The organism is Bacillus sp. SJ-10 (assembly GCF_002843505.1).
GTDB lineage: Bacteria > Bacillota > Bacilli > Bacillales > Bacillaceae > Bacillus > Bacillus velezensis.
Genome location: NZ_CP025258.1, coordinates 3,942,843 through 4,000,513, shown reverse-complemented (window position 1 = coordinate 4,000,513; position 57,671 = coordinate 3,942,843). Strand labels below are relative to the sequence as shown.

Below are 57,671 nucleotides of genomic sequence, written 5' to 3'. Positions count from 1 at the left end.
CTTTGCTGTCAGTATTTATCGTCATTCTGTTATATGCCGTGTTCTTACAGCAGACACAGCTGGACGCCATTAAGGCCTTGGTCGGTTCGACAGATGATTCCAAAGCAATGGTGAACGAATGGATGGTGGCGGGATTGCTGTCCATTACAGCTGTGACAACGACTTTAGGCGCTTTCGGAATTATGGTGAAAGATAAAGAAAGTAAGAGAACGTATGACTTTTTAACAGCTCCTTTATCAAGGGCGACCATCCAATTGAGCTATGTCATTCATTCATTTGTCATCGGCTTGATCTTTTCTTTCATCGCCTTTTTAGGCTGTGAAATTTTTCTCGTTTCAACAGGCAGCAAGCTTTTAAGCGGTACAGATATACTTGAAGTATTGGGGATCATTATTCTTTCAGTTGCACTGTCAAGTTCCATAAATTTATTTTTAACGCTGTTTATTCATACACAAAATGCATTTTCGACGTTAAGTACGATTGTCGGAACAGCCATTGGTTTTTTATGCGGAGTATATGTGCCGATCGGCGGCGTACCGGTGTTTGTGCAGAAGATTATTATGTATTTCCCTATCAGCCACACCGCTGTTCTGTTCAGAAAAGCGTTTATGACAGACTCAGTTGATAAAGTATTTAAACATGCTTCTGCGGACCAAATACAGGAATATGAAAAGCATTACGGGATCGTCTACAAGTTAAACGGCCATTTTATCAGTACGGCTGCGAGCTTGTGGGTCATTGTCATTACAGCCATCATATTTACCGTCATATCTATTTTCATATTTAAAAAACAAAATAAATGACCTCTTCAGACGATACATAACGATGTAACAGGCAGCATCCGTTTACTGGATGCTGCCTGTTTAGTTTATCATTATTCTTTTTGTGCTCAGCTCGTAATTCCTCAAAAAGTTCACGGATTTCTCTTAATAAAGTTTTGAAGATATCTTTATTTACACTGTATCGAACTGGTATATTTTGAGAATAAATCAGTTGATGTTTTTCTGGTGTCTTGAAGTGAAAGAGAACCATGGTAGAGTCATCTAATACTTCTGCATAAAAATATATTTTTGTCCATTCACAATGTATGATGTCATTTAATTTCTCACCAATAATCTGGTACAGATCTTGCATTTTCTTATTTTCCAACCTTTTCACCTTCAATCGTCTAGAAATCCTAGTTATAAAAAATAGCCCAGCAAAGAAGGGCTGGGCCATTATTGATTTATAGACCGAAGTAGTTTATTACAAATTCTTTGTCGTCCTCATCTTCAGGCAAAATCCCCAAGTTTTGATATTCCCATACCACTTGCCGTTGTGTTCCGTTTAAGTCTGAGGCGATGACATCGGTGTAATCGTAGTCAATTGAGAATTTACCGCTTCGTTCGAGATGTAAAGTGAGGTTTGTCCATAAGTCTTCATTGTTTGTTTTAAATTCATCCCGTAACTCTTCAAAGTAATCATGCAACTCATATAGAAGTTCGTCATATATATCTTCATCAACATTAAAATGTTCAGGAATATCGTGTGAATATATATATTCCTGATTTTGTGGAGTAGTAAAGAAGAAGTAAACTTCTGAAGAATCATCTAAAATTTCGGCATAAAGAGCAACCTTCTCCCACTCAGAGGGGATAATATCATTTATTTGCTCAGCTATTTTTTGATACAGTACTCCCATCTTTTCAGTTTCCACAATATCAGAATCCTTTTTAATTTTTTTAGCCGTTTGAAAGCTTATTATATGTTTAGATACTCTTCTATAAATTTTCTATCTTCCTCATCAGCTGGCAATATGCCCAGATTTTGATATTTCCAAACATCTCGTCTTTGAAGGTCATCAAGTTCAGAGGATAAAACATCATCATCATTATAATCAATTGAAAACTTTCCGGTGTTTTCTAATTTTAAAGTGAGATTAGTCCAAATATCTTGGTTGCCTAGTTTAAATTCTTCTTTTAGTTTTTCAAATAGCTCTTGAAGTTCAATTAGCAGTTGATCGTAAATCTCTTCACTCACATCAAAGTGTTCAGGTATATAATGAGAAAATAAATAATCACTGTTATTTGGTGTTGTAAAATAAAAGTATATATCCGCCGAGTTATCGAGTATTTCAGCATATAAAGCGATCTGTTCCCATTGAGATGGAATCATTTCATTTAGATGTTCAGCAATCTTTTGATATAGTTCACCCATTTTTTGAGTTTCCATTGATGATCCTCTACCTTTGAATTGTTGAAGCCATTATTTAATATTTAGATAATCCTTAACAAATTCTTTGTCCTCTTCATCTTCAGGGTAAATACCCAAGTTATTGTACTCCCAAATCATTTGTCTTTCGTATTCGTCCAAACTAGATTCAATAACATCTTCATAATCATAATCAATTGAAAACGTTCCAGAGCTTTCAAGATTCAGTGTCAAATTTGTCCATGCTTCGGGATTATTTTCTTTAAATTCAGTGTGTAACTGCTTAAACAACTCTTGGAGGTCTAGTAGTAGTTCGGTATAAATTTTTTTACTGACCTGAAATTGTTCTGGAATGTCGTGAGAGTATATATATTCATCGTTTTCTGGTGTTTGAAAGAAAAAATACACTTCTCTGGAGCCGTCTAGTATTTCTGCATAAAGAACAACTTTGCTCCATTCAGAAGGAATTATTTTTCCTATGACATCAGTTATTTTTAGATAAGCTTTTTCTAACATCATTATCCCAACTTTATTAAATTGGATTTTCAGGATATTCTTCTGAATATTTTTTGTTAATTTTTGTAATGATGGATCCTTAGGTTCTTCTCCTAAATTTTTAAATTTCCAGATGATAAGCTGATCACTGAAACTATAATCTGTCTTAAACCAATCTGTATAATCAAAGTTGACAGTTAATTTTCCTGATTTCTCTAGGCTAAGAGTGAAGGAATAAAATAATTCTTGATCATGATCTCTGAAAACATCTCTCATTTTTCGCTTAGTTTAAATAATTCCATCTCATACTGATCGAATTCATTTTCGTCAATATCAAATTCAAACGGAATTTCAAGACTGTACTTAAAATGATTAGGTTCATTTTGAGAATTATAAAAAAAGTAAGTGCCTCCGCCTGTCTCTGAAACCTGAGCATAGAACAAAAATTTCTCCCATGGTTCAGGTATCATTTCGTTAACGGTTTCAGCTATGCTTCTATATAATGCATTTAATTCATTTTCCAAAAAGAATCAGCCTCCAGCATTATAATTGGTAATTTGTAAGGATCATTTGTATCAAAAAACCCCCCAATAAAGGAGGGGAAATTTTAATTTTGAGAACTTAGATATTGTTCTAAAAAGGATTTTAAAGGTTCACTCTTAGGATATTTTCCTGCATTTTTATAAGTCCAGATTGTTTGCCTTTCAGAAATGGTGTATGGAGATTGAATAGCGTCTTCATAATTATAATCTATCGAGAATTCTCCGCTTATCGCCAGATTAAGTGTTAGATTAGTCCATATATCTTGATTGTTTTCTTTAAATTCATTACGTAATTCTTCGAATAAGTCATGTAAGTCAAATAACAGCCCCTCATAAATCTCCTCACTGACATGGAAATGCTCAGGAATGTTATGAGAATAGATAAAATCTTCACTATGTGGAGTATTGAAATAAAAGAAAACCTCAGATGAATCGTCAAGTATTTCCGCATAAAGAATAACTCTTTCCCATTCTGCTGGAATCATTTCATTATTTTGTTCTACTGTTTTTTGACATAATAAATCCATTTTTTGAGTCTCCATAAAATCATCTCCAGAAACAAAAATAGCCCAGTAGAGAAGAGCTATTTTTGTTTTGTAGATTCCAATACCAATAGACGGTGGGGGTACTATTTAAGTCCATCGGTGTAAATTATATGAGAACTTTAAAATTTCACCATTAGAGTCCTAATTGGACAAAACATCTTGATTGTTATTGAAGGTTACGGGCTATAGTGTGATTACTCTTCTTTATAGTTTAGAGCAATCTCCACAATTTGCTCAGCTGTGTATTCTTCATCGCTCCAAAAAATTAAATCACTTGGTGCAGGATGAGGGACATTTTCTTCTAATAAATCGATGTATTTACCAATAACCTCATCTTCTAATTCAGGATTCATAATTTTTTTCACCAATGAGACTAATTCTTCTTTTGACATTTTATTCAAGACTAATTCTTCCTTTCTACATTTAATTTTTACTTCCTTTTTTTCCGAAATGATAAGCCGGATCTAGTATCTCTTGATGCATTTTGGGAGAAGTAATAATTAGGTTATCTAAATTATACACATCCCCACCTTTATCAATAGGTTGTTTATGGTGTAAAATATATGACTTATGTTTACCGTAATGCTCTTTTTTAGGCGCGATAGGGGAATTCCCGTTTTTCATTCTTGCTATGTTATTTTTATTAAATTCATTTGCATATTCAGTGTTTGCTATTGATTTCCAGAATTCTTTTCTGAACTCATCAAATGATTTGAACTCCTTTCCAAGGAGCTGTTTACGTACTTCTTGAGGGATAACCCCTAATTTACCATTATTGTACATTAGTCTTTCTTGAAGCTGAAGCCCTCTGCTTGGAATTGCTTTACCAGTTGCAACACCTGGAATGTTTCTTTTGGTGAACAGAATGCTAGATTCTTTAGTTTCTTCTATAATTTTCTTTAACAAAGGCGTATTCTTCACATTGTGAGTATTTTCAATATCCTGTGCTATTCCGGCAAGTGCGGGTTGGTACTTATTTTTCGAAACGGAATTGATATAGTCTTTTCCTTTTTCAATCCCTGTCTTCACATGGTTTGCAGCCGCTTTTTCTCCGGCTTCCAAGACGTTATCCACTTTGGCGGCGCCTGTTTTAGCGAGCTTGCTTGATACTTTTACAGCTGAGCCGAAACCTTTGAGTCCGACAATGCTCCCGATGGCGTAGGTGATGTAATGTGATCTTGAATACGCATCCCCGTTAACCATTTTATCATTCCATGAATCCGCCAGGTTTGTCCATATGATTTTTGCGTAGGAGGGCGTGTTCAATACAGCCGATATGGTTTTAGTGACTTTTTGTTCATCAGAGAGATGGTAAAAATCCCATGCGCCGACAGCCAGATCTTTGACGCCTGTTATCGTGTCTTTCCCGACATCATAAAGGCCGACGCCTATTCCTTTGACGATATCCCAAGCCGTTTCTCCGACTTCTTCGAGCTGTTTTGCTTGTTCGAGCTGCATCACATATTGCACCTGAGCGGGTTCAAGGTTTTCATAGCCGATCTTTTTCGCGATTTCTAAATATTCATCCGGATCGGTGACACCAGCGGCCAGCTTTTTCTTCAGATCCTTGATTTCCCGCTCTTTCGCTTCTTCCTTTTTAATCGTCAAATAAGCATCCGAATGTCTTGCGATATCGCCTTTTTTCTTATGGATGTCGCTTTCACGGTATGCTTTGGCGTTGTAGTGAAGCGGCGTGGCGCTTTTTCCTTTGCCCGTGACGTTTTGGAGCTGCTGAAAGTCGGCTTGGATGAACTGTTCGTTTGCTTCGGTTTCTGCGTATTCTTTCGTTAGATCGTGATCAAGTTTGCCGAGTTTATGTATCGTTTCGATTCTTTTTTTGTCAGCTGAAGAGAGCTTCTGATCTGTGCTTTCGGTTGAAAACAGATCAAGCGAGATGATGTCTTCGATCTCTCCGAGGATGGAGCGCATGTCCTTTTTCTGCTCTTCCATAATCGCCTTTGATTTACTAAGGGCGTGGGTGAGCTCATGCTCCAGAAATGATTCCTCCACATGCGAATTGGAAAGTCCGGCGTCTTCGACCTTGCCGGGAAGGCTTGTGAGAAATGCGATTTTCATATCGATCAGATCAAGCCAGCTGTCTGTGACGCCGGCGTGGTCCTTGAAAAACGCTTTGATATTGTCAGCGCCCCGGCCTGAGAAATCGCTGTCACCGAGATCAGCCATGCCTTGAAACGCTTTTTTCAGATTAACCATCTGGCCGCGCAGTTTTTTGTATTCACCCGCGCGCTGTTTGGCAGCGGCGAGAAGGCTGTTTGCTTCGAAAACTTTCATGACCATATCCTTTCTTTTGTTCGATATCAAAATTTTACCACGTGAGTCGGGATATACAGTGTAGGAAATAGGTAATAAGAATAAAATGAATCTTTTGGCTTGCGACTTCCTTCCTGTATGAAGGGAGGCTTTTTATGTTTTGTATGATAACCCTAAAATTCGGCCTGCCGCGCTCCGGTGATTTTAAGCGTGCCTGTTTTTTCTAATGTCTTACACTCGAAACAACCTAACTGCTGAGGTATAATAGAAGCAGAGTATTTATCATACAGATTCAATTCGTGAAAGAGAGTGGAACAAAATGGGCCGTAAGTGGAACAATATTAAAGAAAAGAAAGCATCAAAGGACGCAAATACGAGCCGGATTTACGCGAAGTTCGGCCGTGAGATTTATGTGGCGGCAAAACAGGGCGAGCCAGATCCGGAATCGAACCAGGCGTTAAAAGTGGTGCTTGAGCGCGCGAAGACGTACAGTGTGCCGAAAAATATTATTGAGCGTGCGATTGAAAAGGCGAAAGGCGGCGCGGAGGAGAACTTTGACGAGCTGCGTTACGAAGGTTTCGGGCCGAACGGTTCAATGATCATCGTTGACGCGTTAACGAATAATGTAAACCGCACGGCGCCTGAAGTGCGCGCCGCATTCGGGAAAAACGGCGGAAATATGGGTGTGAGCGGGTCTGTCGCTTACATGTTCGATGCGACCGCCGTTATCGGCGTTGAAGGCAAGACGGCGGATGAAGCGCTGGAATTGCTGATGGAAGCTGATGTGGACGTGCGCGATATTTTAGAAGAGGATGACAGTGTTATCGTGTATGCCGAGCCTGACCAATTCCATGCCGTGCAGGAGGCATTCAAAAATGCCGGCGTTGAAGAGTTCACGGTTGCCGAGCTGACGATGCTTGCGCAAAATGAAGTCGAGCTTCCGGAAGATGCGAAAGCTCAATTTGAAAAGCTGATCGATGTGCTGGAAGATCTGGAAGACGTACAGCAGGTTTATCACAATGTAGATTTAGGCGAATAAAGACAAACAGGCCGGGGCGGCATAAGTTCCGGCCTTTTTATTTTGCTTATACGGTCGGCCTGTATCGTATATCTCCGTAAGCAATTATTGATTATTTCGCCAAAACTGGGCGGATGCCCATACGTTTCCTTCCGGATGTCATAAACTGGACTGTAACCTATGTGAAGGAGCGATAAATCATGAATGAAAGAAGACCGATTTACGGCGGAGGCTTTGGCGGCGGCTATGGAGGCTTCGGAGGCTACCCGGGGTACGGTTTTGGCGGCTACGGCGGCTTCGGAGGATATCCGGGACACGGTTTCGGCGGAGGCTACGGCTACCCGGGATACGGTTTTGGCGGTTACGGCGGTTTTGGCGGCTACGGCGGCTTCGGGGGATATCCGGGGTACGGTTTTGGCGGCTATGGCGGAGGCTACGGCGGCTACCCGTTCCATCATCATCATCGGGACAGCCAATATATCTGACCATTCGGGAAAAAGCACTCTTGGAACAGCAGGAGTGCTCTTCTCATGTTCTTGCAGCTGTGTTACGATTGGAGCAAAATCATCAAGTACATAAGGCTTTCTGTAAATCATGAGCAAGCTCACAAACCTTTTCTTTCTGTTGTTTATAAACTGAAAAGCATGATCTGTAAAAATCTCTTTATCGGGAGGTTTTACATGTGAGAAGTGAAGACGAAATGATGAAATTGATTCTTGATATTGCGATGAAGGACGAGAGAATCCGTCTTGTCACTTTAGAGGGATCAAGAACCAATAAAAATGTACCGAGAGACAAATTTCAAGACTATGATATTTCTTATTTTGTGACCGATATGGACTCCTTCACATCTGACGAAAGCTGGCTGGATCAGTTTGGCGAAAGAATGATGATGCAAAAACCTGAAGATATGGAACTTTTCCCTCCGGAACTCGGAGACTGGTTCTCCTATCTAATGCTATTTAAAGATCATCATAAAATCGACTTAACTTTGATCCCTCTGGGTCAAACAGAGGATTATTTTACACGGGGTGATGGTTTGGCGGAAATAGTATTAGACAAAGATGACCGAATCAACCATAAGATTATTGCGAGTGATGAACAATATCATATAAAGAAACCGACTCCCCGAGAGTTTGATGATTGCTGTAATGAATTTTGGATGGTTTCAACCTATGTGATTAAAGGATTAATGCGTAAAGAAATACTGTTTGCGCTGGATCATATGAATGACATTCTAAGGCCTAATGTTTTGCGTATGATTGCGTGGAATATCGGGATAGAGAATCAGTTTTCATTAAGTGTAGGGAAGAATTATAAGTATATTCAACATTACATGAATGCGAAAGATTGGGAAATCCTGCTGAATACTTATGTCGGCAATACTTATGAAAGCGTGTGGAAGGCATTGTTTGACTGCCAGGGTCTCTTCAGAGCATATTCAAAGTCAGTGGCTGTTTTATTGAGATATGAATATCCTGAATATGATCAACAAATTACGGAATATACATTGAAACATTATCAGCGCTTTCAATCAGATTTTTCATTATGATTTTTTCACTTCAAATTCCAGATGAGTTACATTGAGTCCGTTTTTAACGGGCTTTTTTATTTTATTACAGGGCATAAATGCCGATACGGATTCATACCTATTAAGGTCATGTGTTTAGGAAAGGAGGATCGTAATGAAAGAAAATCAGCCGTTTACACCGGTCAAATCCTATAAACCCTTCCACAGCCGGTTTGATCCCTGCCCGCCGATCGGGAGAAAATACTACAGAACGCCGCCGCATCTTTATATGCGGTTTCAGCCGTATCACTTGGAGCAGTTTTCTCCGATGGAGGCATTGAGAAAAGGGACCCTTTGGAAGGATCTTTACGATTTCTATGATAATCCTTATCGGGGGGGAATCGAATATGGCGAAAAAGATTGATGATGAATATTATCGGCTGCTGGAACAAATCCAGGCGGCGGACTTTGTCTTGGTGGAGCTGACGCTTTATCTGGATACGCATCCCCATGACCGTCTCGCGCTTCAGCAGTTTCATGAATATTCCCGGTACTCAAGACAGCTGAGAAAGCGGTTTGAACCTGAGTACGGACCGCTTCTGCAATTCGGCGTGAGTCAGGTCGGCGCTCAATGGGACTGGGGCCGCGGTCCTTGGCCATGGCAAGTATAAGGAGGGATCTGTAAATGTGGGTATATGAAAAAAAGCTGCAGTATCCGGTTAAAGTGAGTACATGCAACCCGATGCTGGCTAAGTTTCTCATTGAACAATACGGCGGGGCGGACGGCGAATTGGCCGCAGCGCTCCGGTACTTAAACCAGCGCTACACGATTCCTGACAAGGTGATCGGCCTGCTGACGGATATCGGCACGGAGGAGTTTGCGCATTTAGAAATGATTGCGACGATGATTTATAAGCTGACAAAAGATGCGACCCCGGAGCAGCTGCGTGATGCAGGGCTCAGTGATCATTACGTCAACCATGACAGCGCGCTGTTTTATCACAATGCGGCCGGAGTTCCGTTCACAGCGTCTTACATACAGGCGAAGGGAGATCCGATCGCTGATTTATATGAGGATATTGCGGCTGAAGAAAAGGCGAGAGCGACGTATCAATGGATTATTGATATTTCCGATGATCCTGACCTGAATGATTCACTCCGTTTTCTGCGTGAGCGTGAAATCGTCCACTCTATGCGTTTCAGGGAAGCGGTTGAGATTTTAAAAGAAGAACGTGATAAGAAGAAAATTTTTTAAACGGCCCTCAAACATGACGGCTGTTTTTTTCCTTTCAGCGTTTGGTCTATAATAAAGGTGTCGAATATTCTGATTACAGGAGGCTTTTATGACACCATTTACGATCACGGAGGAGAAGGCGGGGGCATTCCGGGTCACCCCCGCCCGGAAGGATGATGAAAAAGAGGTCATGGATCTGCTCGTGCAAGCGGCAGAATGGCTTCGCGATAAAGGGTCGAACCAGTGGAGCGGCCTTCTGCAAGGGGAAGATACCCACAATATGCGGGAGGCGATCGCCAAAGGGTATGTTTTTCTATTCAGGCAGAATGAAGAGCTGGCCGGCGTCGTCATGCTGCTTCCCGAAGCAAGCGGGTGGGACAGACGTCTTTGGGGAGATGAAGGACATGAAGAGTCCGTATATCTCCACCGGCTGGCGATTAACAGGCGGTTTGCAGGGGCGGGGCTCGGCCGGACAATCATGACTTGGGCGGAGACGGGTGTGTCTTGTCCGGGAAAAACGAAAATCCGGCTCGATTGCGTGTCCGAAAACAAGGCGCTTCAGTCGTTTTACAGCGGAATGGGGTACGAATCAAAAGGACTCGCGCCGGGTTATCATTTGTTTGAAAAAAAGATGAGCAAATAAAAAGCTCCTCATGACGGAGGTGCAAAAGACATGGGGTTTTTTTATCTGATCTGTCTGGCCGCATTTTGTCTTAACTTTGCCGTATCGGCTGTGCTCCGTAAGAAATGGCCGAAAAAGATGTGGCCTGAGTGCCTTTTGGCGGTGCTGGGCCTGACTGCTTTCAGTACGGTTGTTTACAGCATTTTCGGTGTCGGCGGCTGGGAAGGAATGGGCTTGGGGCTTGCCGCGATGTTTGCGGGTTCCGGAGCGGCCGCCGGTTATGCCGCTGAGGTGTGTTTACGGGTCGTCAGATCGAATCAAAAACAGTAAGCAGAAGTGAAAAAACGCGGCCTCGGCTGCGTTTTTTTGTGTGTTGCCGGCCGCTGTATAGAAAACAGGCGAATGTCCATAATGGTAATGACTTTTAAGAAGAAGGTGCGAATATGGGACATTTACTTACAGTGGCTTGGGAGTTAGTATGCGGTTTGGGTATTTTATTTGTGATTTTAAAATTGCTTGGAAAAACTCAATTCTCGCAAATTACGCCGTTTGATTTTATTTCTGCGCTCATCCTCGGCGAACTGGTCGGAAATGCGGTGTATGATAAAAACGTCAGGATTATTGAAATCATTTTTGCTTCCCTGTTATGGGGGGTTTTAATTTATCTCATCGAACTGATTACGCAGAAAGTAAAAAGCACCAGAAAGCTGTTGGAAGGCGAGCCGAGTATTATCATACATAAAGGAAAACTGAAATATGATGTGCTGAAAAAGAATAAGCTGGACATTAATCAATTGCAAAGCCTTCTCAGACAGGCGAATTGCTTTTCCATACAGGAAGCGGAGTACGCGATTTTAGAAACAAACGGGATGGTCAGCGTCCTGCCGAAATTTCAATATGACACGACGAAAAACGGCGACATGCAAATAAAGCCGAAGCAGGTCTCTTTGCCGGTCACGCTGATTATTGACGGCGAATTGCTGTATGAAAATCTGAAAGAAGCCGGGCTGGAAGAAAAGCAGCTGAATCAGGAGCTGAAAAAGCTGAACATCAAAAAAACGGAGGACGTGCTGTATGCGGAATGGAAGCCCGATAAACCGCTGTTTGTCCTGCCGTATGAGGAGAAAAAATAAAAAGAGCATTGCCCTGGGGCAAATGCTCTTTATTATTTTTCGTGTACGCCTGTTTTAACGGCTCTGACATGATACATACCGACATCCGTCCCAAGCATATAATCAGGTTTCGGCTTGCCTTGGTTTGCTTTATGGGCCGCGATGTGGTCTTCGCTTTTTTCCCATTGTTTCCAATGATCTTCTGACTCCCAGCGGATTAATACGACGACTTCTTCATCACCGCGGCGGACTTTTTTTTCCAAGACCGTTACGTCTATCAAACCTTCCTGCTTTTCAATCACGCCTTCTGAACTGAAGCGTTCGATTACTTTGTCGGCATGTCCTTCTTTTACGGTCATTTTTCTGATTTGCACGAACATCTGGCATCTCTCCAATCATTTTCACGCTTTATCCAACATTTTAAATGAAAATGATTCTCAAAGTCAATTAAGATGCCTGACGGATTACGATTTCAGGAGAAAGACATGACCATCCTCATCTTTAAATTGCACGAAGCTGCCCCATTCCATTTGTTTCGGTTCATCTAAAAAGGTGATGCCGTTCTTTTTCATCTGTTCGTATGCGGCAAAGACATCTTCACACTCAAATACGATAGAAGCCTTCATATGCTCGGCGCCTTTCATCATCGATTTCGGATAAATAACCAAATGAGTGGCGGCTCCTTTGGGCGCTACCTCAAGCCAGAAGGCGCCCGGGCCCATCGGATGCTCGGCGACGGTTTCAAACCCCGCTTTTTCCGTCCAGAATGTTTTCGCTTTTTGCTGATCATCAGTGTATACGGCGACTGTCGCGATTTTTTTGATCATCATACTGACCTCCTGTTTCATTTCTTTTATAGTGTATCCTCCTGCCGAAAAAAGCAATCAAAAGCTTTAATGTGCAGGTTTTTTTAATTTCTCTAGTGCGATCGGCGATTCCGATTTATAATTTAGACAAAAGTACATATTCTTGAAAGAGGAGACGGCAGTGAACAAAGACCAATTACTTCATGATTATATTATTACACATTCGGCAGAGCTGACGGAAAAATGGCTCAAGCTGAGACGGAAGCTGAGAGGGCGTTTTTACTCTGCGGATCAATTAAGTGAGGAAATGAAACGGCTGCTGATCGAGCAGCATACCTTTACAAACACGGTCATCGCAAGCGCTTTTTTGGAAGATCCGGCCGTTTTTCAGCATAACAAAGAAAAATGGGCCGCACAGGTAGCGAAAAGCAGAGTGGAGCAGGACGCGGAGGTTCATGAGGTCGTTGAGGCGATCGGCAATTCAAGAACCGTCTTTTGGGAGGCGGTCACCCGTTTTATGGATGAGCATCAGGACATCGTAACAAACGAGGATGCCCGCCGCTGGAATCACCTTGTCAACAGCTCGTTCGATCAGCTGATGACGGATTTTACTGAACAGTTTCAGACATTAATGATCGCGAGGCTGTCATCTCAGCAGGAGCTTATTTCCGAATTGAGCTGTCCGGTTATTTTGATCGCGGATACGATCGGCACTCTGCCGCTCATCGGATCGATTGATACGAGACGGGCGCGCGTGATTTTGGAGACGGTGCCGGAAAACTGTGTCGCCAAACGGATCACAAACCTTGTGATTGATCTGTCCGGTGTGCCCATTGTCGATACGATGGTGGCGCAGCAATTGTATATGCTGTCGAAAACGTTATTTCTCCTCGGCATCAGAACCGTGTTTTCCGGCATTCGGCCTGATGTGGCACAGACTTCTATCCAATTAGGGCTTGATTTTTCAGAGTATCAAACTTACGGCTCCCTGGAGCAGGCGCTCGCCAGCATGGGTGTCACATGTGTGATCGAGGAAGCAAAAGCATAGAAAAAAGGTGCTCCGTCCAGAGGCGGGGCGCTTTTTTTGTCAGCGGAAAACAATGTAAATATGTCGGAACTTGAAGATTGTGTTCTTAAAAACAGCAATATGACGCCTTGGGGGCGGGCGTCGGTGACACGGTTTATGTCAAAGCGAAGGAAGTGAAAGTTTTTGCAAAGAAGACATATCCAAAAATTGTGTAAATGTTATTGATTTCTGAATGAAAACATAATAGTATAATTATATATTTCTTATCAGAATAGTATGAATTAAAACGCTCATTGTCAAAAGACGAACGGCCAGACATAAAGGGGGAGCATGATGACGTCCAAAGGAAACGTAGATCCGCATGTGATCGAAAAGATTATCAGCGCGCTGGAAACGCTCGATTTCGGGACAGTTCAGATTACGGTTCATAATTCCCAAGTGACACAAATTGATAAGGTGGAGAAATATCGATTTTCCCTGAAGAGCAAAGAAGTAAAACAATCTTAAAAAACAGCCAATGACAGGAGGCGGTACATATGAAGCATTCAACTGTTCCTTTCCGGGAGAGCCGGTATCTGCACCTGCCCGAAGTGCGCTTTCTGCATTGGTGCACGAAGCAATACGGCATTAACAAAGGCGTGCTCAATACAATTGACGGCTGGTTTTATGATGCGGGCGTCATTCCCATTCCCGTCAGGCGTCTTTATGTGCTGGCATTCCTCGATTTCGCGAAAACGCCGGGGCAGAAGGGGAAAATCCGATTCGGGCACGGCGGTTTGACGAAAAAACTGCATGATTTCATGGATATGCAGGAGTGCGCAGCAAAACGTCAGGCCTGAAATCCTTAAAATCTTCTTAAAATCATACAAATTTCTCCCATTTTATTTATAATAGACCTATCACGATCATTTTTTGGGAGGACTTTTGACATGCAAACTGCTGCTTATGAGAGCAAACAATCTATTATGCAGCGCATTATAACGGTATTTGTGTTTACACTGTTAGTTGCGACAATCGGCCTGTATACGGGCCAGTTCATTCCGCCGGCATTGATGCTGCCGCTGTCGGTCTTAGAGGTCGTCATGATCATCGCCGCGTTTTGGCTGCGCCGAAAAAAAGCCGTCGGATATGTGTTTGTGTTTTCATTCGCTTTCATTTCCGGAATGACGCTGTTTCCGATTATCAGCCATTATGCGTCCGCAGCGGGGGCCTATGTCGTATTGGAGGCATTCGGTTCTTCGTTTGTGATTTTTGCGGTGCTCGGCACGATTGGCGCTAAGACGAAAAAGGACTTGTCGTTTTTATGGTCCTTCTTGCTTGTCGCTGTTATCGCGCTTCTTGCAGTGGGGATCTTTAATATTTTCAGCCCGCTGAATTCCGCTGCCATGATGGCGTATTCCGTCATCGGAACGATTGTGTTTTCAATGTACATCTTATACGATCTGAACCAGATCAAGCACCGGGACATCACGGCTGATTTGATTCCTTTGATGGCATTGACGCTTTATATCGACTTTATTAACCTGTTTATCAACCTGCTCCGGTTTTTCGGGATTTTAAACAGTGATGATTAACCGCACGAAAAAGGCGCCCTGCTGAGAGGGGCGCCTTTTTATATTCTGCCGCCGGAAAACAGCAGAAGCTTATCAAATAATACTTCAAGCATTTTTGTCAATTCCGCTTTTTGTTCAGCGGTGAAGCTTTCCATGACTCCTGAAATATTGGAGAAGTGGCCGGGAAGAAACAGCTTCAGCTTTTCTTTTCCTTCTTTTGTGAGTTCGATGCTGATTTTTCGTCTGTCGCCGGTATGCCGGCTGCGGTTTACAAAGCCGTCCCGTGCGAGTCCGTCGATCAATCCGGTGATGGTCGCTTTGGTGACATTGGATTTTTTCGCCAGTTCCGTCGGGCTCAGGCTGTGGCCGGGTGCGTCAAACAGAAACATTAAAATTTTGAATTTCCCTTCGGACAATCCGTGACTTGAGAAATAATGCTCCATGACCTGATTCATTTTTTTAGACATATCAAATAACGTCAAAAATGTTTTCAATGATTCAGCATCCATATCGGCGTAAATCTCAGCGCGTCCGGCAATCTGCGAGTAATCCGGCAAATGTCTCAACTCCATTTTTGTAAGCCTCCGTACCATTTTAGTGATTCAAAGTATAAGCTTGCCGGATTCAAAAGGCAACCTATAAAGATTGACAGTTTTTCAGCCTATATAGTAAGGTGGCTAATAGTTAATGAAAGATAAATAAATAGAGAAGGCGGTATCGGGATGAACCATGAAGTGAAAAAGATCATCATAGCGGGCGGAGGGATCGGCGGTCTGTCCGCAGCGATTTCTCTCGGCAGAGCGGGTTTTGAAGTGACCCTTTGCGAGGCGGCGTCCGGCATGCGAAAAAGCGGAGCGGGCATTCTCCAGCCTCAAAATGCGCTGCGGGTGCTGCGGGAAATCGGTGTGTATGATGAATGCTGCCAACACGGCTTTCAAACGGAATGGCTGAAGCAGCATGATGAAAACGGAACGCTGCAGTTTAAAGTGAGTGAGGCGTTTTTAGATGATTCATTGCCGGGGCGGAATAATATATTGCGGCAAACGTTAAACGATATCCTCAAAAAGCATGCTGAAGCGGCGGGGGTCACGATTCTTCTCGGTAAAAAAGTCGTGTCTTACGAAGAAACAGCAGATGACATAACGGTGCATTGTGCAGACGGAACCGCGATGACGGCTGACATCCTCGCCGGCTTTGACGGCATCCGCTCCGCTGTCCGCAATCAAATGCTGCAAAGAGAAGTGAAAACGGAGTATCTCGGCATGGGAGCGCACAGATTTTACATTTCTTTTCCCGAACCGGTTTTTCATGATTCAACACTGATGTATAAAAAGGGGCAGACGCAGGTCGGGGTCGTGCCGCTCTCTGAAAAAACAGGATACGTATTTATCATCCGGCCGTATGACGCTGACTTCAGGGATGACGAGGACACGCGTTTTGAACGGGTGAAAGACTTGCTGCACGGATTTCCGGGAGTAAAGTTTGTGACAGAGAATATGTCAAAGGAATATCCCGTTTTGTTTCATAAGATTGAGCAGATGGCGGTCAAAGAACCGTGGCACAGAGGCCGGGTCGTTCTGGGCGGGGATGCCGTCCATGCAGGAGCGCCGACATTGGCGCAGGGAGCGGCGATGGCGATTGAAGATGCGATTGTGCTTAGTGAAGAACTGCAAAAACACGAAAACCATGAAACTGCATGTCAAGCATACTTCGAAAGACGGGCGGAGCGGGCATTGCAGGTGCAGAATCTCTCATCTGAAATCGTCCGCCGCGAGATAAAGAGAACGCCCGGCGTCCAAGACATCATCAGTGAATGCTATCGATTGCTCAAAGAGCCTTATTAAATAAAGAAAGTCCAGAACATGGCGTCTGGACTTTTGTCAGTCTTGTTCAGATTTATTCCGTATCCGCTCAATCACCTCATGCAGCCCCTCAGGCTTGTGAAACTCCACCGGCGAACTGCCTTTTTCAAACGAGATCGTCTCCGCCTCAATGAGCGCGACATAGCGCCCGTTCACTTTTGCGAGATGGATGGATTCGCCGAAATCAGCCAGTAATCCTTTAATCTCTGTTTCTCCGACTTTCATTTTCAGCTCGGCTTCCGGCGTATGTTCAATGATCTGCGCGGATGCCTCGATGACTTGATGGGTGTCGAGGCGCTCCTGAATTTCTCGCTTTTCACTCGCTTCCCAAATTTCAATGTCGTGCTCAAACTGCTGAAGCTCTTCGCTGTTTTCTTCAAAAGTTTCATACACGTGCTCCTGCACCATGTTCATGACTTGGCTTTTCATGATTTCCGGCATCGATTCGCCGTATTCGACAAATTTGAGAAAATCTTCGAAATAACGGGCGTGCGAGGCCTGGTGGATTTTCAGCTCATGCTCTTCCGTCATGCCTTCTTCCGGCATATACGGATATTGAATGCTTTTCATGTTTTTTGTCGTGATGGCCATTTCGACCTTTTTAATGAGAGACGAGGCGTCTGAGATGCGGGCGACCTTCGGCTCGAAATCGCATTTCATCATAAAGACGAATTTGTCTTCAAAATACTTGCGCGGAACGGCCGATGCCACGATAAAAACACCGCCGCGCACGGCGCTCGTGTCAAGGTAAGTGCGGACGAACTGCTCGCTTGCTTCGATAAATGCTTCCTTCGTATCCGCAAGTCTGGCGCGGTTGAAAAGGTTGTAATTCGGATTTGAATCAAGCTCATGGCCCGGCTCCGTGATAAAATGGCCGATTTTTGTGGGGACCTGCTCGGATTGCGGATGCCGTTCGGCTTTCCGTTTGACGATTTTCTTCAATTCCCCGTCAAGAAAATCCTTCAGCTCGCTTTCTTCAAATTCTTCCGTGTCAAGGGTCTGGAAATGTTTGAACTGTTTGTTTGCCTGTTCGTCTTTTCCTTCCACTTGAATGACATAAAACGATAAAAACTTGATTTCAAAATCCATATGTGAACTCACCTTATTTCTGTATTTAACAAGCCTCTCCAGTATAGAAAAAACCGTTAACGATCGTCAATCCGATGATTAATCCGTGACGGCGGATAATCGGCTGGTGAAAAGGGCAATGTAGTTGGAAGGAACGCATCAACGTGTTAGAAAGGGTGTTATTCATGAAGGAAACAGGTCCGATTCCGCAGCCGAAGACATTCGGCCCGCTCGGCAATCTTCCTTTGCTTGATAAAGACAAGCCTACAATGTCGCTTATCAAACTGGCAAACGAGCAGGGGCCTATTTTTCAGCTGCATACGCCGGCGGGCGCCATTATCGTCGTGTCCGGCCATGAACTGGTGAAAGAGGTTTGTGATGAAGAGCGGTTCGATAAAAGCATTGAAGGGGCTTTAGAGAAAGTCCGGGCGTTTTCCGGTGACGGGCTGTTTACAAGCTGGACGCATGAGCCTAACTGGCGAAAGGCGCATAATATTCTGATGCCGACCTTCAGCCAGCGCGCGATGAAAGATTATCATTCGATGATGACTGATATCGCGGTGCAGCTGATTCAAAAATGGGCTAGGCTGAACCCGGATGAGGCCGTTGATGTGCCTGCTGATATGACCCGCCTGACGCTCGATACGATCGGGCTTTGCGGCTTTAACTATCGGTTTAACAGCTATTACAGGGAAACGCCTCATCCGTTTATCAACAGCATGGTGCGCGCCCTTGATGAAGCGATGCACCAAATGCAGCGCCTTGATGTTCAGGATAAGCTTATGATCAGGACGAAACGCCAATTTCATCATGACATTCAGGCGATGTTTTCGTTAGTAGACAGTATTATCGCAGAGCGCCGGTCAGGCGGCCGGGATGAAAAGGATCTGCTGGCCAGAATGCTGAATGTGGAAGACCCGGAAACGGGCGAAAAACTTGATGATGAAAATATCCGGTTTCAAATCATCACGTTTTTAATTGCCGGCCACGAAACGACCAGCGGCCTGCTTTCCTTTGCCATTTATTTTCTGCTGAAACATCCCCGTGTTTTGGAAAAAGCCTATGAGGAAGCCGATCGGGTATTGACCGATCCCGTTCCTTCATATAAACAAGTGCTGGATCTTACTTATATCCGAATGATTTTGCAGGAGTCATTGCGCTTATGGCCGACCGCGCCTGCGTTCAGCCTTTATGCGAAAGAGGATACGGTGATCGGCGGGAAATATCCGATCACGCCGAAAGACAGAATTTCCGTCTTAATTCCCCAGCTTCACCGTGATAAAGACGCGTGGGGAGACAATGCGGAGGAATTTTATCCGGAGCGGTTTGAACATCCTGATCAAGTGCCTCAACATGCGTATAAGCCGTTCGGAAACGGTCAGAGGGCGTGTATCGGTATGCAGTTCGCCCTGCATGAAGCAACCCTTGTTCTGGGGATGATTCTGCAGCATTTTACCTTTATCGATCACACCGATTATGAGCTCGATATTAAACAGACACTAACGATCAAGCCCGGCGACTTTCATATCCGGGTGCGGCCGAGAAACAAAGGAGCCGTTGCGGCAGCCCTCCCGGCGGCTGAAAAAACAGCGGAAGACGTCAAAAAAGAAAAACGGGATACAAAAGGCGCATCCATTATCGGGCTTGATAACCGACCGCTTCTGATTCTGTACGGCTCAGATACGGGAACCGCAGAAGGCGTGGCGCGGGAGCTTGCCGATACTGCCGGGATGCACGGCGTCCGGACTGAAACGGCGCCTTTAAATGACCGGATCGGAAAACTGCCGAAAGAAGGGGCTCTCTTGATCATTACGTCCTCTTATAACGGAAAGCCTCCGAGCAACGCGGGACAATTCGTTCAATGGCTTGAAGAAGTCAAACCCGGGGAACTGGAAGGCGTCCGATATGCCGTCTTCGGCTGCGGTGATCATAACTGGGCGGCGACATATCAGGCCGTGCCGAGGCTTATTGATGAGAAGCTTGCCGAAAAAGGGGCGGAACGCTTTTCCTCCCGAGGCGAGGGGGACGTCAGCGGCGATTTTGAAGGAAAGCTTGATGAATGGAAAAAAAGCATGTGGACGGACGCCATGAAGGCATTCGGTCTCAAGCTGAATGAAAATGCCGAAAAAGAGCGAAGTTCGCTGGGCCTTCAATTTGTCAGCGGGCTTGGCGGGTCCCCTTTGGCACAGACGTATGAAGCGGTTTACGCATCCGTTGCGGAAAACAGGGAACTTCAGGCGCCGGAAAGCGGCCGGAGCACAAGGCATATCGAAATCACTCTGCCGAAAGAGGCTGCCTATCATGAAGGGGATCATCTCGGCGTGCTGCCGGTAAACAGCAAAGAGCAGGTCAGCCGTGTTCTCCGCCGGTTCAATCTGAATGGGAATGATCAAGTGCTGCTGACGGCCAGCGGACAGAGCGCGGCTCATCTCCCGCTCGATCGGCCGGTCAGGCTGCATGATCTTCTGAGCAGCTGTGTCGAATTGCAGGAAGCAGCATCAAGGGCTCAAATCCGGGAAATGGCCGCTTATACGGTCTGCCCGCCGCACAAACGGGAATTGGAAGATTTTCTTGAGGAGGGCGTCTATCAGGAGCAAATCTTAACATCGCGCGTCTCGATGCTCGATCTCCTTGAAAAATATGAAGCGTGTGAACTTCCGTTTGAGCGATTTCTGGAGCTTTTGCGCCCGCTGAAGCCGCGGTATTATTCGATTTCAAGTTCGCCTCGGAAACATCCCGGGCAGGCCTCAATTACCGTCGGCGTCGTTCGCGGCCCCGCCCGGAGCGGTTTGGGTGAGTATCGCGGAGTCGCTTCGAATTATTTAGCGGATCGCGGCCCTGAGGATGGTATCGTGATGTTTGTCCGCACTCCGGAAACACGATTCCGGCTGCCGGAAGATCCGGAAAAACCGATTATTATGGTCGGTCCCGGCACAGGAGTCGCCCCGTTCCGCGGATTTCTGCAGGCCCGGGCGGCGTTAAAAAAAGAAGGAAAAGAGCTGGGGGAGGCTCATTTGTATTTCGGATGCAGAAACGATCATGATTTTATTTACCGTGACGAGCTTGAAGCTTATGAAAAAGACGGAATCGTGACGCTTCATACGGCTTTCTCCCGCAAAGAAGGCGTACCGAAAACGTATGTGCAGCACTTAATGGCGAAAGACGCCGGCGCTTTAATTTCCATCCTCGGCCGGGGAGGGCACCTCTACGTATGCGGCGACGGCAGCAAAATGGCGCCCAATGTAGAGGCAACGCTGCAAAAAGCGTATCAGTCGGTCCACGAAACAGACGAACGGCAAGCGCAAGAATGGCTTTTGGACCTCCAGACAAAAGGCATTTACGCAAAAGATGTTTGGGCGGGGATTTGACCGATTTGATGAGAAGGACTGGATGACTCCAGTCCTTTTTTTACATCAGCCAAAAAAACCTTCAAGTTTTTCAACCCCTTTGCATACAATAACTTCAGCCCGCCTGTTGGGCGGCTGTCTTTGATATTCATTTTTCGTTTTTAGAAGTTTGTGTTATTCTTATATTTGGTATCTCCTATTTTCAGACTGGGTCTGAATACGGTACCTTTTAATGCCAGAAAAAAATGTGAAACGAAGAACGGATATCCTGCGTCTAATGGCTGGCGGGATAAGATGTTCAATGGGCATGACACGAATGATAAATATATCGTTTTTTAAAATGGTGTGTTTATGGGGCTGTGTGATGCTTTCGTTTTGCTCGGAAAGCAGGAATTGAAGCAAAAAGTAAGAATACAGATTTAAAGTGTTTAGGAAAGTAGAGGTTGCCATGAAGAAATTATTTTCTTACAGACTTAGTTTTTTTGTACTGGCTATTATTTTGTTTTGGGCCAAAACGTATTTAGCCTATCATGCTGAATTCAACCTTGGGGTGAAGGGTCCGACGCAGCAGTTTCTGCTTGTGATCAATCCGTTCTCAAGCGCCATTTTCTTTTTAGGACTGGCATTGTTTGCGAAAGGCCGCAAATCAGCGATTATCATGGTGATTATTGATTTCATCATGACGTTTATTTTGTATGCAAATATCCTATTCTATCGATTCTTCGATGATTTCTTGACATTCCCGAACTTAAAGCAATCCGGTAATGTCGGAAATATGGGAGACGGCATCTTCAGCATTATGTCCGGCCATGATATTTTATACTTTGTTGATATTATTATTTTAATCGCGCTTCTTGTGTGGAGACGTGAGCTGAAGGAATTCAAACTGAAAAAACGGTATACGTCATTAATTATCGTGACGGGTATTGTTTTGTTCTTCGTGAACCTGGCGATTGCCGAAGAGGACCGCCCGGAGCTGCTGACAAGAACGTTTGACCGCAATTACATTGTAAAATACTTAGGCCTTTATAATTACACGATTTATGACGGCGTGCAGACGGCGCAGACGGAATCACAGCGGGCATATGCCAGCAGCGATGACCTGACGAGCGTTGAAAACTACACATCCTCGCATTATGCGAAGCCGAACGCCGAGTATTTCGGCAAGGCCAAAGGCAAAAACATTATTAAGATTCACTTGGAAAGTTTCCAAACGTTTTTGATCAACTACAAACTTGACGGAAAAGAAGTCACGCCGTTCCTGAATAAACTCGCCCGCGGCGGAGAGGACATGACGTACTTTGATAACTTTTTCCACCAAACAGGCCAAGGTAAAACATCTGACGCCGAGCTGATGATGGATAACAGCCTGTTCGGACTGCCTGAAGGGTCAGCCTTCGTGACAAAAGGGGAAAACACGTATCAATCGCTTCCTGCCATCCTTAACCAAAGTGAGGGCTATACAAGCGCCGTTTTACACGGTGACTACAAATCATTCTGGAACCGTGACCAGATATACAAACATATCGGCTACGATAAATTCTTTGACGCCAGCACATACGATATGTCTGATGACAACCTTGTCAATTTGGGGCTGAAGGATAAACCATTCTTCAAAGAATCCATTCCGAAGCTTCAATCGCTGAAACAGCCGTTCTATGCGCATTTGCTCACGCTGACGAACCATTATCCGTTTACGCTTGATGAAAAAGACGCAACGATCGAAAAAGCGAAAACGGGCGACGCGACTGTGGATGACTATTTCCAGACGGCGCGTTATCTCGACGAGGCGCTTGAACAGTTCTTTAAAGATCTGAAGTCATCCGGTTTATATGACAACTCGGTGATTATGCTTTACGGAGACCACTACGGAATCTCTGAAAACCATAACCGCGCGATGAAAGAAATTCTCGGCAAAGAAATTACGCCTTATCAAAACGCGCAGAATCAGCGTGTGCCGCTTATGATTCGCATCCCCGGCAAAAAAGGCGGGGTGAACCATACGTACGGCGGTGAAATGGACGTTGTGCCGACGATCCTTCACTTGGAAGGCATCGATTCTAGGAAATATATTAATTTCGGCACCGATCTCTTCTCGAAAGACCATGATGATACGGTGGCGTTCCGTAACGGAGATTACGTCACGCCGAAATATACTTCCATCTCCAATGTCGTATACGATACGAAGACAGGAAAAGAACTGAAAGGCAATCAGGAAACGAAAAACCTGAAAGCCAGAGTCACAGAGCAGCTGAAGCTGTCTGACAGCGTGATGTACAAAGACCTGCTCAGATTCCACAAATTGAGCGACTTTACGCCGGTTGATCCGTCTAAATATCATTACGGCAAAGAAAAACTGAATCAGGATAATAAATAATAGAAAGAGCCTTACGGAATTTCCGTAAGGCTCTTTTTTTGTGTGTATCTTCACCAATCTGAAAAAAGAGAGAGCTTTTGGTCACAAAGGGCGCCAATCTCTCATATCTTACAGTAGATTTTGAAACCGGTGATAGAGAATCGGACAAATTATCGGGTTGGTTTCTCTTATACGGGCGGTTTCGAATCCAATATTCACAGAGAAGAGGGGTAGAGATGAAAGCAGTCATTCTCTGCGGCGGAAAAGGAACGAGAATGAGCGAAATCACCAATGAACGTCCCAAACCGCTCGCCATGATAGGCGGCAAACCGATTCTATGGCATATTATGAAACTCTATCAATACTATGGCGTGAACGAATTTATCCTGCTTCTTGGTTTCAAAGGAGAGATGATTAAGGAATATTTCTTAGATTATGACTGGAAGAATCACAGCATGACGCTGGACAGCTCTACCGGAGAAGTGCGGATATTGGGAAAATCCGAGCCGTGGAAAATCACTTTTTTAGACACGGGGGAACACACGCAGACAGCGGGGCGGCTTTTACAGGCGAAGGACATCATCGGTGATGAAACCTTTCTTATGACGTACGGGGACGGACTGGCCAACATCAACCTGTTTCATCTGATCAGCTATCATCAATCAAAAGGGGCTGCGGCAACCGTCACCGGTATAGAAAAGACCTCGCAATTCGGAACGCTGACGGTTGAAGACGGTATGGCGAAAAGCTTTTCTGAAAAAACCTCAAGTGAAGGCATCATCAACGGCGGATTTTTCGTGCTCAGCCCGAAGGTATTTGATTATCTGCCGAAAGACAGGGACGTCATGTTTGAAGAAGAACCGCTGAAGGAGCTGGCGAAGGACGGCGAATTGGCGGTATACCGGCATTACGGTTTCTGGACGGCGATCGATACGTATAAAAACCTGCTGGAAATCAACAAGATGTGGGACCGGGGACAACATGTATGGAAGGTATGGTGATCAAGTTTGAGTTTCTGGAAAAATAAAAATGTGTTTGTGACGGGATGTACAGGTCTTTTAGGAAGCTGCTTGGTGAAGGAACTGATCGATCAGGGGGCCAATGTGACGGGACTTGTCCGTGACACTGTGCCCAAGTCGAACCTGTATCAGGGAGAACAAGTGAAGCAAATGAATATCGTGCAGGGCGCGCTTGAGGATCTGGATGTGATTGAGCGGGCGCTGGGCGAATATGAAATTGACACGGTCTTTCATTTAGCCGCTCAGGCGATCGTCGGCGTCGCAAACCGCAATCCGATTTCCACATTTGAAGCCAATATTCTCGGCACATGGAACATCCTTGAAGCGTGCCGCAGGCATCCGCTCATCAAGCGGGTGATCGTCGCGTCCAGTGATAAAGCGTACGGCGACCAGCCGACACTGCCGTACGATGAAAACATGCCTCTTCAGGGCAAACATCCGTATGACGTATCAAAAAGCTGTGCCGATTTGTTAAGCCACACATATTTTAATACGTACGGACTTCCGGTCTGTATTACGCGCTGCGGCAACTTGTACGGCGGCGGAGATTTGAACTTCAACCGGATTATTCCGCAGACGATTCAGCTCGTGCTGAACGGTGAAGCGCCGGAAATCCGCAGCGACGGCACATTTATCCGTGATTATTTTTACATCGAGGATGCGGTCGAGGCATACCTTTTGCTGGCGGAAAAGATGGAGGAGCTCAATCTTGCGGGAGAAGCGTTCAACTTCAGCAATGAGATTCAGCTGACGGTGCTGGAGCTTGTAGAAAAAATTCTTAAGGCCATGGACAGTGACCTCAAGCCGAAAGTGCTCAACCAGGGAAGCCATGAAATCAAGCACCAATATTTATCGGCGGAAAAGGCGAGGAAGCTTCTGAATTGGACGCCCGCGCATACCATTGATGAAGGATTGGAAAAAACGATCGAATGGTATAAAGCCTTTTTTCAAAAGTAACAGAAACAGAGGTGAGAGAAAGACGTGACAAGCGCATATTGCACAGTTTTATCAAAAGGAAGGCTGTATCAGGCCATCGCTTTGTTCGGCTCATTGAAAGCGGTTCAGGCGGACGCCCCCATTTTTACTTTGTGTATGGATCAAGACACCTATGACGTGCTTCAGGCAATGCGGCCGGATAATGTCACCTTGATTCAGGTGTCCGCACTGGAAAATGAGGAGCTCCTTGAACTGAAGCGGACGAGGGATCAGAGCGAATACTGCTGGACGGTGAAGCCGGTATTTCTCGAATTCGTGCTGGACGGACATCCGGAATTAGAACGTGTCACGTACATTGATGCCGATTTGTTTTTCTTCGCTGATCCGCGCGCGATTTTTGACAATCAGCCGGATTGTTCGGTGCTTCTGTCACGGGGCGATATCGTCATTCCCTCATTTGAAAAACAGGAAATCGACATGCTGCAGCGTCTTTTAGGCCGGTATAATTCCGGTTTTCTCAGCTTCAAAACCGACAGTGCCGGCACAGATTGTCTCAGATGGTGGAAAGAACGCTGCCTGGAGGAATGCAAAAATGCGCCGGGCGAAGGAAAATTCGGAGATCAAGGCTACTTGGATTACATGTCCGGCCTGTTCCCGAACGTGTGTGACATCACCACGCCCGGCGTGAATATCGGCCATTGGAATTACGGCCGCCACACGTTTTCATGGAAGGACGGGCGTCTTGTGCTCGAAGACGGAAGTCCGCTGATTTTCTATCATTTCAGCGGATACCGGATCGTTACAGCCGGCGACATTCGGCAGATTCATGAGACGGACCGGACCGACCTGCCGTTTGTCCATCAGCTTTACCAGGACATTCTGAAGCGGGTGATCGGGACGGTCAGCGCCGTCTGCCCGGAGTTCAGCGGCTTTGCATCTGAGGATGATAACAAATAAATGATCATATACAGGAAGTGAACGAAAAGTGAAGGCAAGCGTCATTGTTCCCGCATATAATTCCAAGGAGAGGCTTTATAACAGCCTGCTGTCCCTGAATGAACAGGAATGCACAGAGCCGTTCGAAGTGATTGTGGCTGACAACGGTTCGGAAGACGGAACCTTATCCATGCTTGAATCATTCAGCGCGAATTTCCCGCTGATTTTTGTGAGAATTAAAGAAAACAGAGGGATCGCTTACGGCCGGAATCAGGCGGTCCGCAATGCCAGAGGCGATATTTTGATCTTCCATGACAGCGACATGCTTGCCGAAAAGGATTTGGTGGCGAAGCATATCAAGGCTCATGAGAACCGGGACGATCTTGTCGTATGCGGTATGTTCTGGAAGCGGATTTACAGCTTTTATTATGACCGTTTTGAAAAAGAGCATAAGGAAAAACTCGCCGAACTGTATGAAGAGCTGCCGGGCGATAAAGAGCCGCTCCTTGAAGAAGGTGACATCAGAGACGGAAGTTTTCTTGACCAATGCTTTGATTTAGATACCGACTTTATCCGTGTGCTGAAAAGCATTTTGGAAAAATACGGAGATGATTTGAACGGCTACCGTCTGCCGTGGCGTTTTTTCATTACGAACAATTCGTCAGTCAAGAGACAGCACGTGGCAGATCTCGGCCTGTTTGATGAAGGCATTGTCAGATACGGCTTTGAAGATTATGATCTCGGCATCAGGCTTCATCAGTCGGGAATGAGATTTCAGCTGCGGCGCGATATCATGAGCGTCCATCAGGAGCATCCGAGCAACTGCGCTTCCGTTGATGACATCAGGGCGAACATCGCGTACATGTGCGACAAGTACAATGACATTCATTCGCTTGACGTGCACCTCGCGTTTAACGGCCCGTTTGACGCGGAGTTAACCAACAGCATGATGGCAGACATCGAAGTGCTGCTTGATTATGAGAAATATGAAAGCCTGCTGCACATTTTTCTCGAACTGCTCCACGCGGTTAAAGACCGCAACCTCGACCCGGACTGGAAGACGAAAAGCCCGCGGATCACGGCGAACAGCTTCAATCTGCCGGAGGTCGGGAAGCTTTTGGCAAAAGCGGAAAAAAAGCTGGGCGTCACGCACTTTGCAAGGGCGTTCAAAGCGCTGGCTGCTGATTTACTGCATGTGGATCTTAAATAAATTGGATGTGATATGGTGAGTAAATATCATTTTTCAACCATTGTTTCCAGAACGCATATCTTTAAACTGATGCCGATGATTCATTCTCTCCATGAGCATTGCCGGGATTTTCATCTGTATGTGCTGTGTGTCGATCAGAAAGCGTATGAATTGCTTCAGCAGGTGCCGTGGGAACATGTCACGGCGGTTCAGCTCCATGAAATGGAGGACCCGGAGCTGCTTGAAGCAAAGGGCGGCCGGACGTTTCATGAATATTGCTGGACGCTGAAGCCGGCATTTCTGTTCCATGTGATGACAGAGTATGATGAAGCTGAATATTTTGCCCACTTGGACACCGATCTCTTTTTCTTCTCAGATGCGGGCGAGCTGTTTGCGGAAAAGCCGGATGCTTCCCTTTTTCTGACGGATCACCGCAATTCAGAACGGTTTGCGTCTTATTACAAGCTGACAGGGCAGTACAACACCGGGTTTGTCGGCGCGCGGAATACCGGGGAAGCGTATCGGGCGGTCTGGCAGTGGAGACAGGATTGCATCTCCTATTGTACGGTGGAGATGAATGAAGAAAAAAAGACATACGGTGACCAAAGGTATGTTGAAAAGTGGCCCGCGCAGTTTGAACACGTTCATGTCACGGAGTCGATCGGCGCGAATGCGGCGCTGTGGAATATTGAGCAATATGACGTCAGCCTGCGCGACGGGGCTGTATATGTCAATGACACCCCGCTGATTTTTTATCATTTTTCAGGCTTTACGCTCGTCACGGAGAACGAATTCAATCTGTGCTGGTACTATCACATTGATGACGAGGCGACAGTCAATATGATTTACGTGCCGTACATCAAAAACGTGAAAAAATGGATTGATGAAATTCAAAAAGCATTTCCCGATTTCAGAGACGGGTTTATTCCGAAATATGCGGTTCCTGACACCCATTTTTATACGGTTGAAACATAAAATCCCTGCCTTTTCGGCAGGGATTGTTTTTATGAATGCCATTCTTTTAATGTTTTGTCGCTCGGCAGGACAAAGGCGAGCAGACCTAAAACGGGCAGAAAGGCGACGGCTGTCATGGTCGGCGTCAATCCCGCTGAATCAATAAGAGCTCCGAGCGCAACGGCTCCGATCGCGCCCATTCCGAAGGCGAGCCCGACCGTAAGCCCTGACATCGTTCCGATTTTGCCTGGAACAAGCTCCTGCGCGTAGACAACCGTCACGGAGAAGCTGGACATCAGAACAACACCAATCAGCGCCAGTACGCCATAGGCGATGACAGGCCCCGCAAACGGAAGAAAAATCGTCAATGGAGCCGATGCTATCATCGAAACGATGATGACGTTCCGCTTTCCGAAACGGTCTGCAAGCGGCCCGCCGAGAAACGTTCCGACTGCTCCGAAAAATAAAAAGACGAAGATGTAGCTCTGTGCCTGCTGAATGCTGACATGATAGGCATTCATCGCATAGAACGTATAAAAGTTGCCGATCGCGCTCACATACCAGGAGCGCGCGAAAATTAAGAAGATAATCATGATAAGGGCGAGAATAATCGGTTTTGTAATCACGGTCTGCACAGCGGCGGCCGGTGATTTTTTACTTACGGCGCGCAAATGAATAAGGCGGCCTTTATACCATTTGGCGATATAAATGAGAAACAGCACAGCGATTGCGGCGACAAGCGTGAACCAGACAGAGCCGAATTGACCGAGCGGAACGAGAATCAGCGCGGTAATCAAGGGCGCCATCGCCTGGCCGGTATTCCCTCCGACTTGGTAAATCGATTGCGCCAAGCCGCGCTTTTCGCCGGCGGCCATGTAGGCGACACGCGATCCTTCAGGATGAAAGACGGCGGAGCCAAGGCCGATAAAAAAGACACAGCATAAAATCGTCAGAAAAGACGGGGCGAACGCGAGACCTAAAATGCCGAGCATGCTTGCGGTGAGTCCGAGCGGCAAAGCATACGGCATCGGGCGTTTATCCGTATACCAGCCGATGACGGGCTGCATCACGGAAGACACCATATTCAGCGTAAAGGCGATCATTCCGAGCTGCGTAAATGTAAGATTCATGGAACGTTCCAAAATCGGAAACATCGCCGGAATCACCGCTTGCAGTGAATCGTTCAGCAGATGACAGATCCCGATAATGAACAAAATAGAATACATGGTTGTTTCGGGACGATGGACAGGTTTTTCTTTAAGCGGGGCGGCAATTGCCAAAGTGATTCTCCTCCTTTTTATGTAAACGAAGCATACACCATATTATTCATAAGGTGAATGAATTATCAAGTGCAAAAAAGGCTCTTCTTTCTCAAACAGAAAAAAGAGCCTCCCTTTTTATTTATTTAACAAACTGTGTTTTCTCGAATACATCATATAAACGACGATCCCGGCGGCGATCCAGATGACAAAGGCGATCCATGTCACGCCCGGCAGGCTGCTTGCGAGATACAGGCATAAGCATGCGCTGATGATCGGCACAACAGGCACGAAAGGAACACGGAAGGAAGATTTGATCTCCGGATGTTTCTTTCTTAAAACGATGACGGCGATCGCAATGACCGTAAAGGCCGCCAAGGTTCCCATGTTGACGAGATGCGCCAAGGTTCCCAGATCAATAAAACCCGCGATCCCGGCGGCAATGATCCCCGTCACCCATGTGTTTTGAAACGGTGTTTTAAAACGCGGGTGAACCTTGGAAAACATGCGTGGCAAAAGGCCGTCTCTGCTCATCGCAAATGTAAGGCGCACCTGAGCGTAAAGCAGAGCGAGCATGACCGTTGTAATCCCGATAATCGCGCCGACGGAAATAATGCCTGCTATCTTGTTCTGGCCGACAAATTGGAGCGCGAAAGATACCGGATCTCCGACATTCAGCTTGGTGTACGAAAGCATTCCCGTCAGGACGAGCGATACCGTAATGTAAAGGATGGTGCAGATGGCGAGCGCACCGATGATTCCGACCGGCATTGATTTCTGCGGGTTTTTCACTTCTTCCGACGCGTTTGACACGGCATCAAATCCAAGATACGCGAAGAAAACGGTCGCGGCGCTCGTGATGACGCCTTTCATTCCGAACGGCATAAACGGCGACCAGTTTTCCGGTTTCACGTAGCCGAAACCGACGATGATAAACAGCAGAATGATCGCAATTTTCATCAATACAATGACATTGTTAAAGCGGGTGCTTTCTTTCACGCCCCTTGAAACAATCGCGGTAATGACCAAAATAATGATAACGGCCGGCAGGTTGAACACGGCACCCGTTTTGCTGCCGGGTGCGGCGGTCAGCGCCTCCGGAAGATGCAGCCCGAAGCCTGCAAGAAGCGATTGGAAATAGGATGACCAGCCGGTTGCGACGGCGGCGAGCGCGATGACATATTCAAGCATTAAGTCCCATCCGATTAAAAACGCGAGACACTCCCCGAGAGTGACATATGAATACGTATATACGCTGCCTGAAATCGGAATGGAGGAAGAAAATTCCGCATAACAAAACGCGGCGAGCGCGCAGGCAAGACCCGCGAGCACAAACGACAGAATCAAAGCCGGTCCTGCGCCTGTCGCGGCCACAGTCCCGGTAATCACAAAAATCCCCGTTCCGACAACACAGCCGATTCCGAGCAAAACCAAGTCAAAAGCGCTTAACGAGCGGGACAGGCTGGTCTGTTTGCTCTGGGCCTTTAAGTCGGCCAGCGGCTTTTTCCGAAATAGTAAAGACATATGGGTCCTCCTGAAAATTCATAATATTCTTATCATTATATACACTGACGTTTGTATTATATTGTCGAAATTTCTCGCAGTCAATTAAAGAATTTTCCACTTTAAAAGGACAAAGCTAAAAAGCGTCGATGCACGGAAGGAACGGGAATTTTATTGTGAAATAGTTCAATTTTCTCACCTTAAGACCGATACAAAAGATGACTCATCAACTAATTTCAAGTTTCGGTGAAAGGGAGATGTTTACATGTTTCAATATGAAGAACTAAATAAGCAGTTTATCGGCGGCCGATGGAGGGATGGGAGCAGCCGGAACGTATTGGAAAACAGAAATCCTTATACTCAAAAAGTCATCACCTCATTCCAAAAAGCGACGTCTGATGACGTGGATGCGGCATATCGCGCCGCGGCTCTTGCGAAACAAGAATGGGACAAAGTAAACCCTTTTAAAAAGCGGGCCATTTTGGAAAAAGCCGTTTCTTTCATCGAAGAGCACGAAGAAGCGATTATTTACTTAATCATGGAGGAGCTTGGCGGAACACGGCTGAAGGCTGAGTTTGAAATCGGACTTGTCAAAAATATGATAAAAGAAGCCGCAACATTTCCGGTGCGGATGGAAGGGAAAATTCTCCCGTCCACGATTGACGGAAAAGAAAACAGACTGTACAGAATACCCGCCGGAGTCGTGGGAGTCATCAGCCCGTTTAATTTCCCGTTTTTCCTTTCGATGAAATCTGTTGCGCCGGCACTCGGCGCGGGGAACGGCGTCGTGCTGAAGCCTCATGAAGAAACACCGATCTGCGGCGGAACGCTTATCGCGAAAATTTTTGAAGCGGCCGGCGTACCGGACGGGCTGCTGAATGTTATCGTGACGGATATCGGGGAGATCGGCGACAGCTTTGTTGAGCATCCCGTCCCGCGGATTATCTCATTTACAGGTTCAACCGGAGTGGGCAGCTATATCGGACAGCTTGCGGTCAAACACTTTAAAAAACCGCTGTTGGAGCTTGGCGGAAACAGCGCGCTGATCGTGCTTGAGGATGCTGATCTTGAATACGCCGTCAATGCGGCCGTATTCAGCCGGTTTACGCATCAAGGCCAGATCTGTATGTCGGCGAACCGCGTGCTCGTTCACACATCTGTATATGACAAATTTACAGAGCTTTACGAAGCGAAAGTGTCATCGCTGAAAGTCGGCGATCCGATGGACCCTGATACGGTTATCGGTCCTTTAATCAATGAGAGACAGGCGGAAGGTCTGAGACGGTCTGTCGAAAAAGCGATAGAAGAGGGAGCGGTTCCGGTGCTGTCCGGCCGATTCAGCGGAACGGTCGCTGAGCCCGTCATTTTAAAAGATGTGAAACCTGAGATGAGCATCGCGAAGGAGGAGCTGTTCGGACCGGCCGTCTGCATCATGCCGTTTGAAACGGAGGATGAAGCGGTAAGCATCGCAAACGCGACACCGTTCGGTTTAAGCGGAGCCGTGCATACGGCAAACGTTGAGCGCGGCGTTGAGTTTGCTAAGCGGATCGAAACAGGCATGATTCACGTCAACGATACGACCATTAATGATGAACCGAACGTCGCGTTCGGCGGCGAGAAGCAATCAGGTCTCGGCAGGCTGAACGGCGAATGGAGCCTTGAAGAATTCACCACGCTGAAATGGATTTCGGTTCAGCATGAAAAACGGCAATTCCCATATTAAGAAGGAGTGAAAGAAATGAGTATACAGACGGAGCAGCACACGCACAGCCTGCTTGACGCTTTTGTCAAAGTTGCGCCTTTTTTAAACAGCCTGATCCAAGATGACATCACCATCGGAATTTATGATACAGAAAAATTAATCGTGAATATTCCGGCTAAAACGTTTTCTCTTAACGTAAAGCCGGGGGACCCGCTGCAAAAAGGGGACATCATTACAGACGCGATCCGCATGAATCAGAAGAAGACAAGCATGGTGCCGAAAGAGCTGTTCGGATTTCCGCTGATCGCCAGAGCGATTCCGCTTCACGATGAAAACGGAAAAGTCATCGGCGGCGTCGGTCTCGGCACGAGCCTTGAAAAATCAGCCAAGCTTCATGATGTCGCTGAAAGCCTGTCCGCCGTCGTGGAACAGACCGCTTCGGCCATCGCGGATATCTCAGAATCCATCAACGGTTTCTCAGCACAGATGACCGGGATTTCCGCTCAGGCGAAACAAGTCAGTGAAAGCGCGGGAGAAATCGCCGACATTTCCGTCACTGTCAAGGGCATCTCGGATCAAAGCAATCTGCTCGGTTTGAATGCGGCCATTGAAGCCGCGAGAGCAGGAGAATCCGGCAAGGGCTTTTCCGTGGTGGCGGATGAGATCCGCAAGCTTGCCACTCATTCAAAAGACAATGTCGGCCAAATTGACCAGATTACGAAAAAAATCCACAGCCTGCTGAAAGGGCTGGAGGACTCAATTGAATCCATCAACCAGAACACGGACGGCCAAGCGGCGGCGGTTGAACAAATTTCTGCCACGATGCAGGAAATTTCGGGAAGCGCCCAGCATTTAGCGAAAATGGCTGAAAACGTACTCGGAGAGTCATAAAAAAGGGAGCTTACGGGCTCCTTTTTTGTTTTCCCTTTATCAATCGGAAACTGCACTTACACGTTTGATCCGTCATGCTCAGGGGTACACATACGAATACATCACCAATGATAAAGGAGAGTCTTGTATGTCTGATGCAAATCTGCACAACCCGCTGACGAAATATGATCATGATGAATTTCCAAAACAATATCAAGAACCGCCCGGTTTGCAAAAAGAGATGAAGCCTGTGCCGGACTGCGGTGAAACAAGCTATAAAGGAGCCGGCAAGCTGAAGGGAAGAAAAGCCCTCGTCACCGGCGGCGATTCAGGTATCGGCCGGGCCGCCGCGATTGCTTATGCCCGGGAAGGGGCGGATGTGGCCATTAACTATCTGCCTGAGGAACAGCCGGATGCCGAAGAAGTGAAAGCGTTAATTGAAAAAGAGGGAAGAAAAGCCGTTCTGCTGCCGGGAGATTTAAGCGATGAAGCGTTTTGCGGAGAATTGGCGGAAAAAGCGTATCAAGAGCTTGGCGGTCTTGACACGCTCGCTCTTGTCGCCGGCAAACAGCAGGCAGTGGATGATATCAGCGATCTTGCCACAGAACAAATCTATCAAACATTTGAAGTCAACGTATTCTCGCTGTATTGGCTCGTCAAAGCCGCGCTTCCGTATCTGCCGGAAGGCGCGTCTATTATCACGACAACGTCCGTAGAAGGGTATAATCCAAGCCCGATGCTGTTGGATTATGCCGCGACGAAACATGCCATTATCGGTTTTACCGTCGGCTTAGGAAAGCAGCTGGCGAATAAAGGAATCAGAGTCAACTCGGTAGCGCCGGGGCCAATCTGGACGCCGCTGCAGATTTCGGGAGGACAGCCCGGTGAAAACATTCCGAAATTCGGCAAGGAAACACCGGCCGTTCCATTAAAGCGCGCCGGACAGCCGGCGGAGCTAGCAGGGATTTATGTCTTTTTGGCCTCAGAAGAATCGAGCTATGTGACATCCCAGATTTACAGTGTAAGCGGAGGAATTCCGACAGCGTAATCAATAAGGAGCTGCCCTTCATACGGGGGCAGCTCTATTTTTTGATGTTATGTGCCGAGCACGTTTTGATTATACAGGACACTCGGATGTGACGGATGATAGGAGGCGGCTTTGTCGTTATGAATCTTCGCTTTTTCTCTGTCGCCGAGCTGCCAGTGGCAGACGCAGAGCTGCAGATGGGGATACCAGGTGGAATATTCGAGCTGGGTAAAGCCTGCATCACTGCTTTTGGCGGATAGGGCGAGCTCATACCAAAACACGCCCTGCCGGTATTGCCGTTTCTCCGCAAAATAGTCGCCGAGCCTGCAGCAGAACTCCGGCCGCGGACAATCGATCAGAAATGATTTTAAGAGAGATGTCATGGCGGCCTCTTCATGGCCGACCGCCCTGTAGCAATCGGATAGATATTGGCATGTTCTGATCTCGTCTTCGATCCAGCACTGTTTTGTGGAAAGAAAATGGTGATAATACGTGATGGCGCGCTGATACTGGCCGTGATCCTTTAATTCATTCGCGAAGTAAAACAAATCGCGCGGTGTCATCGTTTCACTGTTTTCCGCCATTTTCTCATAAATCTTCAAGTTGCGGTCTGAGGGAGGCGAGTGCTTTTTCTCGGATTTCCGGTGTGTGACGGCAATATCGGTTTCTATGATGTTTCCGTATACTTCAAGATACTCATGCACGGCTCCGATCCAGCGGAACCCTTTTTCACGCTTGACGAGTCGGTTGCGGCGGTATCTGAAGCTGACCTCTCCCCGAGCATCAAAGCCGACGTGATAATACATGGATACCGCGTCCACCTCTTTTGAAAGCGACGCCTTCAGTTCAATCAGCTTTTCACGGTCCTTTTCCGTCAGTATATCGTCGGCGTCCAGCCACAGAATATAATCCATTTCCGCTTTCGAAAACACAAAATTACGGACGGCCGCAAAGTGATCGATCCATTCAAAATCATAAATCTTATCCGTATAACGGGCCGCGATTTCTTTCGTCCGGTCGGTCGAGCCCGTATCAGCAATCACAATTTCATCCGCAATGTCTTTGACGGAATCAAGACAGCCCGCAAGCACTTCCTCTTCATTTTTCACGATAACGCACAAACTGACGCTGATCATGTCATCACCTCTTCACCTCCAGTGTATAAAAGGAGAGGCGGAAACATTCTTCGGACAAAATGATCTCTTCCAAGAAATTTGTCTGTCCTTTTACTAGTTTTATTCCAGCGCCTGATTTAAAATGAACACATGAACTTACGTGAGGATTGATAGGGACCATGAGCATCATAAAAGCGGAAAACCTTTATAAAACATACGGAGATAAGACATTATTCGACCATATCTCCTTTCATATTGAAGAGAATGAAAGAATCGGTTTAATCGGCCCGAACGGAACGGGGAAGTCTACGCTTCTGAAAACCATTGCCGGCCTTGAATCAACGGAGGAAGGCGAGATTACGGCCTCAGGAAACGTGCATATTGAGTTTTTGCATCAGGACCCTGAGCTTCCGGCCGGACAAACCGTACTTGAGCATATTTATTCCGGCGGATCAGCCGTCATGAGAACGATGAGAGAATACGAAAAAGCGCTTCAGGCGCTGAATGAAGAACCGGAAAATGACCAGCGCCAGAAACAGCTGCTTGATGCGCAGGCCCGAATGGACGCGAATGATGCGTGGGAGGCGAATACGTTAGCCAAAACGGTTTTAACCAAACTTGGCGTCACCGATCTGATGAAGGATGTCAGCGAGCTGTCCGGCGGCCAGAGAAAGCGCGTCGCGATTGCGAAAAACGTCATCCAGCCGGCTGACCTGCTCATTTTGGATGAACCGACAAACCACTTGGACAATGAAACGATTGAATGGCTGGAAGGCTACTTATCGCAATATCCGGGCGCCGTTATGCTTGTCACGCACGACAGATATTTTCTGAACAGGGTGACGAACAGAATTTACGAGCTTGAGAGAGGCAGCCTTTATACGTATAAAGGAAACTATGAAGTATTCCTGGAAAAACGGGCCGAACGGGAAGCGCTGGCGGAGCAGAAAGAAACAAAACGTCAAAACCTCCTGCGCCGCGAATTGGCGTGGCTCAGAAGAGGGGCGAAAGCGCGCTCGACGAAACAAAAAGCGAGAGTGGACAGAGCGGAGGCGCTCAAGGAGCAAAAAGGGCCGGCAGTCTCCGGATCACTCGATTTCGCGATCGGCTCCCACCGTCTCGGAAAACAGGTGATCGAAGCCGATAACGTCACCATTACCTATAACGGCCAAGCGCTGATCAGCCGGTTTAATGAGCTTGTCATCCCGGGGGAACGAATCGGCATCATCGGGCCGAACGGAATCGGGAAAACGACACTTTTAAACAGCCTCGCCGGCAGAATTCAGCCTGACAGCGGCAATATCACCATCGGGCAGACGGTCCGGATCGGCTACTACACCCAGGATCACAGCGAAATGAACGGTGATATGAAAGTCATTGAATATATAAAAGAGACGGCTGAAATCGTCAAAACGGCGGAAGGCGATGTCATCACCGCGGAACAAATGCTTGAGCGTTTTCTGTTCCCGCGTCCGATGCAGCAGACGTATATCAGAAAGCTGTCGGGCGGGGAAAAGCGCCGTCTGTACTTGCTGAATGTACTGATGCAGGAACCGAATGTGCTGTTTTTAGATGAGCCGACCAATGATCTGGACACGGAAACATTAAGCGTGCTCGAAGATTATATCGAACAGTTCCCAGGCGTCGTCATCACCGTATCCCATGACCGCTATTTCCTTGACCGCGTCATTGACCGCCTGATCGTATTTGAAGGACAAGGTGTCATTTCCCGTTTCCAAGGTTCGTACAGTGAATACATGGAACACGCAAAAGCGAAGAAGACGGCGGTAAAACAGCCGGCCGAAGAGAAAAAGGCGGAAGAAGAGCCGAAGAAAAAGCGCAAAAAGCTTTCATATAAGGATCAGATCGAATGGGACGGCATCGAAGACAAAATCGCCGGCCTTGAAGAAAAGCATCAGCGTCTGGAAGCGGAAATCGCTGAAGCGGGAAGTGATTTCGGAAAGATTCAAGAACTGATGGCCGAACAGGCAAAAACGGCTGAAGAGCTTGAATCGGCGATGGAGCGCTGGACCGAACTGTCACTGATGATTGAAGAACTTGAGAATTAAGAAAAGCCGGTACGGCCCCCGAGAAGATGGCGGGTCATACCGGCTTTTTTTATCTTGCACAGATGTCTCCCGGCGCTTTAAAGACAAACGTTTTGTCCAAGCAAAGTTTATCAGGCGTAAAAAAGTTTACGTTTACGTTAAGGTTCAAATGGTGTATAATAGAAACAGATACGACAAGAGGGGGATTCACCTTGGAATGGATGAAGATTGATCAAGTTGCCAAGCGAAGCGGATTGACAAAACGAACCATTCGTTTTTACGAGGAGATTGGTTTGATTCCTGCTCCTAAACGGACAGAAGGCGGCGTCCGGCTTTACTCTGAAGATGATATGGAGGAGCTCGAAAAAGTCACCAGCACAAAAGAAGTGCTCGGTTTTTCCCTTCAGGAGCTTCAGCAGTTTATGGAGATGAGCCGTCAGCTGGAATTAAACAAAGAGGGGTACTTGTTGTCACTGGATCCGAAGGAACGGAAAGAAAAGCTGGAAGAGATTCAGCACGCTTTGAACCACCAGCTTGAGATGATTGATGAGAAGATCAGCACATTTCAGCATTTTAAAACGCGCCTTAACGGAATGAAAGAAAAAGCTGACCGCGCCATTCAATCAATCGAATGATTTTGCTGTAAACGCTATGGATATAGCGTTTCTTTTAATGGATGAAACAGGAGGTTTGGTCAAATGGATACATCATCACAACAGAAAACAGGCCTATTCAGCCAGCCGAAAGCCGTTTGGGCGGTTGCGTTTGCCTGTGTGATTTCCTTTATGGGAATCGGTCTTGTCGATCCGATTCTTCCGGCGATCGCCGCACAATTACATGCTTCACCTAGTGAAGTATCTCTGTTATTTACAAGTTATTTGCTCGTTACCGGTTTTATGATGTTTTTCTCCGGCGCGATTTCAAGCCGGATCGGCGCAAAATGGACGCTGCTTCTCGGACTTATTTTTATCATCGTGTTTGCCGCTCTCGGCGGAAGCTCAAGTTCAATCGCTCAGCTTGTCGGCTATCGCGGCGGCTGGGGGCTTGGGAATGCTCTCTTTATTTCAACCGCGCTTGCCGTCATTGTCGGGGTATCTGTCGGCGGCAGCGCCAAAGCCATTATTTTGTATGAGGCTGCACTCGGCTTGGGGATTTCCGTCGGGCCGCTTGCAGGCGGAGAGCTTGGCAGCATTTCATGGCGCGCTCCGTTCTTCGGAGTGTCTGTCCTCATGTTCATAGCGCTTTGCGCGATTTCACTCATGCTGCCGAAGCTGCCGAAACCGGCAAAACGCGTCGGTGTGTTTGATGCGATGAAGGCGCTCAAATATAAAGGCCTTTTGACAATGGCAGTATCTGCATTCTTATACAACTTTGGATTTTTTATTTTGCTTGCTTATTCTCCGTTCGTGCTGGATTTAGATGAACACGGCCTTGGATACGTCTTCTTCGGCTGGGGGTTATTGCTGGCAATTACGTCAGTCTTTACGGCGCCGCTTGTGCACAAAGCGCTGGGAACAGTGCGTTCGCTCGTCGTTCTCTTTATCGCCTTTGCGGTCATTCTCATCGTCATGGGGATCTGGACTGACCATCAGACGTTGATCATTACGTGTATCGTTGTCGCCGGTGCTGTTCTCGGTATGGTGAATACGATCATGACAACCGCTGTAATGGGTTCTGCGCCGGTTGAACGTTCAATCGCGTCTTCAGCCTACAGCTCAGTCCGTTTTATCGGCGGTGCGCTCGCTCCGTGGATTGCGGGAATGCTGTCAGAACACTTCACTGCAAGCACACCATATACAGTAGGCGGGATCGTCGTTTTTGTCGGCATGCTTGTCCTTCTCATGGGACGCAAACATCTCGCCGGAATAAAAGCCGGACATTAAGAAAAAAAGGAACTTCCGCTCAGGCGGGAGTTCCTTTTTGTGTTTACAGCACTTTCGTCGTCCAAGATTCACAATTCCATGTTTCCGTCGCGATATCCATGTAGAACTCGGGTTCGTGGGAAATCAGCAGAATGGAGCCTTTGTATTCTTTCAGCGCGCGTTTCAGCTCTTCTTTCGCATCGACATCCAGGTGGTTTGTCGGTTCGTCAAGCACGAGCAGGTTTGTTTCTGAATTGATCAGCTTGCACAGTCTGACCTTCGCTTTTTCTCCTCCGCTGAGAACGGAGACGCGGCTTTCAATGTGTTTGGTCGTCAGGCCGCATTTGGCGAGGGCGGCGCGGATTTCGTACTGGGTAAAGGAAGGAAATTCGCTCCACACTTCTTCGATGCACGTATTGTTATTGGTTTCTTTCACTTCCTGCTCGAAATAGCCCGTGTATTGATGCTCGCCCCGTTCCACCGTGCCTTCCAGCGGCTGGATTTCACCGAGCAGGCTTTTTAACAGCGTCGTTTTCCCGATGCCGTTTGCGCCGTACAGGGCGACTTTCTGTCCGCGCTCCATTCTGAGATTGAGCGGGCGTGACAGCGGAGTATCGTAGCCGATGACTAAGTCCTTCGTTTCAAAAATGAGCTTGCCTGACGTTCTCGCAGGCTTGAAATGGAATTCCGGTTTCGGTTTTTCAGCCGCCAGTTCGATCATATCCATCTTATCAAGCTTTTTCTGGCGGGACATCGCCATATTTCTCGTGCTGACGCGCGCTTTGTTGCGGGCGACGAAATCTTTCAGCTCAGCGACTTCCTGCTGCTGTTTTTTATAGGCGGCTTCGAGCTGCTGTTTTTTCACTTCGTATACTTCCATGAATTGATGATAATCACCGACATAACGCGTCAGCTCCTGATTTTCCACATGATAAATCAAATTGATCACGCTGTTTAAAAACGGAATGTCGTGAGAAATTAAGATGAACGCATTTTCATATTCCTGCAAATAGCGTTTCAGCCATTCAATATGCTGCTCATCAAGGTAGTTCGTCGGTTCGTCCAACAGAAGGATTTCCGGTTTTTCCAAAAGCAGTTTGGCGAGCAGCACTTTCGTCCGCTGTCCGCCGCTTAAATCTGTGACGTCGCGGTCAAGGCCGACATCCTGCAGGCCGAGGCCGCGGGCGATTTCTTCAACTTTGCTGTCAATCACGTAGAAATCATTGTTTGTCAGGGCGTCTTGAATGACACCGACATCTTCAAGCAGCTGCTCAAGCTCATCAGGGTCCGCTTCGCCCATTTTGTTGTAAATCTCATTCATTTCCTCTTCCATCGCAAATAAGTAATGGAACGCATCTTTCAGCACGTCGCGGATCGTTTTTCCTTTTTCAAGCACGGTATGCTGATCGAGGTAGCCGACGCGCACGTTTTTCGCCCATTCAACCTTACCCTCATCAGGCTCAAGCTTTCCGGTAATAATATTCATAAACGTTGATTTACCTTCGCCGTTTGCTCCGATTAAGCCGACGTGTTCCCCTTTTAAAAGACGGAACGATACATTGTTAAAAAGCGCACGGTCACCAAAGCCGTGGCTTAAATCTTTTACGGATAAAATACTCATCATTACACCTCTATCGTTATCAGACACGCTTTTTTTATCATGTGTCTTTCTCATTTATGATTATAAAGGAGGAGACCGTTTGTTAAAAGGCTTGGAAGGAAAAAGAAAATTGCGTTTGGCGCGTGCATTTGAGATACTATGGAGTAGATTTTAAGAATTGAGGAGAACGACATGACCCAAACATGGCCATTTTTACAGCATACACAACCATTTATCGCCGAAAACTGGGAGGCCTCAGGTTTTCAGGAGCCGACCGTCATTCAGGAAAAAGCCGCTCAGGTGATCATGGAAGGGAAAGACGTCATCGCCGAATCCCCGACGGGAACGGGAAAAACATTGGCGTACACGCTTCCGGTTCTGGAGCGGATCAACCCGGAACAGAAACATCCGCAAGTGATCATTTTAGCGCCGTCCCGCGAGCTGGTGATGCAGATTTTCCAAGTGATTCAGGAGTGGAAAAAAGGCTCTGATCTTCGCGCTTTGTCTTTGATCGGCGGAGCAAACGTGAAAAAGCAGGTGGAAAAGCTCAAAAATAAACCGCATATCATTGCGGGCACACCGGGCAGGGTGCTCGAATTGATTCAGGCGAAAAAGCTGAAAATGCATGAAGTCAAGACGATCGTTCTTGATGAAGCGGATCAGCTCGTGACAAAGGAACACCGCGAAACGATGAAAAAAATCATTAAAACGACGCTGAAAGACCGACAGCTTTTAAGCTTTTCCGCTACGTTGCAGCCGGAAACAGAACAGGTGCTGAATACCATCGCACACGAACCGGCCGTTTTGAAAGTGGAGCGGAATACGGCGGAAAAAGCGCGCGTCACGCATCAATATCTCGTCTGCGATCAGCGGGATAAAGTGAAGCTATTGCAAAAGCTGTCACGGCTGAACGGCATGCAGGCGCTCGTGTTCGTAAGAGATATCGGAAATTTAAGCGTCTATGCGGAAAAACTCGCCTATCATCACGTGGATCTCGGCATCCTGCATGGAGAAGCGAAAAAAATGGAGCGGGCAAAGATATTATCAGCGTTTGAACGGGGAGAATTTCCGCTGCTTCTGGCGACTGACATTGCGGCGCGCGGACTTGATATCGATGATCTTCCGTACGTCATTCACGCGGACATACCGAATGAAGACGGATATATCCACAGATCCGGCCGGACGGGCCGGGCCGGTAAAGAAGGAACCGTACTCAGCCTTGTCACGCCGATGGAAGAATCCAAATTGAAAAAAATGGCCAAATCACTCGGAATTGAGCTGAAAGAGGCCGTTTATTCAGGCGGAAAACTATCTGAGAAATAAGAAACGGAGGGCGGGAAGCCCTTCTTTTTTTGTTGTAAAATAATAGAAAAGGTTCAAGCGGGGGCGGGAAGATGGTTTCAATAGACAGATGTCAAATATTGAAGGAACCCGAACTGAAAATACTTGAACACTGGTTTAAGAACGATAATATCAAACGGAGAATGGATACGATGCTGCCATTAGACGCGTGGTATGCACGATTGAATAAAGATAAAGACGATACTGTCATTATGGCATATGACGGGGAGTGTCCGGCAGGCATGGCCTCTATAGAGTTTGTGGAGGAACGGGCGTATATCGGGTTGATCGTCAATCCTTTATACCAGCTTCAAGGGTACGGAAAACAGATCTTGCAAAAACTGCTGACTGACCCTGGGTTTACCAGCGTGCGGGAATGGGCGGCAAGCATCGAAAAAGACAATCAAATCAGTTTAGCCTGCTTTCAAGCAGCGGGATTCACTTTGGAAGATACGGAGCCTGATGAAGACGGCTTTCTTACTTTGATTCTTCGCGGCTGATCCCAAATAAACAGAAAAGGAGGGGACAAAGCCCTCCTTTTTTTCATCATCATGTTAACTTAGATCACTGACTTTGATGATCTGTTTGCCTTTATTTTCTCCTTTAAACAGGCCGAGGAACGCGTCAGGAATATTGCTGAATCCTTCCGTAATCGTTTCTTCATAATGAAGCTTTCCGTCCTTAAGCCATTCGGCCAATTGTTTCGCACCTTCGGAAAAGCGGTCAGCATAATCACTGACGATGAATCCCTGCATCAGCGCTTTTGTTTTGATCAGCTTCGGCTGGACGCGGGGGCCCATGTCTTCTTCTTCACTTTCGGTATTGTACGATGAGATCGCTCCGCATACCGGAATGCGGGCGAATTCATTCAGCAGGTTTATCACCGCATCTGAAATCGGTCCGCCGACATTGTCAAAATAGACATCGACGCCGTCAGGACATGCCTGTTCCAGCGCTTTTTGAATATCATCCGCCGTTTTGTAATTAATGGCTTCATCAAATTGAAGCTCCTCTTTCAAATACGCGATTTTTTCATCAGATCCGGCGATGCCGACAACCCGCGCGCCTTTGATTTTGGCAATCTGTCCGACTGTTGAGCCGACGGCGCCCGCCGCGCCTGAAACGACGACGGTTTCGCCTTTTTTCGGACGGCCGATGTCGAGCAGCCCGAAGTAAGCGGTCAGTCCGGTCATCCCTAAAATGCCGAGATACGCCTGGGCAGGTGCGATATCCGTATCCAACTTGCGGAGGGCGGACTCATTGACGGCTGAATATTCCTGCCACGCGAGATTTCCGATCACAACATCTCCTTTTTTCAGCTTATCGCCGTCTGTCAGAACCTCGGCAATCACTCCGCCTGTTATGGCTTCATCTAAAGCGAAGGGCTCTACATATGATTTTGTATCCTGCATCCGTCCGCGCATGTACGGATCAACGGACACATAACTCGTTTTCACAAGCACTTCGCCGTCTTTCGGTTCGGGCACGGCAATCGTTTCAAAGCGGAAATCGTCATGGGCGGGAACGCCTTTGGGGCGTCTTGCCAATTGAATTTGCTGCTGATTATTCGGCATACTGAATCCTCCTTCAAGATAAGTGGTTGTTCCAAATGTAACACGAACCATTTCCCGATTACAAAATCAAACCGTCAGCGGTCATAAAAAAAGAAGGGCCCTGGCCCTTCTTTCCTTATATGCATATTTAATAGAATAACCGGTACACATCGGTGTTTTTCTCATGTTCCAAATATTCATAGGCATTCGTTTTTGAAGAATGAAGCATGTCAGCGGTAACGACGGGCTGAAGCGCGGTCAGATAAGAACCCAGCCTATTTTCAATTTCTTTCGGCAGAACGGATTCGATATCACCGATATTGATAATGATAGAGAAAACGAAATCGATATTAATATGAAAAGTATCTTCAGCAAAGGCCGTAAGCTCTTTTATTCCATCCGGGCAGCGGGTATGCCGGCGGAATACCTGCTTCACTAAATCACTGACAACCCAAGCGTTAAATCGCTGTTCCGGTGAAAAGTAATGAATAGGAACCACCTCCCTGCTTAATCGGCTCATGAAGATTTTTATTTTTCTGATAAAAGTAGCTTTCCCTACTGTAACATGTCCCGCCAGAAAATATCCACCGACAATCTGCCCGTTTTTTCACGGAACTCTCTTTCTTTTGTTTGACCTTTGGTTGAGCGGGTAAACATCCAATATACAAAAACAAAAGGGAGGACTTATCAATGAAACCGGTAGTAAGAGAATATACAAATGATCAAAAACTGATGCAGGACGTAAAAGAGCTTCAGCAATTGGGTGTCGCAAAAGAAGACGTATATGTGCTTTCTCATGATGACGACAGAACGGACCGCCTGGCAGATAATACTGATGTCAATACCATCGGAGCGAAAGAAACGGGCATTAAACACGCAGTCGGCAATATGTTTAATAAAAAAGGCGACGAGCTCCGCAACAAAATTCACGAAATCGGCTTTTCAGAAGAGGAAGCATCACAATTTGAAAAGCGCTTAGATGAAGGAAAAGTTCTTCTGTTTGTCACGGATAACGAAAAAGTGAAATCATGGGCGTAAGCTGAACAGATCCCAAGGGGTTTTCGGTCCCTTGGGATTTTTTTTGCGGTTTCCGCAATAAAACCGAAAGGCACATTCTGTACATTTTCGGTGCTGTTTCTCAACTGATTTGATACAATTCAATTGTAATAAATTGGTATACGGAATCAGGAGGAGCACAATTCATGAAAAAAATGTTACTTATGCTGGCGATTTGTTTATGTATGATCCCTGCGGACGTCTATGCCGCTGATCTGGGACGGCAGACGTTAGGAACAAATGACGGCTGGGGAGCCGCTTCCAGCGGGACAACCGGCGGCGCGAAAGCCTCATCATCGAATGTATACACCGTATCAAACAGACAGCAGCTCGTTTCTGCATTAGGGGGAAGCGCCAACAGCACGCCGAAGATTATTTACATACAAGGCACAATCAATATGAATACGGACGACCGCAATAAAACGCTCGGCTTTAATGATTATAAAGATCCGGCATATGATCTCAATGCCTATCTCAAGGCGTACGACCCGGACAAATGGGGAAAAAAAGCGCCGTCAGGCACCCAGGAAGACGCCAGACAGCGATCGCAAAAAAACCAGAAGGCACGGGTCGTGGTTGACATTCCTTCAAATACGACGATCATCGGCTCGGGTTCAAATGCCAAAGTGACAGGCGGAAGTTTTAATATAAAGAACGGCGTCGACAATGTCATCATCCGCAACATTGAATTTCAAGACGCTTACGACTATTTTCCGCAATGGGACCCGACGGACGGCAGCAGCGGCAACTGGAACTCGGAATATGACAATATCACCATTAACGGCGCGACGCACATCTGGATCGATCATTGCACCTTTAATGACGGATCGAATCCCGACAGCGGTTTTCCCTACTATTACGGGAGAAAATATCAGCACCATGACGGCCAGACGGATATAGCCAACGGGGCGAATTATATTACATTGTCCTATAATAAATATCATGACCATGACAAAGGCTCCGTCATCGGAAACAGCGACAGCAAGACGTCGGATGAAGGAAAACTGAAGGTGACCATTCACCATAACTATTACCAGAACATCGTCCAGCGCGCACCGCGGGTCCGGTACGGGCAGGTTCATATTTATAATAATTTTTACGCAGGCTCGAAAAGCGCCGCATACCCGTTCAGCTATGCGTGGGGCGCGGGCCACGCGTCAAAAATGTATGCCCAGAATAATGTCTTTGAAGTGCCGGGACTGGCTGCTGATAAAGTCATCAGCGTCTTCAGCGGCGGAAAAGCGCTTCATGAAGACGGCACTCTTTTAAACGGCGCCTCCATTAACGCGTCAACAGCCAACGGATTAAGTCAGTCCGTCGGCTGGACACCGTCATTGCACGGTTCCATCGGCTCATCATCAAATGTAAAATCAGATGTTATATCTAAAGCCGGGTCGGGCATATTAAAATAAGAAATAAGAAACACAAAGGAAAATATTCCTTTGTGTTTTTTAATTAACAAAAACGTTTATTAACTTAGTTAAGTAGTAAAATGGGATAGGGGATGGAAGACAACAAAATAGGAGGAGACCTGTAATGGCTTCAGAAAAAGACGCAAAAAAACAGCAGGCAGTAAAAATCATTCCTTTGCTTATTACTGTTGCTGTGGGATTAATCATTTGGTTTATTCCCGCGCCGTCCGGACTTGAACCTAAAGCATGGCATTTGTTCGCTATTTTTGTCGCAACAATTATCGGCTTTATCTCCAAGCCCTTGCCAATGGGCGCAATTGCAATTTTTGCATTGGCAGTCACCGCGTTAACGGGAACGCTATCTATTGAAAATACGTTAAGCGGATTTGGAAACAAGACAATCTGGCTGATTGTCATCGCCTTTTTTATTTCCCGGGGGTTCATCAAAACCGGGCTCGGCGCCAGGATTTCTTACGTATTCGTACAACGGTTCGGGAAGAAAACACTCGGCCTTTCTTATTCACTGCTTTTCAGTGATTTAATTTTATCACCTGCCATTCCGAGCAATACGGCACGGGCGGGCGGCATTATTTTTCCTATTATCAGATCATTATCCGAAACTTTCGGATCAACGCCGGCAGACGGAACAGAGCGGAAAATCGGCGCTTTCTTATTAAAAACCGGTTTTCAAGGAAACTTGATTACGTCTGCGATGTTTTTGACGGCAATGGCGGCGAACCCGCTGATCGCCAAGCTGGCCCACGATGTCGCAGGGGTGGACATCACATGGACAAGCTGGGCAATCGCGGCCATTGTACCGGGATTGGCGAGCTTAATCATTACGCCGCTCGTCATTTATAAGCTGTATCCGCCGGAAATTAAAGAAACACCGGATGCGGCTAAAATCGCAACGGAAAAATTGAAAGAAATGGGTCCGTTTAAAAAATCCGAACTCTCCATGGTCATCGTGTTTTTATTGGTGCTTGCGCTGTGGATTTTCGGAGGAAGCTTAAATATTGACGCAACGACGACGGCCCTGATCGGATTATCCGTTTTGCTTTTGTCACAGGTATTAACATGGGAGGATATCAAAAAAGAACAAGGTGCATGGGATACGCTGACTTGGTTCGCGGCGCTTGTGATGCTGGCGAATTTCCTGAATGAGCTCGGTATGGTGTCTTGGTTCAGCAATATGATGAAATCTTCTGTTTCCGGTTTTTCATGGATTGTGGCATTTATGATTCTGATTGTCGTGTATTATTACACGCATTACTTCTTTGCGAGCGCAACCGCGCATATCAGCGCCATGTATGCGGCATTTCTCGCCGTCATCGTGGCGGCAGGCGCTCCGCCGCTGTTGGCGGCGCTCAGCCTGGCGTTTTTCAGCAACCTTTTCGGTTCTACGACGCATTACGGCTCAGGAGCGGCTCCGGTCTTTTTCGGAGCGGGTTATATATCGCAAAGCAAATGGTGGTCCATCGGCTTTATCCTGTCAATCGTCCATATTGTGACATGGCTTGTGATCGGCGGATTATGGTGGAAAGTATTAGGGTTATGGTAGAAGAAAAAAGGCAGACTTAGGTCTGCCTTTTTTTATTTCTGTAGGGAATGGGAAGGGCCTGCACATGATGACTTCAGTGCGAATAGAATATTGCCGGGGTGATAATATGAGCAGCGTCCGTGATCAATACATGATATTGAAACAGAAACCTTACAAATATATGAGCAGACATATGAAACACCGGTATGAACAATTACCATGTGAACTTGAAAGACCGGAAACAGGGACGGAAAAACGGTTTCCATCTTCAGATGAAAATCGATCTGCCTTGTGCGTACCCGGGCTTCGAGGTCCCGAAGGCAAAAGAGGACCCGCCGGCTCCCGCGGTCCGCAAGGGGAGGCGGGTCCGCCCGGTCCCCCGGGGCCTGAGGGGCCGCCGGGAGCGGTTCCTGCGGTAGCTTTTCAAAATACAGCAGACCAGATGATGATTCCGTTAGAAGGAACACCGATAAACGTGTTAAGCACAGTGATAGCCGCGCCGACAGATCAATTGGTGAAAACGGATGCCGTCATACAAGTAAATGTGGAATTAGACCCGCTCGCGTCTCATTTCTCATTGGTCTTAGCTGTCGATCTGCAAAGAAATGGCGTATCGATACAAACACAGAGACAAGAGCGGAACCTCTTTTCTTCAGGCGGACAAATCATAGGAATTCCTTTTACGTACATCGACGAAATGAAGGCGGATGAAACAGCCGCGTACCAGCTCTATTTATCCGTCCTTTCTTCGAATCTCGTAACACAAGTCGCAGCGGCAAACCGCTCCCTCATTGCGACGGGATTCCCCATTCAAGGATCGGACTAAGGTGATGAGTAGAAATCACCTTTTTTATTTAGGTTGTCAAAACACAGCCCGTATTAATATGCTGTCTTAATAGGTAAGACGGTCAACAACGGGAAGGAGAGGGAAAAAGATTGAATGAATAATCCGATTATAAACGGGAGCTTTGAAACCGGCACATTAGCGGGTTGGAGTTCGGCCAATACCCAGATTAACAGTTTGTTTGCACATTCAGGGAGATATTCCGCGCAATTTATTGGAGCTCAGCCATATGCTTACCTCAGTCAAATCGTTCCCATTTCAGCCAAGTCACTGACTCTATTCGTATCACTCGCAACGCTCGGAAATGAGCCAAGTCCCCAAGTAACTCTCCAGATCATCTATATCAGCGCAGCAGGTGAACAAATCAGTTCCATTCAAGAAAATATTACACCCGGAAATTTGCCGAACGTGCTCTTTCACACATGGTCTGAAATCTATAAAACAAGCAGTGTGCCTTCTGGCGCGGCCTCTGCCGTCATTGTATTAAGTAAAGTTTCTTCCGGCACGGTTTTAATAGACGACGTTTCATTGGCGCAAACCGGGGGTGAACCTGGCGTTACAGGAATTACAGGTCCCACAGGAGTGACGGGCCCCACAGGAGTGACCGGAGCAAGAGGAGCGACCGGAGTAACTGGTGTAACGGGAGCAACAGGTTCAACCGGGGCAAGAGGAGCGACTGGGTCAACGGGTGCACCCGGGGTTACAGGCCCAACTGGCGCAACAGGTTCAACCGGGGCAACAGGAGGAACTGGGGTAGCAGGTTCAACCGGAGAAACGGGGTTAACCGGAGCCACTGGAGTAACAGGATCAACAGGAGCGACCGGTTCAACTGGAGCAACAGGCCCAACCGGCTCGACCGGTCCAACTGGAGTTACTGGTGCAGCAGGCTCAACTGGGCCCACGGGAGAGATCGGTCCAACCGGAGCCACCGGCTCAACGGGAGTAACAGGAGCGACTGGGATAACTGGTGCAACAGGAGAGACCGGAGTAACAGGTGCAACAGGAGAAACGGGATCGACCGGAGTAACAGGGGCAACAGGAGTTACTGGCCCGACTGGGGTCACGGGTGTAACCGGCCCAACCGGCCCAACCGGCCCAACCGGCTCAACCGGAGCAACGGGAGTAACAGGAGCCACCGGCTCAACGGGTGCAATGGGATCGACAGGAGCGACTGGGGTAACTGGTATAACGGGATCAACTGGTTCAACGGGAGTAACTGGACCAACAGGAGCAGCAGGGTCAACTGGTTCAACCGGAGAAACCGGTCCAACCGGAGCGACTGGAGTAACAGGCCCAACCGGCGCAATAGGAGAGACCGGTGTAACAGGAATAACCGGCGCAACGGGATCGACAGGAGAAACCGGATCAACCGGGTCAACTGGGGAGACTGGTCCAACAGGAGAAACAGGAGCAACTGGCTCAACGGGAGAAACGGGTCCAACTGGAGTGACTGGGGCAACGGGGATAACGGGAGCCACAGGGGCTACTGGCCCGATCGGCCCAACCGGAGCGACAGGAATAACAGGTCCGACCGGGGAGACAGGAGTGACTGGTGTAACGGGGACAACCGGGGTAACAGGTTCAACCGGAGCAACGGGATCAACGGGAGTGACTGGGGCAACGGGGATAACAGGAGCAACAGGCGCAACCGGAGAAACGGGTGCAATCGGCCCAACCGGATCGACAGGAGAAACGGGGTCAACTGGGGAGACTGGTCCAACAGGAGAAACAGGAGCAACTGGCTCAACGGGAGAAACGGGTCCGACTGGTGTAACCGGATCAACAGGAGTGACTGGCCCGACTGGGGTCACGGGCTCAACTGGTGTAACCGGATCAACAGGATCGACAGGAGAAACGGGTTCAACTGGAGTAACCGGGGCGACGGGAGTAACCGGAGAAACCGGTGCGACAGGAATAACCGGGCCGACAGGAGCAACGGGAACGACCGGCTCAACAGGCCCAACAGGCCCAACGGGAGTAACAGGCGCGACAGGATCAACCGGGTCAACTGGGGAGACTGGTCCAACGGGATCGACAGGAGAAACCGGGGCGACGGGTGCATCCGGTTCAACCGGAGCAACAGGAATAACAGGAATAACAGGCCCAACCGGCTTGACTGGTGTAACTGGAGCAACAGGGGCAACCGGGGCAACAGGAGTAACCGGCTCAACTGGTTCAACGGGAGAAACCGGCGCAACCGGTGTAACTGGAGAAATCGGCCCAACGGGAGAGACCGGTCCAACCGGAGCAACAGGTTCAATCGGAGCAACCGGCCCAACTGGGGCAACAGGAGTAACCGGAGCAACGGGAGAAACTGGTCCAACCGGTCCAACTGGAGTAATTGGCGCAACCGGAGAAACTGGCTCGACCGGGGAAACCGGCCCAGCAGGAGTAACGGGACCAACCGGCTCGACTGGAGCAACAGGATCGACTGGAGAAACCGGCCCAACCGGAATCACGGGTCCAACTGGTGTAACGGGATCAACAGGTGTAACAGGAGAAACCGGAGCAACGGGAGTAACTGGAGCAACAGGATCAACAGGAGAAACGGGTTCAACGGGAGTGACTGGGGCAATCGGCCCAGAAGGACCAACAGGAGAAACCGGCGCAACGGGGGCAATCGGCCCAACAGGAGGAACTGGGTCAACCGGGTCAACCGGGGTAACTGGAGAAATCGGCCCAACGGGAGAAACCGGGGCGACTGGTGTAACTGGGCCAACAGGAGCCACCGGCTCAACGGGTGCAATGGGATCGACAGGAGCGACTGGGGTAACGGGTGTAACAGGAGCCACCGGCGCAACCGGTGTAACTGGAGAAATCGGCCCAACGGGAGAAACCGGTCCAACCGGAGCGACTGGAGTAACAGGCCCAACCGGCGCAATAGGAGAGACCGGTGTAACAGGAATAACCGGCGCAACGGGCGCCACTGGCATAACCGGAGCAACTGGGGTAGCAGGTTCAACCGGCTCAACCGGCCCAACTGGTATAACCGGAGTAACAGGGGCAACAGGAGTTACTGGCCCGACTGGGGTCACGGGCTCAACTGGTGTAACTGGCGCAACCGGCTCAACTGGCCCAACCGGATCAACAGGAGAAACCGGAACCACGGGATCAACCGGCTCGACTGGTGTAACCGGGGCAATGGGAGTAACAGGCTCAACTGGTGCAACGGGATCAACCGGCTCAACCGGAGTAACGGGGGTAACAGGCGCGACAGGATCAACCGGGTCAACTGGGGAGACTGGTCCAACGGGATCGACAGGAGAAACCGGGGCGACGGGTGCATCCGGTTCAACCGGAGCAACAGGAATAACAGGAATAACAGGCCCAACCGGCTTGACTGGTGTAACTGGAGCAACAGGGGCAACCGGAGCAACCGGTGTAACTGGAGAAATCGGCCCAACGGGAGAGGCCGGTCCAACCGGACCAACAGGTTCAATCGGAGCAACCGGCCCAACAGGGGTAACGGGTGTAACTGGAGAAATCGGCCCAACGGGAGAGGCCGGTCCAACCGGACCAACAGGCTCAACCGGAATAACAGGGGCAACAGGTGTAACAGGTTCGACCGGAGAAACCGGCCCAACTGGAGTAACAGGTTCAACGGGAGAAACGGGTCCAACAGGAGTAACAGGGGTGACGGGAGAAACTGGCCCAACCGGAATCACGGGTCCAACAGGAGAAACCGGAGCAATAGGAGTAACCGGGGCAACCGGAGCCATGGGAGAAACCGGAGCAACGGGAGTAACTGGTTCAACTGGAACAACCGGTACAACCGGAATAACAGGCCCAACGGGATCGACAGGCCCAACCGGTTCAACAGGTGTGACTGGAGCAACGGGTATAACTGGAGCAACTGGAGTAACAGGAGAAACCGGAGAAACGGGTCCAACAGGCCCAACCGGTCCAACTGGAGTTACTGGCGAAACCGGAGAAACTGGCTCGACCGGGGAAACCGGAGCTACTGGAGAAACCGGCCCAGCAGGAGTAACGGGACCAACCGGCTCGACTGGAGCAACAGGGCCGACTGGAGCAACAGGGCCGACTGGAGCAACAGGGGCGACTGGAGCAACAGGGCCAACAGGAATCACGGGTCCAACTGGTGTAACTGGCTCAACCGGTCCAACAGGAGTTACTGGCGCAACCGGAGAAACTGGCCCAACAGGAGCAACAGGAGAAACCGGCTCAACTGGTGTAACTGGTTCAACAGGAGAAACTGGAGCGACGGGAGTAACCGGATCGACTGGCGCAACGGGATCAACTGGAGTAACAGGAGCAACAGGACCGACTGGAGCAACGGGGATAACAGGAGCAACGGGTTCAACCGGAGTAACAGGAACAACCGGCTCGACTGGTGTAACCGGTTCAACGGGAGAAACAGGCGCAACCGGTGTAACTGGCCCAACCGGAGAAACTGGCCTAACCGGCGCAACAGGGCCAACAGGTGTAACAGGAGAAACCGGCCCAACTGGAGTAACAGGTTCAACGGGAGAAACGGGTCCAACCGGAATCATGGGAGCAACCGGAGAAACGGGTCCAACTGGTGTAACGGGATCAACAGGTGTAACAGGAGAGACCGGTCCAACCGGAGCAACTGGAGCAACGGGTATATCTGGAGCAACTGGAGTAACTGGAGTAACAGGGGCGACCGGAGAAACGGGCCCAACCGGAGTAACAGGGGCGACTGGAGAAACGGGCCCAACCGGAATCACGGGTCCAACAGGAGCAACAGGTCCAACCGGAGTAACCGGAGAAACCGGCGCAACCGGAGTAACGGGATCAACCGGAGCAACTGGAGTGACTGGGGCAACGGGGATAACCGGAGCGACTGGCGCAACAGGGGTAACAGGTTCAACCGGAGAAACGGGTCCAACTGGTGTAACGGGAATAACTGGTGTAACGGGAATAACTGGTGTAACAGGACTAACTGGAGTAACAGGAGCAACTGGAGTAACAGGAGCAACTGGAGTAACAGGAGCAACAGGATCAACTGGAGTAACAGGATCAACTGGAGTAACAGGAGCAACAGGATCAACTGGAGTAACAGGAGCAACAGGATCAACTGGAGTAACAGGAGCAACAGGAGTAACGGGAGCAACAGGAGCAACTGGAGAAACCGGCTCAACTGGTGCGACGGGATTAACTGGAGAAACCGGTGCAACAGGAGAAACCGGCCCAACTGGTATAACCGGAGTAACAGGGCCAACAGGAGTTACTGGCCCGACTGGGGTCACGGGCTCAACTGGTGTAACTGGTTCAACCGGAGAAACTGGCCCAACAGGAGTAACTGGAGTAACCGGAGCAACTGGAGAAACCGGCGCAACCGGCGCAACCGGTATAACTGGAGAAATGGGCCCAACGGGAGCGACCGGAATAACGGGCTCAACCGGATCAACAGGCGCAACTGGTGTAACCGGAATAACAGGCCCAACCGGTTCAACGGGTGTGACTGGAGCAACGGGTATAACTGGAGCAACTGGAGTAACAGGAGAAACTGGCGCGACTGGCTCAACGGGATCAACAGGAGTAACCGGCGCCACAGGCAGTACACCGGCCTTGCTCTTCACAAGAACCAACGGGCCGCTCACTGTTTATCCGCCGTTAAATACAGAAGTTCCCGTTGCTACGCTGGCAATCCCAGTTAATGCTTTGCAGAATGTAAAGCTTGATTATGCCCTCAGTGTCGCGATAACATCTGCAGCCAATTCAAACTTTGTTTTTGAGGTGAGATTATATAGGGGAACAGTACAAATTCATACAAGAACTCTGTCGCGAACTAATACTACCGCAGCTACGGAAAGTTTTTCGATTGCGGACACAACAGTGGATACTGCGCCGACCGCAGGAACAAACACGTACCAGCTAAGGATTATTTTAACAACTGCTAATAATTTAACGGCAGCAACTGCTCTCAATATCGATTTTAACAGCATAAGTTTCCCGACAACCTAATGACAACAGCAGACTGATATTTTAAAGATGAAAGACCTGACTTATGCACAGTTAGGTCTTTTTTTCTGTGAAAAAAGCTGTGCATGATGCAGCCTTAAAGACCATTTGAAAATTTGCCCAATAGAAGTGGGGTTTTGCCACACCTTTTTTCTTCGTGGAAATATTATGCGAATAGAGGTGGTGTAATGAGAAAAGGAGATACTTGGTATAACAGATACGACTCTTGGGATTACGACTGCCGGAATTGCAATGATTGTTGCTGTCATTTTCAACATAAAAGAAGAAATCAAAGGCGCAGTTATCAAAATCGAGCACATTGCTGTGAAGGATTCTGTTGCGAAAACTCTTGCTGTCATGAAAGATGGTGTCCATGCTGTCATCCAAATCATTTTCATGTAAGAGGATTCACCGGAGCAACGGGGTTCACTGGAGCAACGGGGTTTACCGGAGCAACGGGATTCACCGGAGCAACGGGCTCGACCGGGAATACCGGAGCGACTGGGGTAACAGGCGCAACGGGAGCAACGGGATTCACTGGAGCAACGGGGTTTACCGGAGCAACGGGATTCACCGGAGCTACGGGCTCGACCGGGAATACCGGAGCGACTGGGGTAACAGGCGCAACGGGAGTAACGGGAGCCACCGGAGCTACTGGACTAACCGGAGCAACCGGCGTCACTGGAGATCCCGGCGCGACTGGAGCAACCGGCGCCACGGGAGTAACGGGAGCAACCGGAATAACCGGAGAAACCGGGGAAACCGGAGTAACGGGAGTAACCGGGAATACTGGAGCGACGGGAGTAACAGGCTCGACCGGAGTAACAGGCGCAACTGGGATAACGGGAGCCACGGGAGAAATCGGAGCCACCGGGATAACGGGAGCCACTGGAGTAACCGGAGCGACCGGAGTAACCGGAGCAACCGGGGATACTGGAGCGACCGGAGTAACAGGTGCTACCGGTGTAACCGGGGATACTGGAGTAACGGGAGCCACCGGGCTCACCGGCCCAACCGGAGTAACGGGAGCCACCGGAGCTACTGGACTAACCGGAGCAACCGGCGCCACGGGAGTAACGGGAGCCACTGGAGTAACCGGAGCGACCGGAGTAACCGGAGCAACCGGGGATACTGGAGCGACCGGAGTAACAGGTGCTACCGGTGTAACCGGGGATACTGGAGTAACGGGAGCCACCGGGCTCACCGGCGCAACCGGAGTAACGGGAGCCACGGGGATAACCGGAGCAACTGGATTAACCGGTGCCATCGGGGTAACGGGGGCAACTGGGGTAACAGGCGCAACTGGAGTAACGGGAGTAACCGGGGATACTGGGGCGACCGGAGTAACAGGCGCAACCGGAGTAACAGGCTCGACCGGAGTAACGGGAGTAACCGGAGATACTGGAGCGACTGGGGCAACGGGAGCCACTGGAGTAACCGGAGTAACAGGTGCTACCGGAGTAACAGGTGCTACCGGTGTAACCGGGGATACTGGAGTAACGGGAGCCACCGGGCTCACCGGCGCAACCGGAGTAACGGGAGCCACGGGGATAACCGGCGCAACCGGGGTAACGGGGGCAACTGGGGTAACCGGAGCAACCGGGGATACTGGATCAACAGGAATAACAGGAGCCACCGGAGTAACGGGATCAACTGGAGTAACCGGAGTAACGGGAGTAACCGGAGCGACCGGAGTAACGGGATCAACCGGTGTAACCGGCGCAACCGGGGTAACGGGAGTAACCGGGGATACTGGATCAACAGGAGCGACCGGAGTAACGGGATCAACCGGTGTAACCGGAGCTACTGGAGCCACCGGAGTAACGGGATCAACTGGAGTAACCGGTGTAACCGGAGTAACAGGGGCCACCGGAGTAACAGGGGCCACCGGAGCCACTGGAGAAACCGGAGTAACGGGAGTAACGGGAGTAACAGGTGCTACCGGAGGTACTGGGGCAACCGGGGTAACGGGAGTAACCGGAGGTACTGGAGCGACTGGAGTAACAGGATCGACCGGAGCAACCGGAGTAACCGGAGTAACCGGAGTAACCGGAGTAACCGGCGCAACTGGGATAACCGGAGCAACCGGAGCAGGCGCGATCATTCCCTATGCTTCAGGTCTTCCCACTGCCGTGACGACCATTGCCGGCGGATTAATCGGAACGGTGAGCCTTGTCGGCTTCGGCAATTCTGTGACGGGCGTCAATGTCGGAGGGGGAGGCGCAATTGATCTTACCGGGGCCGGAGGAACTCTGCTGAACTTTGCTTTTTCTGCTCCGAGAAGCGGAACCATTACATCAATTGCCGCCTATTTCAGTACAACCGCAGCATTGTCGCTTGTCGGCTCGACTGTTACGATAACCGCACAATTATACAGTTCCACAGTGCCGAACAATACGTT

At 48.1% G+C, this 57,671-nt stretch carries 52 protein-coding genes and 2 pseudogenes (2 of these 54 cut by a window edge); 36 read left to right on the top strand and 18 right to left on the bottom strand.

Features of this window, described 5'->3' with window-relative positions:
- Positions 1–803, top strand: the 3' portion of a protein-coding gene (locus tag CXL14_RS19875) for an ABC transporter permease (protein ID WP_003155719.1). The gene continues 73 nt to the left of window position 1, outside the view; only the last 803 of its 876 coding nucleotides appear in the window; its start codon lies off the left edge, out of view; the stop codon is at positions 801–803.
- 67 nt (positions 804–870) lie between these two features.
- Here CXL14_RS19875 and CXL14_RS19870 read toward each other — a convergent pair.
- From CXL14_RS19870 to CXL14_RS19835, 8 genes and pseudogenes are all read right to left on the bottom strand, one after another.
- A pseudogene (locus tag CXL14_RS19870) lies at positions 871–1,134 on the bottom strand (TIGR01741 family protein); the annotation flags it as partial.
- 91 nt (positions 1,135–1,225) lie between these two features.
- Positions 1,226–1,696 carry an antitoxin YezG family protein gene (locus CXL14_RS19865; RefSeq protein ID WP_014417128.1) on the bottom strand — a complete coding sequence of 157 codons (471 nt, stop codon included), beginning with the start codon at positions 1,694–1,696 and terminating at the stop codon, positions 1,226–1,228.
- Between the two features lie 44 nt (positions 1,697–1,740).
- Positions 1,741–2,211 carry an antitoxin YezG family protein gene (locus tag CXL14_RS19860; protein WP_014417129.1) on the bottom strand — a complete coding sequence of 157 codons (471 nt, stop codon included), beginning with the start codon at positions 2,209–2,211 and terminating at the stop codon, positions 1,741–1,743.
- Positions 2,212–2,244: 33 nt separating this feature from the next.
- On the bottom strand, positions 2,245–2,706 hold the full coding sequence (locus CXL14_RS19855; protein WP_014417130.1) for an antitoxin YezG family protein: 462 nt from the start codon (positions 2,704–2,706) through the stop codon (positions 2,245–2,247).
- A 16-nt stretch (positions 2,707–2,722) separates the two neighbouring features.
- A pseudogene (locus CXL14_RS19850) lies at positions 2,723–3,209 on the bottom strand (immunity protein YezG family protein).
- A gap of 83 nt (positions 3,210–3,292) precedes the next feature.
- Positions 3,293–3,769, bottom strand: a complete 477-nt coding sequence (locus CXL14_RS19845; protein ID WP_014417132.1) for an antitoxin YezG family protein — start codon at positions 3,767–3,769, stop codon at positions 3,293–3,295.
- A 197-nt stretch (positions 3,770–3,966) separates the two neighbouring features.
- Complete coding sequence (locus tag CXL14_RS19840) at positions 3,967–4,173, bottom strand: bacteriocin immunity protein (protein WP_014417133.1); 207 nt, start codon at positions 4,171–4,173, stop codon at positions 3,967–3,969.
- 22 nt (positions 4,174–4,195) lie between these two features.
- Positions 4,196–6,064, bottom strand: a complete 1,869-nt coding sequence (locus tag CXL14_RS19835; protein ID WP_014417134.1) for a T7SS effector LXG polymorphic toxin — start codon at positions 6,062–6,064, stop codon at positions 4,196–4,198.
- A 298-nt stretch (positions 6,065–6,362) separates the two neighbouring features.
- Between CXL14_RS19835 and CXL14_RS19830 the strand changes: the two genes are divergently transcribed.
- The 9 genes from CXL14_RS19830 to CXL14_RS19790 all read left to right on the top strand — a co-directional run bounded on the left by CXL14_RS19830 (position 6,363) and on the right by CXL14_RS19790 (position 11,560).
- A complete protein-coding gene (locus CXL14_RS19830; RefSeq protein ID WP_003155709.1) occupies positions 6,363–7,082 on the top strand; it encodes a YebC/PmpR family DNA-binding transcriptional regulator in 720 nt (239 codons plus the stop codon).
- Between the two features lie 179 nt (positions 7,083–7,261).
- The gene (locus CXL14_RS20685) at positions 7,262–7,546 is read left to right on the top strand and encodes a hypothetical protein (RefSeq protein ID WP_014417135.1); all 285 of its coding nucleotides are present in this window, start codon (positions 7,262–7,264) and stop codon (positions 7,544–7,546) included.
- Between the two features lie 197 nt (positions 7,547–7,743).
- Positions 7,744–8,613 carry an aminoglycoside 6-adenylyltransferase gene (gene ant(6), locus CXL14_RS19820; protein ID WP_014417136.1) on the top strand — a complete coding sequence of 290 codons (870 nt, stop codon included), beginning with the start codon at positions 7,744–7,746 and terminating at the stop codon, positions 8,611–8,613.
- Between the two features lie 133 nt (positions 8,614–8,746).
- Positions 8,747–8,995, top strand: a complete 249-nt coding sequence (gene cotJA, locus CXL14_RS19815) for a spore coat-associated protein CotJA (RefSeq protein WP_003155704.1) — start codon at positions 8,747–8,749, stop codon at positions 8,993–8,995.
- Positions 8,979–9,242 carry a spore coat protein CotJB gene (cotJB, locus tag CXL14_RS19810; RefSeq protein WP_007408934.1) on the top strand — a complete coding sequence of 88 codons (264 nt, stop codon included), beginning with the start codon at positions 8,979–8,981 and terminating at the stop codon, positions 9,240–9,242. Before cotJA ends, cotJB begins: the two co-directional genes overlap by 17 nt.
- Positions 9,243–9,256: 14 nt before the next feature.
- The gene (gene cotJC / locus CXL14_RS19805; protein WP_003155700.1) at positions 9,257–9,826 is read left to right on the top strand and encodes a spore coat protein CotJC; all 570 of its coding nucleotides are present in this window, start codon (positions 9,257–9,259) and stop codon (positions 9,824–9,826) included.
- Between the two features lie 88 nt (positions 9,827–9,914).
- Entirely contained in the window at positions 9,915–10,448 is a 534-nt protein-coding gene (locus CXL14_RS19800) for a GNAT family N-acetyltransferase (RefSeq protein WP_014417137.1), read from the top strand.
- 30 nt (positions 10,449–10,478) lie between these two features.
- Positions 10,479–10,757, top strand: a complete 279-nt coding sequence (locus CXL14_RS19795; protein WP_014417138.1) for a YesK-like family protein — start codon at positions 10,479–10,481, stop codon at positions 10,755–10,757.
- Positions 10,758–10,870: 113 nt separating this feature from the next.
- Positions 10,871–11,560 carry a YetF domain-containing protein gene (locus CXL14_RS19790; protein ID WP_014417139.1) on the top strand — a complete coding sequence of 230 codons (690 nt, stop codon included), beginning with the start codon at positions 10,871–10,873 and terminating at the stop codon, positions 11,558–11,560.
- Positions 11,561–11,592: 32 nt separating this feature from the next.
- On the opposite strand, the gene hmoA is transcribed toward CXL14_RS19790, so the two are convergent.
- Together hmoA and CXL14_RS19780 are read right to left on the bottom strand one after the other, a co-directional pair.
- A complete protein-coding gene (hmoA, locus tag CXL14_RS19785) occupies positions 11,593–11,919 on the bottom strand; it encodes a heme-degrading oxygenase HmoA (protein ID WP_003155696.1) in 327 nt (108 codons plus the stop codon).
- Positions 11,920–12,003: 84 nt separating this feature from the next.
- Positions 12,004–12,366: a VOC family protein gene (locus CXL14_RS19780; RefSeq protein ID WP_007408938.1), complete on the bottom strand. Its 363-nt coding sequence runs from the start codon at positions 12,364–12,366 to the stop codon at positions 12,004–12,006.
- Positions 12,367–12,526: 160 nt separating this feature from the next.
- Here CXL14_RS19780 and CXL14_RS19775 point away from each other — a divergent pair, with 160 nt between their 5' ends.
- The 4 genes from CXL14_RS19775 to CXL14_RS19760 all read left to right on the top strand — a co-directional run bounded on the left by CXL14_RS19775 (position 12,527) and on the right by CXL14_RS19760 (position 14,946).
- Positions 12,527–13,393 (top strand): STAS domain-containing protein, encoded by an 867-nt coding sequence (locus CXL14_RS19775; RefSeq protein WP_014417142.1) that lies wholly within the window; start codon positions 12,527–12,529, stop codon positions 13,391–13,393.
- Between the two features lie 312 nt (positions 13,394–13,705).
- Positions 13,706–13,879, top strand: coding sequence for a YezD family protein (locus tag CXL14_RS19770; protein ID WP_003155693.1), 174 nt, complete (start codon positions 13,706–13,708; stop codon positions 13,877–13,879).
- Between the two features lie 29 nt (positions 13,880–13,908).
- A complete protein-coding gene (locus CXL14_RS19765; protein ID WP_015416995.1) occupies positions 13,909–14,211 on the top strand; it encodes an FMN riboswitch-binding regulator RibR in 303 nt (100 codons plus the stop codon).
- A 90-nt stretch (positions 14,212–14,301) separates the two neighbouring features.
- Positions 14,302–14,946 carry a Bax inhibitor-1/YccA family protein gene (locus CXL14_RS19760; protein ID WP_007408941.1) on the top strand — a complete coding sequence of 215 codons (645 nt, stop codon included), beginning with the start codon at positions 14,302–14,304 and terminating at the stop codon, positions 14,944–14,946.
- 38 nt (positions 14,947–14,984) lie between these two features.
- Here the strand turns inward: CXL14_RS19760 and CXL14_RS19755 are convergent, their stop codons facing one another.
- A complete protein-coding gene (locus CXL14_RS19755) occupies positions 14,985–15,497 on the bottom strand; it encodes a MarR family winged helix-turn-helix transcriptional regulator (RefSeq protein WP_089072412.1) in 513 nt (170 codons plus the stop codon).
- Between the two features lie 150 nt (positions 15,498–15,647).
- Here CXL14_RS19755 and CXL14_RS19750 point away from each other — a divergent pair, with 150 nt between their 5' ends.
- A complete protein-coding gene (locus CXL14_RS19750) occupies positions 15,648–16,769 on the top strand; it encodes an FAD-dependent oxidoreductase (protein ID WP_014720834.1) in 1,122 nt (373 codons plus the stop codon).
- A 36-nt stretch (positions 16,770–16,805) separates the two neighbouring features.
- Here the strand turns inward: CXL14_RS19750 and CXL14_RS19745 are convergent, their stop codons facing one another.
- The gene (locus CXL14_RS19745; protein WP_007609950.1) at positions 16,806–17,876 is read right to left on the bottom strand and encodes a DUF3900 domain-containing protein; all 1,071 of its coding nucleotides are present in this window, start codon (positions 17,874–17,876) and stop codon (positions 16,806–16,808) included.
- Positions 17,877–18,040: 164 nt separating this feature from the next.
- Between CXL14_RS19745 and CXL14_RS19740 the strand changes: the two genes are divergently transcribed.
- The 7 genes from CXL14_RS19740 to CXL14_RS19710 all read left to right on the top strand — a co-directional run bounded on the left by CXL14_RS19740 (position 18,041) and on the right by CXL14_RS19710 (position 28,613).
- Positions 18,041–21,223, top strand: coding sequence for a bifunctional cytochrome P450/NADPH--P450 reductase (locus tag CXL14_RS19740; protein WP_089072413.1), 3,183 nt, complete (start codon positions 18,041–18,043; stop codon positions 21,221–21,223).
- Between the two features lie 427 nt (positions 21,224–21,650).
- Positions 21,651–23,579, top strand: a complete 1,929-nt coding sequence (locus tag CXL14_RS19735) for a lipoteichoic acid synthase (RefSeq protein ID WP_014417149.1) — start codon at positions 21,651–21,653, stop codon at positions 23,577–23,579.
- A 215-nt stretch (positions 23,580–23,794) separates the two neighbouring features.
- Positions 23,795–24,559: a glucose-1-phosphate cytidylyltransferase gene (gene rfbF, locus CXL14_RS19730; protein WP_014417150.1), complete on the top strand. Its 765-nt coding sequence runs from the start codon at positions 23,795–23,797 to the stop codon at positions 24,557–24,559.
- A gap of 6 nt (positions 24,560–24,565) precedes the next feature.
- Positions 24,566–25,534, top strand: coding sequence for a GDP-mannose 4,6-dehydratase (locus CXL14_RS19725; protein ID WP_012117042.1), 969 nt, complete (start codon positions 24,566–24,568; stop codon positions 25,532–25,534).
- Positions 25,535–25,558: 24 nt separating this feature from the next.
- A complete protein-coding gene (locus tag CXL14_RS19720) occupies positions 25,559–26,470 on the top strand; it encodes a putative nucleotide-diphospho-sugar transferase (protein WP_014417151.1) in 912 nt (303 codons plus the stop codon).
- Between the two features lie 28 nt (positions 26,471–26,498).
- The gene (locus CXL14_RS19715) at positions 26,499–27,659 is read left to right on the top strand and encodes a glycosyltransferase family 2 protein (RefSeq protein WP_014417152.1); all 1,161 of its coding nucleotides are present in this window, start codon (positions 26,499–26,501) and stop codon (positions 27,657–27,659) included.
- 15 nt (positions 27,660–27,674) lie between these two features.
- A complete protein-coding gene (locus CXL14_RS19710) occupies positions 27,675–28,613 on the top strand; it encodes a putative nucleotide-diphospho-sugar transferase (RefSeq protein ID WP_014417153.1) in 939 nt (312 codons plus the stop codon).
- A 29-nt stretch (positions 28,614–28,642) separates the two neighbouring features.
- On the opposite strand, the gene CXL14_RS19705 is transcribed toward CXL14_RS19710, so the two are convergent.
- Together CXL14_RS19705 and CXL14_RS19700 are read right to left on the bottom strand one after the other, a co-directional pair.
- The gene (locus tag CXL14_RS19705) at positions 28,643–29,872 is read right to left on the bottom strand and encodes an MFS transporter (RefSeq protein WP_014417154.1); all 1,230 of its coding nucleotides are present in this window, start codon (positions 29,870–29,872) and stop codon (positions 28,643–28,645) included.
- Between the two features lie 117 nt (positions 29,873–29,989).
- Entirely contained in the window at positions 29,990–31,375 is a 1,386-nt protein-coding gene (locus tag CXL14_RS19700; protein WP_014417155.1) for a branched-chain amino acid transporter BcaP, read from the bottom strand.
- Positions 31,376–31,619: 244 nt separating this feature from the next.
- Here CXL14_RS19700 and CXL14_RS19695 point away from each other — a divergent pair, with 244 nt between their 5' ends.
- From CXL14_RS19695 to CXL14_RS19685, 3 genes are all read left to right on the top strand, one after another.
- Positions 31,620–33,077, top strand: coding sequence for a benzaldehyde dehydrogenase (locus CXL14_RS19695; RefSeq protein WP_007408954.1), 1,458 nt, complete (start codon positions 31,620–31,622; stop codon positions 33,075–33,077).
- A gap of 15 nt (positions 33,078–33,092) precedes the next feature.
- Positions 33,093–33,947: a methyl-accepting chemotaxis protein gene (locus CXL14_RS19690; RefSeq protein WP_029973717.1), complete on the top strand. Its 855-nt coding sequence runs from the start codon at positions 33,093–33,095 to the stop codon at positions 33,945–33,947.
- Between the two features lie 127 nt (positions 33,948–34,074).
- On the top strand, positions 34,075–34,974 hold the full coding sequence (locus tag CXL14_RS19685) for an SDR family oxidoreductase (protein ID WP_007408956.1): 900 nt from the start codon (positions 34,075–34,077) through the stop codon (positions 34,972–34,974).
- Positions 34,975–35,021: 47 nt separating this feature from the next.
- Here the strand turns inward: CXL14_RS19685 and CXL14_RS19680 are convergent, their stop codons facing one another.
- Positions 35,022–36,089 carry a glycosyltransferase gene (locus tag CXL14_RS19680; protein WP_101287927.1) on the bottom strand — a complete coding sequence of 356 codons (1,068 nt, stop codon included), beginning with the start codon at positions 36,087–36,089 and terminating at the stop codon, positions 35,022–35,024.
- Between the two features lie 158 nt (positions 36,090–36,247).
- Between CXL14_RS19680 and CXL14_RS19675 the strand changes: the two genes are divergently transcribed.
- The 3 genes from CXL14_RS19675 to CXL14_RS19665 all read left to right on the top strand — a co-directional run bounded on the left by CXL14_RS19675 (position 36,248) and on the right by CXL14_RS19665 (position 39,999).
- Positions 36,248–38,137 carry an ABC-F family ATP-binding cassette domain-containing protein gene (locus CXL14_RS19675; RefSeq protein ID WP_101287925.1) on the top strand — a complete coding sequence of 630 codons (1,890 nt, stop codon included), beginning with the start codon at positions 36,248–36,250 and terminating at the stop codon, positions 38,135–38,137.
- A gap of 191 nt (positions 38,138–38,328) precedes the next feature.
- The gene (locus CXL14_RS19670; protein ID WP_003155658.1) at positions 38,329–38,751 is read left to right on the top strand and encodes a MerR family transcriptional regulator; all 423 of its coding nucleotides are present in this window, start codon (positions 38,329–38,331) and stop codon (positions 38,749–38,751) included.
- A gap of 63 nt (positions 38,752–38,814) precedes the next feature.
- Positions 38,815–39,999 carry an MFS transporter gene (locus tag CXL14_RS19665; RefSeq protein WP_007609993.1) on the top strand — a complete coding sequence of 395 codons (1,185 nt, stop codon included), beginning with the start codon at positions 38,815–38,817 and terminating at the stop codon, positions 39,997–39,999.
- 43 nt (positions 40,000–40,042) lie between these two features.
- Here the strand turns inward: CXL14_RS19665 and CXL14_RS19660 are convergent, their stop codons facing one another.
- Positions 40,043–41,599, bottom strand: coding sequence for an ABC-F family ATP-binding cassette domain-containing protein (locus tag CXL14_RS19660; RefSeq protein WP_012117051.1), 1,557 nt, complete (start codon positions 41,597–41,599; stop codon positions 40,043–40,045).
- Positions 41,600–41,770: 171 nt separating this feature from the next.
- Here CXL14_RS19660 and CXL14_RS19655 point away from each other — a divergent pair, with 171 nt between their 5' ends.
- Positions 41,771–42,901: a DEAD/DEAH box helicase gene (locus tag CXL14_RS19655; protein ID WP_072177526.1), complete on the top strand. Its 1,131-nt coding sequence runs from the start codon at positions 41,771–41,773 to the stop codon at positions 42,899–42,901.
- Between the two features lie 71 nt (positions 42,902–42,972).
- Positions 42,973–43,419, top strand: coding sequence for a GNAT family N-acetyltransferase (locus tag CXL14_RS19650; protein ID WP_101287923.1), 447 nt, complete (start codon positions 42,973–42,975; stop codon positions 43,417–43,419).
- Positions 43,420–43,473: 54 nt separating this feature from the next.
- On the opposite strand, the gene CXL14_RS19645 is transcribed toward CXL14_RS19650, so the two are convergent.
- Positions 43,474–44,493, bottom strand: coding sequence for an NADP-dependent oxidoreductase (locus tag CXL14_RS19645; protein ID WP_021495142.1), 1,020 nt, complete (start codon positions 44,491–44,493; stop codon positions 43,474–43,476).
- 127 nt (positions 44,494–44,620) lie between these two features.
- Positions 44,621–44,971, bottom strand: coding sequence for a DUF3212 family protein (locus CXL14_RS19640; RefSeq protein WP_007610002.1), 351 nt, complete (start codon positions 44,969–44,971; stop codon positions 44,621–44,623).
- A 191-nt stretch (positions 44,972–45,162) separates the two neighbouring features.
- On the opposite strand from CXL14_RS19640, the gene CXL14_RS19635 reads away from it, so the two are divergent.
- The 6 genes from CXL14_RS19635 to CXL14_RS19610 form a co-directional block, all read left to right on the top strand.
- Positions 45,163–45,510: a YflT domain-containing protein gene (locus CXL14_RS19635; RefSeq protein ID WP_003155650.1), complete on the top strand. Its 348-nt coding sequence runs from the start codon at positions 45,163–45,165 to the stop codon at positions 45,508–45,510.
- Positions 45,511–45,674: 164 nt separating this feature from the next.
- Positions 45,675–46,940, top strand: a complete 1,266-nt coding sequence (locus CXL14_RS19630) for a pectate lyase (protein ID WP_088056288.1) — start codon at positions 45,675–45,677, stop codon at positions 46,938–46,940.
- A gap of 124 nt (positions 46,941–47,064) precedes the next feature.
- A complete protein-coding gene (locus CXL14_RS19625; RefSeq protein WP_007408966.1) occupies positions 47,065–48,501 on the top strand; it encodes an anion permease in 1,437 nt (478 codons plus the stop codon).
- Between the two features lie 106 nt (positions 48,502–48,607).
- Positions 48,608–49,306: a hypothetical protein gene (locus tag CXL14_RS19620; RefSeq protein ID WP_088056287.1), complete on the top strand. Its 699-nt coding sequence runs from the start codon at positions 48,608–48,610 to the stop codon at positions 49,304–49,306.
- A 114-nt stretch (positions 49,307–49,420) separates the two neighbouring features.
- A complete protein-coding gene (locus CXL14_RS19615; RefSeq protein WP_088056286.1) occupies positions 49,421–55,273 on the top strand; it encodes an NTTRR-F1 domain in 5,853 nt (1,950 codons plus the stop codon).
- Positions 55,274–55,458: 185 nt separating this feature from the next.
- Positions 55,459–57,671, top strand: the 5' portion of a protein-coding gene (locus CXL14_RS19610; RefSeq protein ID WP_101287921.1) for an exosporium glycoprotein BclB-related protein. Its footprint extends 211 nt past the window's final position; only the first 2,213 of its 2,424 coding nucleotides appear in the window; it begins with the start codon at positions 55,459–55,461; the stop codon falls past the right edge of the window.

Coding starts and splice junctions, on each gene's coding strand:
- CXL14_RS19860 (WP_014417129.1), bottom strand. CDS start 2,211: ATGGAAACTCAAAAAATGGGTGAACTATATCAAAAGATTGCTGAACAT.
- CXL14_RS19855 (WP_014417130.1), bottom strand. CDS start 2,706: ATGTTAGAAAAAGCTTATCTAAAAATAACTGATGTCATAGGAAAAATA.
- CXL14_RS19845 (WP_014417132.1), bottom strand. CDS start 3,769: ATGGAGACTCAAAAAATGGATTTATTATGTCAAAAAACAGTAGAACAA.
- CXL14_RS19835 (WP_014417134.1), bottom strand. CDS start 6,064: ATGAAAGTTTTCGAAGCAAACAGCCTTCTCGCCGCTGCCAAACAGCGC.
- CXL14_RS19830 (WP_003155709.1), top strand. CDS start 6,363: ATGGGCCGTAAGTGGAACAATATTAAAGAAAAGAAAGCATCAAAGGAC.
- CXL14_RS20685 (WP_014417135.1), top strand. CDS start 7,262: ATGAATGAAAGAAGACCGATTTACGGCGGAGGCTTTGGCGGCGGCTAT.
- cotJA (WP_003155704.1), top strand. CDS start 8,747: ATGAAAGAAAATCAGCCGTTTACACCGGTCAAATCCTATAAACCCTTC.
- cotJB (WP_007408934.1), top strand. CDS start 8,979: ATGGCGAAAAAGATTGATGATGAATATTATCGGCTGCTGGAACAAATC.
- cotJC (WP_003155700.1), top strand. CDS start 9,257: ATGTGGGTATATGAAAAAAAGCTGCAGTATCCGGTTAAAGTGAGTACA.
- CXL14_RS19800 (WP_014417137.1), top strand. CDS start 9,915: ATGACACCATTTACGATCACGGAGGAGAAGGCGGGGGCATTCCGGGTC.
- CXL14_RS19795 (WP_014417138.1), top strand. CDS start 10,479: ATGGGGTTTTTTTATCTGATCTGTCTGGCCGCATTTTGTCTTAACTTT.
- CXL14_RS19790 (WP_014417139.1), top strand. CDS start 10,871: ATGGGACATTTACTTACAGTGGCTTGGGAGTTAGTATGCGGTTTGGGT.
- hmoA (WP_003155696.1), bottom strand. CDS start 11,919: ATGTTCGTGCAAATCAGAAAAATGACCGTAAAAGAAGGACATGCCGAC.
- CXL14_RS19780 (WP_007408938.1), bottom strand. CDS start 12,366: ATGATCAAAAAAATCGCGACAGTCGCCGTATACACTGATGATCAGCAA.
- CXL14_RS19770 (WP_003155693.1), top strand. CDS start 13,706: ATGACGTCCAAAGGAAACGTAGATCCGCATGTGATCGAAAAGATTATC.
- CXL14_RS19765 (WP_015416995.1), top strand. CDS start 13,909: ATGAAGCATTCAACTGTTCCTTTCCGGGAGAGCCGGTATCTGCACCTG.
- CXL14_RS19760 (WP_007408941.1), top strand. CDS start 14,302: ATGCAAACTGCTGCTTATGAGAGCAAACAATCTATTATGCAGCGCATT.
- CXL14_RS19755 (WP_089072412.1), bottom strand. CDS start 15,497: ATGGAGTTGAGACATTTGCCGGATTACTCGCAGATTGCCGGACGCGCT.
- CXL14_RS19750 (WP_014720834.1), top strand. CDS start 15,648: ATGAACCATGAAGTGAAAAAGATCATCATAGCGGGCGGAGGGATCGGC.
- CXL14_RS19745 (WP_007609950.1), bottom strand. CDS start 17,876: ATGGATTTTGAAATCAAGTTTTTATCGTTTTATGTCATTCAAGTGGAA.
- CXL14_RS19740 (WP_089072413.1), top strand. CDS start 18,041: ATGAAGGAAACAGGTCCGATTCCGCAGCCGAAGACATTCGGCCCGCTC.
- CXL14_RS19735 (WP_014417149.1), top strand. CDS start 21,651: ATGAAGAAATTATTTTCTTACAGACTTAGTTTTTTTGTACTGGCTATT.
- rfbF (WP_014417150.1), top strand. CDS start 23,795: ATGAAAGCAGTCATTCTCTGCGGCGGAAAAGGAACGAGAATGAGCGAA.
- CXL14_RS19700 (WP_014417155.1), bottom strand. CDS start 31,375: ATGTCTTTACTATTTCGGAAAAAGCCGCTGGCCGACTTAAAGGCCCAG.
- CXL14_RS19695 (WP_007408954.1), top strand. CDS start 31,620: ATGTTTCAATATGAAGAACTAAATAAGCAGTTTATCGGCGGCCGATGG.
- CXL14_RS19690 (WP_029973717.1), top strand. CDS start 33,093: ATGAGTATACAGACGGAGCAGCACACGCACAGCCTGCTTGACGCTTTT.
- CXL14_RS19685 (WP_007408956.1), top strand. CDS start 34,075: ATGTCTGATGCAAATCTGCACAACCCGCTGACGAAATATGATCATGAT.
- CXL14_RS19680 (WP_101287927.1), bottom strand. CDS start 36,089: ATGATCAGCGTCAGTTTGTGCGTTATCGTGAAAAATGAAGAGGAAGTG.
- CXL14_RS19675 (WP_101287925.1), top strand. CDS start 36,248: ATGAGCATCATAAAAGCGGAAAACCTTTATAAAACATACGGAGATAAG.
- CXL14_RS19665 (WP_007609993.1), top strand. CDS start 38,815: ATGGATACATCATCACAACAGAAAACAGGCCTATTCAGCCAGCCGAAA.
- CXL14_RS19660 (WP_012117051.1), bottom strand. CDS start 41,599: ATGAGTATTTTATCCGTAAAAGATTTAAGCCACGGCTTTGGTGACCGT.
- CXL14_RS19655 (WP_072177526.1), top strand. CDS start 41,771: ATGACCCAAACATGGCCATTTTTACAGCATACACAACCATTTATCGCC.
- CXL14_RS19650 (WP_101287923.1), top strand. CDS start 42,973: ATGGTTTCAATAGACAGATGTCAAATATTGAAGGAACCCGAACTGAAA.
- CXL14_RS19645 (WP_021495142.1), bottom strand. CDS start 44,493: ATGCCGAATAATCAGCAGCAAATTCAATTGGCAAGACGCCCCAAAGGC.
- CXL14_RS19635 (WP_003155650.1), top strand. CDS start 45,163: ATGAAACCGGTAGTAAGAGAATATACAAATGATCAAAAACTGATGCAG.
- CXL14_RS19630 (WP_088056288.1), top strand. CDS start 45,675: ATGAAAAAAATGTTACTTATGCTGGCGATTTGTTTATGTATGATCCCT.
- CXL14_RS19625 (WP_007408966.1), top strand. CDS start 47,065: ATGGCTTCAGAAAAAGACGCAAAAAAACAGCAGGCAGTAAAAATCATT.
- CXL14_RS19620 (WP_088056287.1), top strand. CDS start 48,608: ATGAGCAGCGTCCGTGATCAATACATGATATTGAAACAGAAACCTTAC.
- CXL14_RS19615 (WP_088056286.1), top strand. CDS start 49,421: ATGAATAATCCGATTATAAACGGGAGCTTTGAAACCGGCACATTAGCG.